General features: G+C 64.9%; 58 protein-coding genes, 1 tRNA gene and 1 pseudogene (1 of these 60 cut by a window edge). 25 read left to right on the top strand and 35 right to left on the bottom strand.

Annotated elements, in window-relative coordinates; translation table 11 throughout:
* Positions 1 to 638, bottom strand: the 5' portion of a protein-coding gene (locus BRW65_RS24720) for an SDR family NAD(P)-dependent oxidoreductase (protein ID WP_073879106.1). It extends 292 nt beyond the left edge of the window; the window shows 638 of its 930 coding nt (coding positions 1–638); its start codon is at positions 636 to 638; its stop codon lies off the left edge, out of view.
* A 194-nt stretch (positions 639 to 832) separates the two neighbouring features.
* On the opposite strand from BRW65_RS24720, the gene BRW65_RS24715 reads away from it, so the two are divergent.
* The 12 genes from BRW65_RS24715 to BRW65_RS24660 all read left to right on the top strand — a co-directional run bounded on the left by BRW65_RS24715 (position 833) and on the right by BRW65_RS24660 (position 12,639).
* Positions 833 to 1,384, top strand: coding sequence for a TetR/AcrR family transcriptional regulator (locus tag BRW65_RS24715; protein ID WP_073879104.1), 552 nt, complete (start codon positions 833 to 835; stop codon positions 1,382 to 1,384).
* 356 nt (positions 1,385 to 1,740) lie between these two features.
* A complete protein-coding gene (locus BRW65_RS24710; RefSeq protein WP_244168195.1) occupies positions 1,741 to 2,865 on the top strand; it encodes an acyl-CoA dehydrogenase family protein in 1,125 nt (374 codons plus the stop codon).
* Positions 2,866 to 2,868: 3 nt separating this feature from the next.
* Positions 2,869 to 3,270: an acyl-CoA dehydrogenase family protein gene (locus tag BRW65_RS24705; RefSeq protein ID WP_073879100.1), complete on the top strand. Its 402-nt coding sequence runs from the start codon at positions 2,869 to 2,871 to the stop codon at positions 3,268 to 3,270.
* A 442-nt stretch (positions 3,271 to 3,712) separates the two neighbouring features.
* Positions 3,713 to 4,984 (top strand): cytochrome P450, encoded by a 1,272-nt coding sequence (locus BRW65_RS24700; protein WP_073879147.1) that lies wholly within the window; start codon positions 3,713 to 3,715, stop codon positions 4,982 to 4,984.
* A 271-nt stretch (positions 4,985 to 5,255) separates the two neighbouring features.
* Entirely contained in the window at positions 5,256 to 6,344 is a 1,089-nt protein-coding gene (locus tag BRW65_RS24695; protein ID WP_208611919.1) for an amidohydrolase family protein, read from the top strand.
* Between the two features lie 51 nt (positions 6,345 to 6,395).
* Positions 6,396 to 7,538, top strand: a complete 1,143-nt coding sequence (locus BRW65_RS24690; RefSeq protein ID WP_073879095.1) for an amidohydrolase family protein — start codon at positions 6,396 to 6,398, stop codon at positions 7,536 to 7,538.
* A 70-nt stretch (positions 7,539 to 7,608) separates the two neighbouring features.
* The gene (locus BRW65_RS24685; RefSeq protein ID WP_139273228.1) at positions 7,609 to 8,001 is read left to right on the top strand and encodes a Rieske (2Fe-2S) protein; all 393 of its coding nucleotides are present in this window, start codon (positions 7,609 to 7,611) and stop codon (positions 7,999 to 8,001) included.
* Entirely contained in the window at positions 7,998 to 9,326 is a 1,329-nt protein-coding gene (locus tag BRW65_RS24680) for an NADH-ubiquinone oxidoreductase-F iron-sulfur binding region domain-containing protein (protein WP_073879091.1), read from the top strand. The genes BRW65_RS24685 and BRW65_RS24680 overlap by 4 nt, the downstream gene beginning before the upstream one ends.
* A 4-nt stretch (positions 9,327 to 9,330) precedes the next feature.
* A complete protein-coding gene (locus tag BRW65_RS24675; RefSeq protein ID WP_208611920.1) occupies positions 9,331 to 9,630 on the top strand; it encodes a ferredoxin in 300 nt (99 codons plus the stop codon).
* A 45-nt stretch (positions 9,631 to 9,675) separates the two neighbouring features.
* On the top strand, positions 9,676 to 10,539 hold the full coding sequence (locus BRW65_RS24670; RefSeq protein ID WP_073879087.1) for an alpha/beta fold hydrolase: 864 nt from the start codon (positions 9,676 to 9,678) through the stop codon (positions 10,537 to 10,539).
* Between the two features lie 502 nt (positions 10,540 to 11,041).
* Positions 11,042 to 11,857: an Emopamil-binding protein gene (locus BRW65_RS24665; RefSeq protein WP_073879085.1), complete on the top strand. Its 816-nt coding sequence runs from the start codon at positions 11,042 to 11,044 to the stop codon at positions 11,855 to 11,857.
* A gap of 182 nt (positions 11,858 to 12,039) precedes the next feature.
* The gene (locus BRW65_RS24660) at positions 12,040 to 12,639 is read left to right on the top strand and encodes a TetR/AcrR family transcriptional regulator (protein WP_073879083.1); all 600 of its coding nucleotides are present in this window, start codon (positions 12,040 to 12,042) and stop codon (positions 12,637 to 12,639) included.
* Positions 12,640 to 12,659: 20 nt separating this feature from the next.
* On the opposite strand, the gene BRW65_RS32705 is transcribed toward BRW65_RS24660, so the two are convergent.
* From BRW65_RS32705 to BRW65_RS32700, 3 genes are all read right to left on the bottom strand, one after another.
* A complete protein-coding gene (locus BRW65_RS32705; RefSeq protein ID WP_279627697.1) occupies positions 12,660 to 12,788 on the bottom strand; it encodes a hypothetical protein in 129 nt (42 codons plus the stop codon).
* Positions 12,789 to 12,882: 94 nt separating this feature from the next.
* A complete protein-coding gene (locus tag BRW65_RS24655) occupies positions 12,883 to 14,286 on the bottom strand; it encodes an aromatic ring-hydroxylating oxygenase subunit alpha (RefSeq protein WP_073879081.1) in 1,404 nt (467 codons plus the stop codon).
* Positions 14,286 to 14,414, bottom strand: a complete 129-nt coding sequence (locus BRW65_RS32700; protein WP_279627696.1) for a hypothetical protein — start codon at positions 14,412 to 14,414, stop codon at positions 14,286 to 14,288. Before BRW65_RS32700 ends, BRW65_RS24655 begins: the two co-directional genes overlap by 1 nt.
* Before the next feature lie 301 nt (positions 14,415 to 14,715).
* Here BRW65_RS32700 and BRW65_RS24650 point away from each other — a divergent pair, with 301 nt between their 5' ends.
* On the top strand, positions 14,716 to 15,150 hold the full coding sequence (locus BRW65_RS24650) for an SRPBCC family protein (RefSeq protein WP_073879079.1): 435 nt from the start codon (positions 14,716 to 14,718) through the stop codon (positions 15,148 to 15,150).
* 23 nt (positions 15,151 to 15,173) lie between these two features.
* Here the strand turns inward: BRW65_RS24650 and BRW65_RS24645 are convergent, their stop codons facing one another.
* Complete coding sequence (locus BRW65_RS24645; protein ID WP_244168194.1) at positions 15,174 to 16,211, bottom strand: cytochrome P450; 1,038 nt, start codon at positions 16,209 to 16,211, stop codon at positions 15,174 to 15,176.
* A gap of 264 nt (positions 16,212 to 16,475) precedes the next feature.
* Here BRW65_RS24645 and BRW65_RS24640 point away from each other — a divergent pair, with 264 nt between their 5' ends.
* On the top strand, positions 16,476 to 17,288 hold the full coding sequence (locus BRW65_RS24640) for an enoyl-CoA hydratase/isomerase family protein (RefSeq protein WP_073879075.1): 813 nt from the start codon (positions 16,476 to 16,478) through the stop codon (positions 17,286 to 17,288).
* A gap of 30 nt (positions 17,289 to 17,318) precedes the next feature.
* Here BRW65_RS24640 and BRW65_RS24635 read toward each other — a convergent pair whose 3' ends face one another.
* From BRW65_RS24635 to BRW65_RS24625, 3 genes are read right to left on the bottom strand one after another with little or no spacing between them, the layout of a single operon-like run.
* A complete protein-coding gene (locus tag BRW65_RS24635; protein ID WP_073879073.1) occupies positions 17,319 to 18,173 on the bottom strand; it encodes an enoyl-CoA hydratase/isomerase family protein in 855 nt (284 codons plus the stop codon).
* Positions 18,170 to 18,397: a biotin/lipoyl-containing protein gene (locus BRW65_RS24630; protein WP_073879071.1), complete on the bottom strand. Its 228-nt coding sequence runs from the start codon at positions 18,395 to 18,397 to the stop codon at positions 18,170 to 18,172. Before BRW65_RS24630 ends, BRW65_RS24635 begins: the two co-directional genes overlap by 4 nt.
* Positions 18,394 to 20,283, bottom strand: coding sequence for an alpha-ketoacid dehydrogenase subunit alpha/beta (locus BRW65_RS24625; RefSeq protein ID WP_244168193.1), 1,890 nt, complete (start codon positions 20,281 to 20,283; stop codon positions 18,394 to 18,396). The genes BRW65_RS24630 and BRW65_RS24625 overlap by 4 nt, the downstream gene beginning before the upstream one ends.
* Positions 20,284 to 20,743: 460 nt before the next feature.
* On the opposite strand from BRW65_RS24625, the gene BRW65_RS24620 reads away from it, so the two are divergent.
* From BRW65_RS24620 to BRW65_RS24610, 3 genes are all read left to right on the top strand, one after another.
* Entirely contained in the window at positions 20,744 to 21,358 is a 615-nt protein-coding gene (locus tag BRW65_RS24620) for a TetR/AcrR family transcriptional regulator (RefSeq protein WP_073879067.1), read from the top strand.
* A 151-nt stretch (positions 21,359 to 21,509) separates the two neighbouring features.
* A complete protein-coding gene (locus BRW65_RS24615; RefSeq protein ID WP_073879065.1) occupies positions 21,510 to 22,265 on the top strand; it encodes an SDR family oxidoreductase in 756 nt (251 codons plus the stop codon).
* Positions 22,262 to 22,750, top strand: a complete 489-nt coding sequence (locus BRW65_RS24610; protein ID WP_244168192.1) for a hypothetical protein — start codon at positions 22,262 to 22,264, stop codon at positions 22,748 to 22,750. Before BRW65_RS24615 ends, BRW65_RS24610 begins: the two co-directional genes overlap by 4 nt.
* Before the next feature lie 62 nt (positions 22,751 to 22,812).
* Here the strand turns inward: BRW65_RS24610 and BRW65_RS24605 are convergent, their stop codons facing one another.
* The 4 genes from BRW65_RS24605 to BRW65_RS24590 form a co-directional block, all read right to left on the bottom strand.
* On the bottom strand, positions 22,813 to 23,586 hold the full coding sequence (locus tag BRW65_RS24605; RefSeq protein WP_073879063.1) for an SDR family oxidoreductase: 774 nt from the start codon (positions 23,584 to 23,586) through the stop codon (positions 22,813 to 22,815).
* Between the two features lie 51 nt (positions 23,587 to 23,637).
* On the bottom strand, positions 23,638 to 24,399 hold the full coding sequence (locus BRW65_RS24600; protein WP_073879061.1) for a crotonase/enoyl-CoA hydratase family protein: 762 nt from the start codon (positions 24,397 to 24,399) through the stop codon (positions 23,638 to 23,640).
* Positions 24,400 to 24,474: 75 nt separating this feature from the next.
* Positions 24,475 to 24,669 (bottom strand): ferredoxin, encoded by a 195-nt coding sequence (locus BRW65_RS24595; protein WP_073879059.1) that lies wholly within the window; start codon positions 24,667 to 24,669, stop codon positions 24,475 to 24,477.
* Positions 24,670 to 24,749: 80 nt separating this feature from the next.
* Complete coding sequence (locus BRW65_RS24590; protein ID WP_073879057.1) at positions 24,750 to 25,529, bottom strand: coniferyl-alcohol dehydrogenase; 780 nt, start codon at positions 25,527 to 25,529, stop codon at positions 24,750 to 24,752.
* 403 nt (positions 25,530 to 25,932) lie between these two features.
* On the opposite strand from BRW65_RS24590, the gene BRW65_RS24585 reads away from it, so the two are divergent.
* From BRW65_RS24585 to BRW65_RS24570, 4 genes are all read left to right on the top strand, one after another.
* Positions 25,933 to 27,225, top strand: coding sequence for an amidohydrolase family protein (locus BRW65_RS24585; RefSeq protein ID WP_073879145.1), 1,293 nt, complete (start codon positions 25,933 to 25,935; stop codon positions 27,223 to 27,225).
* Positions 27,226 to 27,467: 242 nt separating this feature from the next.
* The gene (locus BRW65_RS24580) at positions 27,468 to 28,133 is read left to right on the top strand and encodes a TetR/AcrR family transcriptional regulator (protein ID WP_073879054.1); all 666 of its coding nucleotides are present in this window, start codon (positions 27,468 to 27,470) and stop codon (positions 28,131 to 28,133) included.
* Positions 28,134 to 28,325: 192 nt separating this feature from the next.
* Positions 28,326 to 29,861 carry an AMP-binding protein gene (locus BRW65_RS24575; protein WP_073879052.1) on the top strand — a complete coding sequence of 512 codons (1,536 nt, stop codon included), beginning with the start codon at positions 28,326 to 28,328 and terminating at the stop codon, positions 29,859 to 29,861.
* Positions 29,858 to 31,336, top strand: a complete 1,479-nt coding sequence (locus BRW65_RS24570) for an aldehyde dehydrogenase family protein (protein ID WP_084187962.1) — start codon at positions 29,858 to 29,860, stop codon at positions 31,334 to 31,336. Before BRW65_RS24575 ends, BRW65_RS24570 begins: the two co-directional genes overlap by 4 nt.
* Positions 31,337 to 31,394: 58 nt before the next feature.
* Here BRW65_RS24570 and BRW65_RS24565 read toward each other — a convergent pair whose 3' ends face one another.
* Complete coding sequence (locus BRW65_RS24565) at positions 31,395 to 32,609, bottom strand: CaiB/BaiF CoA transferase family protein (protein ID WP_073879050.1); 1,215 nt, start codon at positions 32,607 to 32,609, stop codon at positions 31,395 to 31,397.
* A gap of 231 nt (positions 32,610 to 32,840) precedes the next feature.
* Positions 32,841 to 33,455: a PaaI family thioesterase gene (locus BRW65_RS24560; RefSeq protein WP_073879140.1), complete on the bottom strand. Its 615-nt coding sequence runs from the start codon at positions 33,453 to 33,455 to the stop codon at positions 32,841 to 32,843.
* 421 nt (positions 33,456 to 33,876) lie between these two features.
* On the opposite strand from BRW65_RS24560, the gene BRW65_RS32820 reads away from it, so the two are divergent.
* Positions 33,877 to 34,047 (top strand): hypothetical protein, encoded by a 171-nt coding sequence (locus BRW65_RS32820; protein WP_347876637.1) that lies wholly within the window; start codon positions 33,877 to 33,879, stop codon positions 34,045 to 34,047.
* 46 nt (positions 34,048 to 34,093) lie between these two features.
* Here BRW65_RS32820 and BRW65_RS24550 read toward each other — a convergent pair.
* A tRNA-Pro gene (locus BRW65_RS24550) sits at positions 34,094 to 34,167 on the bottom strand.
* A gap of 415 nt (positions 34,168 to 34,582) precedes the next feature.
* Here BRW65_RS24550 and BRW65_RS24545 point away from each other — a divergent pair.
* A complete protein-coding gene (locus BRW65_RS24545; protein ID WP_073879048.1) occupies positions 34,583 to 35,284 on the top strand; it encodes a sensor domain-containing protein in 702 nt (233 codons plus the stop codon).
* A 19-nt stretch (positions 35,285 to 35,303) separates the two neighbouring features.
* Positions 35,304 to 36,152, top strand: coding sequence for a sensor domain-containing protein (locus BRW65_RS24540; protein WP_084187960.1), 849 nt, complete (start codon positions 35,304 to 35,306; stop codon positions 36,150 to 36,152).
* 11 nt (positions 36,153 to 36,163) lie between these two features.
* On the opposite strand, the gene BRW65_RS24535 is transcribed toward BRW65_RS24540, so the two are convergent.
* From BRW65_RS24535 to BRW65_RS24495, 9 genes are all read right to left on the bottom strand, one after another.
* A complete protein-coding gene (locus BRW65_RS24535) occupies positions 36,164 to 36,907 on the bottom strand; it encodes an IclR family transcriptional regulator (RefSeq protein WP_073879044.1) in 744 nt (247 codons plus the stop codon).
* Complete coding sequence (locus BRW65_RS24530; protein WP_073879138.1) at positions 36,904 to 37,734, bottom strand: cyclase family protein; 831 nt, start codon at positions 37,732 to 37,734, stop codon at positions 36,904 to 36,906. The genes BRW65_RS24535 and BRW65_RS24530 overlap by 4 nt, the downstream gene beginning before the upstream one ends.
* 11 nt (positions 37,735 to 37,745) lie before the next feature.
* Positions 37,746 to 38,573, bottom strand: coding sequence for an SDR family NAD(P)-dependent oxidoreductase (locus BRW65_RS24525; protein WP_084187958.1), 828 nt, complete (start codon positions 38,571 to 38,573; stop codon positions 37,746 to 37,748).
* Positions 38,574 to 38,726: 153 nt separating this feature from the next.
* Entirely contained in the window at positions 38,727 to 40,127 is a 1,401-nt protein-coding gene (gene der / locus BRW65_RS24520; RefSeq protein ID WP_073879040.1) for a ribosome biogenesis GTPase Der, read from the bottom strand.
* Positions 40,124 to 40,807, bottom strand: coding sequence for a (d)CMP kinase (gene cmk / locus BRW65_RS24515; RefSeq protein ID WP_244168190.1), 684 nt, complete (start codon positions 40,805 to 40,807; stop codon positions 40,124 to 40,126). The genes der and cmk overlap by 4 nt, the downstream gene beginning before the upstream one ends.
* A 56-nt stretch (positions 40,808 to 40,863) precedes the next feature.
* A complete protein-coding gene (locus tag BRW65_RS24510) occupies positions 40,864 to 41,607 on the bottom strand; it encodes a pseudouridine synthase (RefSeq protein ID WP_073879038.1) in 744 nt (247 codons plus the stop codon).
* Positions 41,607 to 42,314, bottom strand: a complete 708-nt coding sequence (scpB, locus tag BRW65_RS24505) for an SMC-Scp complex subunit ScpB (protein ID WP_073879133.1) — start codon at positions 42,312 to 42,314, stop codon at positions 41,607 to 41,609. The genes BRW65_RS24510 and scpB overlap by 1 nt, the downstream gene beginning before the upstream one ends.
* Positions 42,314 to 43,129, bottom strand: coding sequence for a segregation/condensation protein A (locus tag BRW65_RS24500; protein ID WP_073879036.1), 816 nt, complete (start codon positions 43,127 to 43,129; stop codon positions 42,314 to 42,316). Before BRW65_RS24500 ends, scpB begins: the two co-directional genes overlap by 1 nt.
* The gene (locus BRW65_RS24495; RefSeq protein ID WP_073879034.1) at positions 43,126 to 43,989 is read right to left on the bottom strand and encodes a ParA family protein; all 864 of its coding nucleotides are present in this window, start codon (positions 43,987 to 43,989) and stop codon (positions 43,126 to 43,128) included. The genes BRW65_RS24500 and BRW65_RS24495 overlap by 4 nt, the downstream gene beginning before the upstream one ends.
* A 220-nt stretch (positions 43,990 to 44,209) precedes the next feature.
* On the opposite strand from BRW65_RS24495, the gene BRW65_RS24490 reads away from it, so the two are divergent.
* Positions 44,210 to 44,962: an O-methyltransferase gene (locus tag BRW65_RS24490; RefSeq protein ID WP_073879032.1), complete on the top strand. Its 753-nt coding sequence runs from the start codon at positions 44,210 to 44,212 to the stop codon at positions 44,960 to 44,962.
* Between the two features lie 12 nt (positions 44,963 to 44,974).
* On the opposite strand, the gene xerD is transcribed toward BRW65_RS24490, so the two are convergent.
* The 11 genes and pseudogenes from xerD to BRW65_RS24435 form a co-directional block, all read right to left on the bottom strand.
* Positions 44,975 to 45,916: a site-specific tyrosine recombinase XerD gene (xerD, locus tag BRW65_RS24485; RefSeq protein ID WP_073879030.1), complete on the bottom strand. Its 942-nt coding sequence runs from the start codon at positions 45,914 to 45,916 to the stop codon at positions 44,975 to 44,977.
* Complete coding sequence (locus tag BRW65_RS24480; RefSeq protein ID WP_073879028.1) at positions 45,913 to 46,536, bottom strand: NUDIX domain-containing protein; 624 nt, start codon at positions 46,534 to 46,536, stop codon at positions 45,913 to 45,915. Before BRW65_RS24480 ends, xerD begins: the two co-directional genes overlap by 4 nt.
* Complete coding sequence (locus BRW65_RS24475; RefSeq protein ID WP_073879026.1) at positions 46,529 to 48,280, bottom strand: CTP synthase; 1,752 nt, start codon at positions 48,278 to 48,280, stop codon at positions 46,529 to 46,531. The genes BRW65_RS24480 and BRW65_RS24475 overlap by 8 nt, the downstream gene beginning before the upstream one ends.
* Before the next feature lie 122 nt (positions 48,281 to 48,402).
* Positions 48,403 to 49,347 (bottom strand): copper transporter, encoded by a 945-nt coding sequence (locus tag BRW65_RS24470; RefSeq protein ID WP_073879024.1) that lies wholly within the window; start codon positions 49,345 to 49,347, stop codon positions 48,403 to 48,405.
* A 9-nt stretch (positions 49,348 to 49,356) separates the two neighbouring features.
* On the bottom strand, positions 49,357 to 50,538 hold the full coding sequence (gene steA, locus BRW65_RS24465; RefSeq protein ID WP_073879022.1) for a putative cytokinetic ring protein SteA: 1,182 nt from the start codon (positions 50,536 to 50,538) through the stop codon (positions 49,357 to 49,359).
* A gap of 218 nt (positions 50,539 to 50,756) precedes the next feature.
* Positions 50,757 to 52,514 carry a DNA repair protein RecN gene (recN, locus tag BRW65_RS24460; RefSeq protein ID WP_073879020.1) on the bottom strand — a complete coding sequence of 586 codons (1,758 nt, stop codon included), beginning with the start codon at positions 52,512 to 52,514 and terminating at the stop codon, positions 50,757 to 50,759.
* A complete protein-coding gene (locus tag BRW65_RS24455; protein WP_073879018.1) occupies positions 52,515 to 53,447 on the bottom strand; it encodes an NAD kinase in 933 nt (310 codons plus the stop codon).
* On the bottom strand, positions 53,444 to 54,247 hold the full coding sequence (locus BRW65_RS24450; RefSeq protein WP_073879016.1) for a TlyA family RNA methyltransferase: 804 nt from the start codon (positions 54,245 to 54,247) through the stop codon (positions 53,444 to 53,446). The genes BRW65_RS24455 and BRW65_RS24450 overlap by 4 nt, the downstream gene beginning before the upstream one ends.
* Before the next feature lie 8 nt (positions 54,248 to 54,255).
* Positions 54,256 to 54,441: a hypothetical protein gene (locus tag BRW65_RS24445; RefSeq protein WP_073879014.1), complete on the bottom strand. Its 186-nt coding sequence runs from the start codon at positions 54,439 to 54,441 to the stop codon at positions 54,256 to 54,258.
* Positions 54,442 to 54,464: 23 nt separating this feature from the next.
* Positions 54,465 to 55,475, bottom strand: coding sequence for an HAD-IIA family hydrolase (locus BRW65_RS24440; RefSeq protein ID WP_073879012.1), 1,011 nt, complete (start codon positions 55,473 to 55,475; stop codon positions 54,465 to 54,467).
* A gap of 1 nt (position 55,476) precedes the next feature.
* Positions 55,477 to 55,897 (bottom strand): annotated as a pseudogene (locus BRW65_RS24435) (tetratricopeptide repeat protein); the annotation flags it as partial.

Here is a 55,897-nt window from a genome sequence, read left to right as displayed (position 1 = left end):
GGGTGGGCAGTCACCGTCATCAGCGGCGCGCCCGATTTGGCTAGCCGCCGATGTAGTTCGTAGCAGAACATCAGGTTCGCCAGCTTCGACTGAGCGTAGGCCAGTGCACTGCTGTACCGGCGTTCCCACTGGAGATCGTCGAAATGGATGGCGCCGCCCAGCTTGTGGTCCAAGCTCGCCACGACAACCACTCGAGCCGCGTCGACGCTGAGCATGTTTTCGAGCAACAGTCCCGTGAGCGCAAAGTGGCCAAGGTGGTTTGTGGCGAACTGCAACTCGAACCCGTCAGGTGTCGTCGTCTTGGGTGGGAACGCCACCGCGGCATTGTTGATGAGCAAGTCGATGCGGGGGTGCTCGTTCCTCAACGCCCGGGCAGCCGCACGCACCGACTGCAACGAGCTCAGATCGAGCGCTTGGACGCTCAGGTCGGCATCCGGCGCCACTTCGAGAATGCGCTTGCGGGCGACCTCTCCCTTGTCGACATCGCGTACTGCGAGAACTACCGAGGCGCCATGTTCGGCGAGCGCGCGTGCAGTGTCGTAGCCAAGCCCAGTATTCGCGCCGGTGACAATGGCCAGTCGCCCAGTCTGGTCGGGTATGTCCGACTCGGTCCACTTCCGTTTCTGCGCGGCAACCATGCGATCAGGCTGATGAAGATCGCCAGTGAGGTCAATGACGTGCGGCGAAGTTGATAACCGAGTCGCGAGCCGGAGCGAGTCTCTCTCCTCAGCATCGATCTTCGAACAGGCACTTTCGGTGAGGATTGCCTCCGGCGCCATCTCACTGTGAGAGAAGCGTTCCATCTGGTCGCATTTGCAGGCAGCATTGACCCATGCCGAAGATTGATTGGCTGGTTGGGGCAGACAGGAATAGCGCCGCCGCGGACAAGATCTACGCCGCGGCCGCCGACCTCATCGCCGAGGTCGGTTATGACGCTTTCACTATCGAAGCGCTGGCCGCGAGGATCCATTGCTCGCCCGCGACTATTTATCGGCGCGCTGGCGGCAAGGCAGCCATTCGCGATGCCGTCGTAGCGATCCAGGCCACCCGGATCCTGCATTCTGTGCGTGACGCCATCGCCGGACTTAGGGGTTCGGATCGCGTTGTCAAAGCAACGCTTTCGGCGCTACAACGCATCCAGTCAGATCCCGTGGTCGAGTCGATGTCATCCTTCCAGATAGCGCCCGACGTTGATTGGGTGACCACCTCGCCCGTGATCGCCGGCTTTGCCGCCGAGATGCTCGGAGAGGACAATCAAGACCCTCTCGCGGCGCAATGGCTCATCCGGGTCTTCCTAGCTCTATTGTGCTGGCCTGTCAGAGACAGCGCCGCCCAGCACGCACTGGTAGAGCGGTTTCTCGGTGCATCGTTCAATGGCGATTGAAGCTGGCCAGCTTCACCTCACCTCCCAAGTGACATAGAGGTTCCGCGGGCGGCGCCGTCGACCCCCTTAAGCATGGCCATTGATCCGGGCCTGAGGTCACGGACGGCGACACCGTTCGGTCCCGTCTGGCTATGGCCAGCGAAGTCGAGTCTGACATCGTTTATATGGTCCCTTCGAGGCAGCCATGCACCGGCGTAATACACTAAGACGCGAGATGTCTTACTATCTCAGTATCGGGCCGGTGGGGTGGTCCTTCGCATCCAGCGGAGCGCAGGAGGAGTGCAGGATGCGACCTGACGGCGACAATCACCCAAGACATCCCGACGTCGGCAGTGAATCCGCCCACTCCGTGACCGATGAGGTATCCGCCGGCCATTGCCGCGACCCACTACGCGTCCCGGCAGCGAGGGTCGCGCGCAGGCTGCCACACGATTGATTGGGTCACGCGCAAGATGAACGTTGAGCTCACAAATGAACAGCTGCAGCTGCAGAGCGCGGCCGCGCGAGTTGCCGCGAATATCGCTGCAGCCGACAGATCCGACGGCAGCAACGTCGATAGGTTCTGGGATCAACTAGTCGATATAGGTGTGCCCGCGCTTCGCTTGCCCGCCCTTTGCGACAAAGTCGCAAGTGGGGTCGAAACGGCCATTGTCATAGAGCAATTCGGCAAACGTGTCTGCCCGGTCCCCGTGCTAGGTCAGGCCGTCTTGGCGACCGAGCTTCTTGATGCCGCCGAGGCCCGGCAAGAGCTTGCACTCGTCGCCGACGGCTCGTTACGGCTGGCACCGGTGTTATCTCCGAACTTGTCCGGCTTCGGATCGTGGGATTCGCCAGGCGTCGCGTTCGACACCGCTGGCGCGACGCACCTGTTGTCGACCGCGACATCGGATGGATGGCGGAGCCTCGCCCGCGTGCCGAGTGGCGGGACTCTGATTGGGCTTGACCGGACGCGCGAATTGCGGACAGCGCCTGGGCACGCTGACTCCGATGTCACCCTGATCGGAAAGCCGATCAGCCCACGACGATGGCAACGCGTCGAGGCTGTCGCCCTGATCGCCGCTGCAGCAGATCTGGTGGGTGTGATGCAAGGGGCACTGGATGACGCCGTCCAGCACGTCAGGGAGTGCAGGCAGAGTTCTATGCTCGGAACGTCAACCGCGAATGAATACTCCCTTGCCGACTCGCTGTTTCGTGTCGAGGGCGCACGGAGTTGCTTGTGGCATGCCGCCTGGGCCATCGACCATTTGGCGGCTGAGGAGGCTTTTCTGGCCGCGATGACAGCGAAGGCGTATGCCTCTGAAGCAGGCCGCGATGTCGTGGAAACCGCGATGGAGATTACCGCCGAACAAGCCATCTCGGGTAAGCGGGCTTCGCATTTGAGGGTGCGCCGGATGTTGCTCGACCGGCGCCTGTTCGGCGATGAGTCGATTCAATACGAATCCATCGCGACAACGCGTCTGGCATGTGACGAACCGGCGTAATTCGTGGACTTCAACGACACGACAGAACAAGTTGCCTTTCGCCGTCGACTGCGGAAATGGCTACGCGAATGTGCCGGCGAGGGGCAGCTGGCGAGACACGGTGTGCGCAGCGAGGAAGCGCAAAACTCCTGGCACCGAGATCTTTACAGTGCCGGATACATCGGTCTGTCCCTTCCCGTCGACGACGGTGGCCGCGGCTTGCCACTGACCTTCGAGGCAACACTGCACGAGGAGATCGGTCGGGTCGGCGCCCCGTCGATTACAGGGGTCAGCAACCTCATTCACGCCCTGCACCGTTGCGGCTCTGATCGACAGCGCGCTGAGCTTCGACCCGGGCTGATCTCCGGCTCAGTGCGCTGGTGCATCGCGTCCCAAAATACCCGCGCGCCGGCGAGCCGCTCGTGACTCAGGGGCCCGAATGGGACGACTACGCCAAGTCGTGCACGGCCGGAAACCGTGGCAACACAGCGCAGCTCAACCGCGAGATCGTCGCGACGCACATGTTCGGGACATGGCCAAGCGACTGAGCCCACACCATACCGGCTTGCGCTCGGTGACGTCCGGTGCAGACCGGCGGGACTCCACCGGAGACCGACCTTCAACACCACTAGTTGACGGTGAGACATTTTATGAATTATTGTCTCTTATTGAGGCCGAGCTCAAGCGACACGGTGGCGATTGGGAGCCGAACGTTGTCAACGCCATGGTGTCTCGTCTGTGCGCCCCAAAAGAGGAGTTCAGTTCGCCGACTACATCTGTTACCAGGGCATCACCTAGGCCCCACGATGCCGCGGCTGACGCTCGACTGACAGTCGCGCAGAAAGTCCTTCACGCTAGGAGAACAGCGATTTCTACCTCGACATCGAGTTCAGCGCAGCAATACCATCGGCACAAAATCTCATCGCCGACCTTCTGGGATTTGCCTTTCCAGGAACGCGATAGCGTCTTCGCCGAACTTCGCGCCGAAGACGGACTGACCTGGCACGAGCCGTTCAACTCTCCCTTCCCGCACGAAGAGACCGGCTTTTGGGCGGTCACCAAGCATGCCGACGTGAAATACGTGAGCATGAACAGCGACATGTTCGTCTCAAGCGAGGGTATCTCGATCGAACCGATGCCCGCCGAAATCCAGCGAGCGACGGCCTTTTTCCTGACTATGGATCCTCCTGAGCACACGCGGTACCGGCGACTGATCAGCGCCGCATTCACCCCGCGGCAGGTGCGCAAGATTGAGCAGCAGATCCGAGACAATGCCCGCGAGATCGTCGACCACCTGATCGCCGTTCTGCAAGACGGGCAGGAGATCGACTTTGTAGCCGAATGTGCCTGCAAGCTGCCGATGCACACCATCTCCGACATGATCGGCATAGATCGCTCCGACCGAGACACCATCTTGGCTGCGGCAGAGGCGTTGTCCGGCGCGAGCGACGACGACTACACCGCGTCGGAGGACAAAGCCATCCACATGATGACGCAGTTCGGGGTGCTGACCCAAGCAGGCATCGACCTGGCTCGTCGACGTCGCGTGGAAGGCCGCGACGACCTGATGACCAACATCGTCAATGCTGAAGTCGATGGCCACCGGCTGAGCGATGAGGAGATAGGAGCTTTTCTCGTTCTTTTGTCGGTGGCTGGTAGTGATACGACTAAGCAGGCAACGTCTCACACCCTTAAGGCGTTAATGGACCGCCCCGAGCAACTGGCCTGGCTGATGGCGGATTTCGACAATCGAATAGACACGGCGATCGACGAATTTGTCCGATGGGCAACACCCGTCCTATCTTTCGCGCGGCATGCTGCCGTCGACGCCGAAGTAGGCGGAACTCCAGTGAGGGCCGGCGACAAGCTAGGCCTGTTTTATTGCTCAGCCAATCGCGACTCCGCGGTGTTCGACGATCCGCACCAGTTTCGCCTGGATCGAACACCGAACAATCACTTCGGTTTCGGCGGTGGCGGCACACACTTTTGTCTAGGCAGTCAACTCGCCCGAATGGAGTTGCGCAGCCTCTTCTTCGAGCTCCTCACCCGCTTACCGGAAGTCGCCGTCGGCCCTCCCGAGTACCTCAACGGCAGCAGCGTCATCCACGGCATCAAGAGAATGCCGATCAAGCGAGTGTAATGCACATGCCAAGAGTCAGTACGCGTTTTCCTTTCATTCAAAGTCTGCTGCCTTCTGCCGCGCCGTATCTTAACGATGAGACATGCAGTGCTGCAGCATTGTTCAGCATGCACCTGCGACATGCCGCACATGCGCAGAGGCGTCGTTGGCGACCACAGGGGGCCGAAGTTAGGGCCACATCAGCGCCATGGATCCGGCAGTCGAGCACCCGCAAGCGCGGATTTCGTGGGCCATACCGTCGGCCGGATGACATCGGAGGACCGCCTTGGTGATGCGACACCCGGATGGGACGACGACGCCCCTCGTCGATGCCAGCGTGCACATCTTCAGCAAGTCCAATGTGGACCTGCGTCAAAACTTCCTGCGTGAGCCTTTCAAGAGTCGCGGCTTTCCTGACTACGAAATGGATTGGTATGGGGCGCCCGGCGGCGAATACGCCTTTGAAACCTGGGGTCCCGATGAAAAATATCCTGGGTCCGATCCCGAATTCGTTGGCCGGCAGCTATTCGAAGAGCGCGGCGTCGACGTCGCGATCCTGCACCCCATGACGCGTGGCATCATGCCCGACCGTCACCTCGGCTCCGCGATCGCGGCGGCGCACAACGAGATGATGGTGTCGCGGTGGCTGACGGACAACAAGTACGCGGAGCGCTTCCGCGGAACCATCCGAGTGAACCCAGACGACGTCACGGGCGCATTGCAACAGATCGATAAGTACGGGGACCACCCCGGCGTTGTTCAGATCGGCGTGCCGTTGCAGTCGCGTGAGGTTTACGGCAAGCCGCAGTACTGGCCGATCTGGGAAGCGGCTGTCGCCGCGAACCTACCGGTCGCTGTGCACATCGAGGTGGGCGCAGGGGTGCAGTTCGCGCCGACACCGTCCGGGGTGCCTCGAACGTACGAGAACTACGTCGGCTTCATGGCCTTGAACTACCTGTATCACCTGATGAACATGATTGCCGAGGGTGTTTTCGAGCGCTTGCCCGCATTGAAATTTGTCTGGGCTGACGGAGCAGCTGACCTGCTGACGCCTCTCATTTGGCGGATGGACTGCTTCGGCCGTCCTCACCTCGAGCAGACACCATGGGCGCCGAAGATGCCGAGCGATTATCTGCCTGGCCACACGTTCTTCATCCAAGGCGCGATGGACGGTCCGGGCGACACCGAATTCGCCGGCGAATGGCTGGGTTTCACCGGCAAGGATGACATGGTGATGTACGGGTCGAGCTATCCGCACTGGCAGCTCAACGAGTTGACGGTGCCCAGCGCATACTCGGCGGAGCAGCGCGACAAGTTGTGCTGGCGAAATGCTGCAGAGCTCTATGGGATAGACGTTGGTGTCGCTGTCAGCGCAACGTAGCGGGACTTGCGAAGAGGCGCCACTCGAAAAGCAACGATTGGGGAGGCCACGATGGCTGTGAAGGTGACAGAGCGGAAGCCCGCCGCGGAGCGGGTGGCCGTTCGCTGCGTCGACTCCGATGTGCACCCGGTGCCGAAGACCGGTGAGCTGACTCAGTACATCCCGGAGCCTTGGCGGAGCAAGTATTTCTTGTCGCGCCGAGTCGGTGACCAGATCTACTACGACGCACCGGACTACGCGCACGCGTACGCGATGCGGGTGGATTCTTTTCCCACCGACGGTGAGTTCGCGGGCAGCGATCCAGAACTCGCGTTCAAGCAGCTAATCATGGCAGCCGGGTCCGACATAGCGATTCTCGAGCCGGGCTCGTACCCCGCGCGCCTCCCCGAGGCCAACCACGCGATGAGTTGCGCGCTCAACGAGTGGCAAGTCAATCACTGGCTCGATGGCCACAACAACTGGCACGAGCGTTGGCGCGGATCCATCTGCGCCGCAATCGAGGCGCCCGATGACGCCGCCCGCGAGATCGAACGCTGGGCCGGCCATCCCTACATGGCCCAGGTCCTCATCAAGGCGGAGCCCCGGCCCGCGTGGGGCAATCCCAAATATAATCCCGTCTGGGAAGCGGCAACCAAGCACGACATCACCGTGACCTGCCACCTTTCGCGCAGTCATCACGAGGAGCTACCAATCCCGCCGGTCGGGTTCCCCAGCTACAACCACGATTTCATGGTCACGTACTCCCTGCTGGCCGCCAATCAAGTGATGAGCATGGTCTTCGACGGCCTGTTTGACCGTTTCCCCACACTGCGAATTGTGCTGGTGGAACACGCATTCACCTGGATCCTGCCTTTGATGTGGCGGATGGACGCCATCTATGAGGCGCGCAAGTCATGGCTCGACATCAAGCGCAAGCCGTCGGAGTACGTCAAGGACCACATCAAGTTCACCACGCAACCGCTGGATTACCCCGAGGACAAGACGGAGCTGACCCGTGCGCTGGAGTGGATGGAGTGCGAGAAGATCCTGCTGTTCTCCTCAGATTACCCGCACTGGACTTTCGACGACCCGCGCTGGCTGCTCAAGCATTTGCCCGAACACGCAAGGGAGGCTGTGATGTTCAGGAACGGCATCGCGACTTATCACCTGCCCGAGACAGTGCCGGCGCTCGAGGGCCAGGTCCGGGTGTTCTGATGGGGAGGGCAGGATCGCGGGGCGCGCCGGCTCCGCAACGCGCGGGGAGACGATGGGGGTTGCTGGCCCGGTGAGCGAACAGCAGAAGGTGCCCCGGCTGGCGCAGGGGCGCCTGCACGTCGTGGCTACGGTTGACGAAATCCCGCCCGGCAAGCACAAGCTCGTGCCAATCGGCCGGCATGGCGTCGGCGTCTACAACGTCAACGGCACGTTCTACGCGATCGCAAACTACTGCCCCCATGAGGGAGGTCCGTTGTGCTCGGGCCGCGCCCGCGGCCGCACCGTCGTCGACGAGAGCGTGCCCGGCGACGCGGTGATGGTGCGCGATCTCGAATACATCTATTGCCCGTGGCACCAGTGGGGTTTCGAACTTGCCACCGGTACAACGGCGGTAAAGCCCGAGTGGAGCATTCGAACCTACCCGGTGCAGGTGGTCGGCAACGAGGTGTTGGTGCAGGCATGACATCTATTGAGGAAGGCGAGCGGACCTGCACAGCAACCGATGTCATCGTTGCTCTATGGCCGAACTGCACTCCCCGACTATTGCGTCCGCCGGTCGCCGGTCCCGAAAACTACGCCGACTACTCGAACGCGGGCGGCTACCGTGCGCTCGCCGACGCCGACACGCTGCTTGATCAGATCGAGCTGTCTGGCCTTCTCGGTCGCGGCGGCGCCGCGTTCCCGATCGCAACGAAGTTGCGCACGGTGCGCGATGCGGGGCGCCGCGGTCTCGACACCGTCGTCGTCGCGAACGGTGAAGAGGGGGAGCCTGCCTCGATCAAGGATCGCTGGCTGTTGCGCCACCGGCCTCACCTTGTGCTCGACGGGCTCCGACTGGCCACGGCGATGGTCGGCGCGCGGCGCGCGTACGTGTACGTGTCAGATGTCCAGTCGGCCAGCGCCGTGAGGGCCGCGCTGGCCGAACTCACCGTCGAGACGTTCGGTCACGTCGCCGTCACAGTGCAGACCGTCGAACCTGGATACGTAGCCGGCGAGGAGACCGCGGCGGTGCGCCGCATCAACGGAGGGCCGGCCAAGCCCACCGACAAACCGCCCAGGCCGTTTGAAGCAGGCGTTTCGGGTCTTCCGACGATGGTCAGCAATGTCGAAACGCTGGCTAACCTCCCGTATATCCATCAGTACGGCGCGAAGAGCTTCCGCGACGTCGGTACACCGATGTCACCCGGCACATTTCTGGCGACGATCACCGGCGCTGGGAAGCCCGCGACGCTCTACGAGATCCCCTACGGTGCAGCGTTTTCCACGCTGCTAGCGGCTCACGGCGTGGTCGCCAACACGGTGCGCGGCGCGCTGATGGGCGGCTATTTCGCTGGCCTGGTGAACACCGACATTCTCGATGCGACACTGGACCACGAGACGATCCGCAGGCTCGGCAGTGGATTGGGGTGCGGCGCGATCTCAATACTGACTGACGATTGTCCCGTCGCGGTGGCTGCTTCGGTGATGTCCTACTTCGACCGGGAGAATGCCGGTCAGTGCGGTTCGTGTTTCAACGGCACCGCGGCAATGGCCGACGTCATGTCGGCATTACGTGACGGGGTGGCAACACAGGACGATGTGAAGCGGTTGGAACGCTGGTCGGTAGTGTTGCACGGCCGTGGCGCCTGCGGCACCCTCGACGGCGCCACCAACATCGCCGAAAGTTTGCTGCGCCAGTTCCCGCAGTTGGTGGCAGGCCACTTAGCAAACGAATGCCCAACCTGCGAAGTTGTCGCATTCACCGCCGAGCGGCCATATGAAGTGGGGGCGAGGCATTGTCGTGACTGACGGCTTGCGAATTCGACTCGATCGAACCCTGTGCGACGGCTTCGGGATCTGCGCCAGGCACGCACCCGAATATTTTTCCTTGGACGACTGGGGGTACGCGTCGCTGGTCGGGAACGGCAGCGTCCCCGAAAAGGATCGCGACGCCGTGATGCGCGCACTGCTCGACTGTCCCGTGCACGCGATCACCTCTATGGGGGAAAGTCGGCCACCCGAAGACTCGGCTCAGCAACCCGAGCCGACCGTGGCGCCCGAGCCTCACCCCAAGTCCGAAGACAACGAAGCTTTTTCAAGTTTCATCCGCTGACGCGATGGCATTATTTAACGAATTCCTTTATCTGAGAGGGTAATTATGCCAGTGGTGATGCAAGGCGATCTCGAGATCGCTTACGAGATCATCGGCGAAGGTGAGCCTTTTATCCTTACCGGCGGTGGCCGATTCAGCAAGGACGCCGGGGGCGTACGCGAGCTGGCCGAAGCGATCGCGGAGCGCGGTAAGAAGGTCGTGATCTACGACCGGCTCAACTGCGGTGCCTCTGCTGTCTGTTTCGAAGGAAGCTCGGAGTCGGTGATGCAGGCCGAATCGCTTGCGAGGCTCGTTGTAGATCTTGATCTCGGCCCGACGGTGCTCGTAGGTGGCTCCGGCGGAGCGCGGATCTCATTGCTCGCCGCAGCGCGACACCCGGATATCGCCCGCGCCGTTGTCATGTGGTGGGTCAGCGGCGGTGCGTTCGGCAGCATGTCGCTAGCCGAGGTGTACAACTTCCCTTCGATCCGGGCAGCATGGAACGGCACGATGGCCGACGTAGCGGACCTGCCTACCTGGGCGGAGGTCACCGAGCGGAATCCCCGCAACCGCGAACGATTCCTCGCGCAGGACAAACAAACTTTCATCGAAACGATGGAACGCTGGGCGCACGTTTACTGTGCCTGCGGCGACCCGCTCGTGGCAGGACTGTCGGACGAGGAGGCTGGAGCCATCACCCTCCCGATACTCGTGTTCCGCAGCGGTAAAAGCGATTACTACCACACTCGCGCTACTTCGGAACGTCTCGCTGCCAATCTGCAGAATGCACATATCATCGATCCCGTGTGGGGAGACCGTGAATTCCTCGACCGATTCGAAGCCAGCCGGGATCATGGAGTGTCAGTCTGGGCGAACTGGAAGCAGCTTGCGCCCCAAATCGTGGCCTGGACAGATCGCGTGCTCGGCTGACCAACGCCAGGCCCAACACTCCGGAAGAGCCAGGCACCGTCCCGGCTGCCCGGTCACGATCGATCCGTACACACCATCCCTGCCGCTAGGCCGCTCGGAGATAAGAGCTCTAGGCAGGCAGCGAATCTCGAATCGACCATCCCGAATCCAGTCGTTCGCGACTTCGCTCGTCGAATCGTGCCGGGCGCCCGGTCTGCGGTATAACGGTGATTCTGCCACAAGGCGGTCCAGAGGCCGCGCTCGTCAAGAGCCGCGGCACGACGAGGCTGAGCACGTGCCGCGCCCAGTCGGGCCGGTCATGCTGAGCGCCCGCATATTAGCGGCCGTCGAGCGGCAGCGGCCACAATACAACGCGAGGCCGATCAATCCGACCTTCGAATCACAAGGCGTATATCGAGGGTTGACTCGACCGATTTAGCAGAATTAGGATTCTGCGATTGAAGAGTATCGGACACGATGGTCGATCCCTCGGCACCGTGCCACCGACGAAGGGAACGAATTGATGTTCCAGCTGCCAGACGCAGAGCAACACAACTTCACCCGCCCGTGGGCGAAGGAACGGAAGCGCGTATATCTTTGGTGCGCCGTCGTCATGATGATCGCGTTTCCCGGAGCTGTCGTCGCTGCCGGGGTAGGACTCATTCCGATGGTGCGCGCGACGGGTGTCATTGCCTGCACGGTATTCACCATCCCGATGATGATCATCTTCATCACGGCCTGGCGCGACGCGCCCGGTGAGAATCGGACGGTGCTGGAACGAGCCAACGAGTTCCAGATGATCTGGTTCTTCGCCGCCGCCGCCGGCAGCGAGATCAGTTGGGAGACACCGTGGCTGATAGGTGACGTGATGGGCTGGATGCATCTGACGCCACAGGACACGTGGGGCTTCGCCTGGTGGTACTACGGCGACGTCGACAGACGCTATCTCACCAGCGATGGCGCACTGTGGGGCTTGGAACTAGCCGTCGTCACCCTGGCTGTCATTCTGCTCGTGCAATGGTTCCGCCTCCGAAAGGCCGGCAACCACGATCCCAAACGAATCAACGCACTATGGTGGGCATTCTTTTCGATGGCCGGCATGCTGGCACTCTTCGTCACTTACTTTCTGATGGAGGTGCGCCACGGATTCAGCGACTTCCAACTCGGCTTCTGGGAGATCACGGTGATTCTCGGCTTCGAGAACCTCCCTTGGCTCATCGCCCCGGTAGTCAGCCTGCCGTTTGTAGCCAGGCAGATCATGTACCTCGTGCGCACTAGCCCGCCAGCTTCGAGCACGCCCTCACGCGGCGCCGCCGCCTCCACTTCCGTGGGCACATAGCACGTGCGTGGGGAGAGCCTGCAAAGTGCGCGCCGGCCTCATCCCCTTCGGGGCGGCGGGCTGCGTTTACTCGGTGCGGCTATCGTGTCAGCACGCAATCCGCGGTGACGAGTGGGGATTCTGGGGTGAGAACTGCTGCACGAGGCTCGCTTGGGCCAAGCACCGGCGAGTCTCGACGACAGTTGTACCGGCAACGGATTCTCATCGCCGCTGAGTTCGAATTCGCTAAGGACGGCTTCGCCGGCGCCAAGGTGAATGCGATCGCTGCGGCGGCTGACGTCTCGTTGGCCACCGTCTACAAGAACTTCAAGGGGAAAGACGAGATTTGGGACGTTTTACAGGCCCAACGAATGAACGAGTTACTCGACACGGTCAGGAACGCCACTGCGGGCTGCACCACCGCTTTGGAAAACCTCTTGGCCGGCGTACGCGCACAGGTGACGTTCTTCGGCAATAATCCGAATTTCCTCGCGCTTCACATACGAGAAGGCTTCAGCTGGGCGACCGCGATCGTTGGCACCGACGCCGGTCGCGGCAGCCAACGAATGAACATGCGTGCTGGCTTGGAAATGCTCACTCGCGGCGTCGAAGCGGCGCTGGCCGCAGACGAGATAGCACCGGCCAGACCGTCGGTCGTGGCAGGTCTCATCGTCTCCGCGTTGCAAGTCTGGCTCACCGATTGGGTCGTCACCGACCGAGGGGTACCAATCGAAACCGTCGCTGACGAATTGGTTGACCACCTGACCGTTCTGCTGTCCCCAGCCAAGCGGCCCAAAGGCTAGAAGTCGCCGCTACGGCCCCTTTACCAGTCCCGCTCGGCATCGATCTCGCGGCGCTCGGCAGGCTGCCGCAGGGTCGCCGCCGCCACCTGACGCCCTTTGTCATCTGCCCGGAACTGATTGCGCACCCGTCGGGCGCGGTACTGGGCCACTCCGCGCTCCGCTCGCACATGGCTATGGACGAAACGCATTGCCAGTTCACATATTACCCCGTGGCACTATCTTCAGGTGCCTGACGTGTCTCAACTACGCGGGGTCGTCGACGCCGAAAATGAAGCGGTCGGCGATCCGATGCTCGTTGCGGATCGACATCTCCTGATTGATGTTGAGCCACAGCCCGTCAAATCCGCGCGAGTGCATACCCGCGTGAATCGCATCGATGTTCATGAGGTCCTGTGTGGGTAGTTCCCCCCAGCCGTCATGGTCCTGCCAACGTTCGAACTCGAGCCAGCTGGTCTCCGGAACCTCACCAGGCGCGAAGTGTTCCAGCGAGAACATCTCGAACACGCAGCGATTGGGGTCCTCGGCATCAGGGAGCATGCGGTAGCCGAGCACGCAGGACTTCTCCACGAGAATGACCAAGGTGGGAAAGACATGCCAGTCGCCGTTGCCCGCGAAGTACTCCTCCATCGACATCTTCGGGTAGTCGACGCCCTCGGCGATGGCCAATTCCTCGCACATCTGGTGATACACCATGAATGGCGGGATGGGACCGGGTTCCATCTCGGCCATCTGCTGCGCAACCCGGTAATCACGCTCGCTGACAAGGGATCTGACCTCAAGGAATTGGTATTGCATCCCGTTGGCGAAGATCGTTGGTGACGATTCCCGTTCCGCGCGTGCCGCGCCGCCGTTGCTGTCGGGCCGCACGGTGTACGTGAACCGCGAGTGGTTCCGGTACACAGTGGTCGGCGTGTACGGGGCGTAAATGAACTCGTTGGGTGCCGCAGGCGCCGTGGACGGTCGCACGCCCTGATCGCTCCGCACCGTCTGCGGGTGCGTGCCGGGCGAGTGGTAGCCCTCGATGAAAGCGTCGATGACGGTCTTGTAATTGGCGGCCAAAGCGGTTCGCTTGCGCCACCGGAAGCGCATGTCTTCCAACCGGAACGGTGCCAGTGCCGTCGGAAGCGGGTCAAGCCAGTCGAGCAGCTCCGGCGGGTTCTCGGCCATCGTGATGAACACCCAGCCACCCCAGGCGCCGACCGTCACCCGACGCAGCGCCCACTGCTCTCGTGGCCGATTCAGGAATTCGTCGCGATTCGGGACGAATTGCGAGCGACCATCAAGCGTGTAACGCCAGCCGTGGAATCCGCACCGCAGGACGCCGTCGTCTGCGCACCCTCGACCCCGCACCACTTTCATGCCGCGATGAGTGCACGCATTGTAGAAGGCTTTGATAGTGCCGTCGTTTTGGCGCACCACCATGATGGATTGCCGACCGATGGTGTACTCGCAGAAGTTCCCCGGATCGGGGATCTCTTCTTCGCGACAGGCCGGCTGCCACACCTGGGTGAACAGGTGTTCAAGTTCGAGGTGCAGGAATTCCGGGTCGATGTAGCGTCCCTTCGGCACGAATGTCTCCCCGCACGCGTACCGACGGGGGACGACGCCGGCCGTTTCAGTGTTGGCAGAGCCGTCAACGATGGTCATCAACTACCTCCTTCGATGTGCTCATCGGCGCATGCTTTTTCGACATTGTCATCGGAGGCGATGGCCGCTGGTGTGACGACTTTTCGACCGATGCGAGCGGTCGTCGGTGAACCGTCGATGCCGTCCACGGCGTCAGCGGCTCCCGCAATCCCGACAGATCGACTCCGCGAAAACCCATCACCGCTCCTCAAGGTTCGTCGACAGGCGATCATACAGAACAGAGAAACGCAAAATGTATACCTGGTGTTATGACGCATTTCCGATCTGAACCACCCTGACCGCCGGTAGCGACCGGGCGCGGCCTTTAAGCGCTGCTCAACGGGATGTTCGACGGCTAACGACCCGGACTGTCTAACTATAGGCCTCATCGCGATGGAATGAAACTGCGAGACAAACCCCGTGTCAGTGTCGAATCTGTTAGGGTTCGCCATGCCCAAAATTGTCGTCACGAAGGAACTCGACGCAACAGCCTCGGCGGTGTGGAAACTCCTCGCCAACTTTGGTGATGTCAGCTGGATACCGGTTGCAGATCGGGTTGACGTCGATGGTGACGGCGTCGGGATGCGGCGGTTAATTCACGGTGCCGGGGATCAACCGGTAATCGAGACATTGACATATCTCAATCCCGAACGGATGGAGGTTGGCTATTCAATCGCTAACAATCCGCTACCGGTTGCTCGGTTCGACGCGGTCGTCGCTGTGCGGCCCACGCGGGCTGGCTCCGCTATCAGCTGGGAAGTAGATTACGAACCGCTGGGTTCGACCGATGCCGACGCGCAGGCTGCTCGCGATGCCGTCGAAGCCGTGTACGAGATGATGGCAGGATGGCTTGCTGATGTCGCCACGACCCGTATCGCAGACTGATTGGTCCAGTCGTCAGCTCGACGTCACAACGAGATCGGTACGCTCGACGGACCGCGCACCGAGCTGGTGTGGACGAATTTGACGCTGGTCTCGTCGACGGCCCACTGGGGGAACCGTTTCAACGTCTCTTCCAAAGCCACCCTGGCCTCTAGCCGGGCCAGCGCAGCACCCAAGCAGAAATGCGAGCCGTGCCCGAAGCTGATGTGGCGGATGCCGGTTCGTGTCACGTCGAAGTCGTCCGGCCGCTCGTACTGACGCTCGTCACGGCCGGCCGCGCCGGTCAGTAGGACGACCTTCGCTCCAGCCGGAATGACGTTGCCGTGGTAGCTAGCGTCGCGCAGGGCGAACCGTCCCTGAACCGGAGACGGTGCGTCGTACCGGAGGAGCTCTTCTACTGCGCCGCCGATCAATCCAGGATCCGCAACCAATTTCGCACGCTGCTCGGGATTGCGCGCCAGCGTGAGCGCTGCCCACCCGAGAAGCCTCGCCACCGTTTCGTTGCCCGCGACGTTGATCATCGCGATGAACATCAGCAGCTCTCCGTCGTCAAGCCGACGGGGTTTCGCGTCGGGCAGCACAAGGTCCGACGTCATCAGGTCGCTGACGATATCGGTCGCACTCTGTTGGCGACGCAGTTCGATCTGCTGCTGGTAATAGCCGAAGAGATTAGCTGACGCCTGGATTCCCTCCGCGCTGAGTTCCGTGCTCCCCTCGTCGCGGTGCAACTGTGCGTCCGACCACTCGCGCAGGTTGTCATGATCCTGTTCGGGGAAGCCGAGTAGCGAGCTGATCACCATCACCGGCAGTTTGGCAGAGAAGCTTTCGACGTAGTCGAATCCACCGGATCCGACGTAGCGGTCCAGATAGCCCTTACACAGCTCGCGGATGTGATCCTCAAGCCCGGCGATCCGGCTGCGAAAGAACGTGCGATTGACCATCTTTCGCAGACAGGTGTGGTCGGGTGGATCCATCATGATCATCGGCTGGGGCGCAGGCAGTGCTTCCTGGCTGATGGTGTCGAGGATGATGCCGTGTTCAGATGAGAATGTCTCGGTGTCCAACGACGCCGCCATGACGTCGTCGAATCGGCTCAGTGCGTAAAAGTCGTGCTCCGCGTTGTAGTACACAGGCGCTTCGTCCCGCATCCGTTTCCACACCGAGTACGGTTCGGCGTGCAGAGCGCGATCGTAGGGATCCCAGCGCAGATCCGTCGTTGTCATCGGCACCGTCCTTCCATCTGAAACAGTATTACAGAAAATGTCTTATGGCATCATCATGCGTTAGCATTCTCAACACCAGGCAGACCAACAGCGGGAGGTAATCAGGTGGAGACGCGACAGCTGGACCACGTCGTCTACGAGAAGGACGGGGCGATCGCGCGCATCATCCTGGATAACGCCGATCGCGCCAATGCCCAAACGTCTGAGATGGTGCACGGCGTCAACGAGGCGCTCGACGACGCGCAGTACGACTACGACATCAAGGTCGTCATCATCAAAGCGAACGGCAAGGGATTCTGTTCAGGCCACATTCCCGAGGGCAGCTACCCGGAGTTCAAAGCCGAGATCGAGGCCTCGGGCAAAGTGTGGCGTTCGGCGGCGCAGTTGTTCTTGTGGCCGGTGCTGAAACTGTGGGAGTTTCCCAAGCCGGTCATCGCGCAGGTACACGGGTATGCCATCGGTGGCGGCACGACGTGGGCCCTCATTCCAGAAATTACCGTGTGCAGCGACGACGCGTGGTTTCAGATGCCGCTTGTTCCCGGCTTCGGGCTTCCCGGGTCGGAAACCATGTTCGAGCCGTGGGTGTTCATGAACTACAAGCGTGCCGCTGAATACCTTTACACCGCACAGAAGATCACCGCTGCGCAGGCACTTGAGTTCGGACTGGTGAACCGAGTCGTACCGAGGGATCAACTCGAGGCCGAGGTCGAGGATTTGGCGGCGAAGATCGCGAAGGCGCCTCTGATCACTCTGCAGGCGACCAAGGCCGGAATCTTACGTGCCTGGGAGAACATGGGTTTCAGGACGCATCAGCAAGCCAGCAACGACCTGCAGGCGGTCGTGACGGGCTCGAAAGAGTTTTTGGACTACATGGCCGAACTGATGCAAAAGGCCGCCAAGCCGGCGGACCGCGTGTAAGTGCACGAAATTTGTCGTGATCACAAGGTTTCAGCCTTTCCCGGAGTCCTTATGCCCGGGTGCCCAGCTCGATCGCCGGCGTGCCGCAAACACTGTGCGGTCGTTGGTCACGGGCCAGTTCGGCTGCCGCTTCTCGAGGAACGCACTGAACGCCTCGATTTGCTCGGCGGTTCCCATCGATGACCAGTAGCCGGACACATCCACCGCGGGTAGCGCCCGGGCCATCTCCCGCTTCATCGCCGCGCGAGCCGCGGGACCGGTGTTGCGCACCCTATCGAGGAGCGCGGCGGTTTCGGCGGCGAGCGAGTCGTGCGGCACCACCTTGCCGACGAGACCCAACCGCTCGGCTTCGGCCGCGTCTATCCAATCGTTGCCGTAGATCAAGTGATTCGCCCTCAGAGTGCCGATGCGCTGAGGAATGCGTGCGGCGACGAACGCTTCGTACACCCCTCGTGTCAGGTCCGGAACACGCAAGCGAGCTTGATCGGAGGCGATCACCAGATCGGCGTAGAGCGACATGACAAGGCCGCCGCCGAGCGCTAGGCCGTTGATCGCACACAGGACGATCTTCGGGATTTTCCCCAGCGTCTCGAACGGTGTGGCGTCGTAGGTTTCAGTGAACAGATCCCAGCGCCGGTCTGGATTGTTGTCCGAGCCCATGTCACCGCCAGTGCAGAACGCGTCGCCGGTGCCCGTGATCACCAGGAAATTCAATGCGGGTTCCTCGGCCACGATCATCGCGGCTCGCTTGATTCCGTGATAGCCGTCGACGGTGACGGCGTTGCGCTTCTCGGGCCTGTTAATCGTCACGGTTAGTACGTCGCCGTCGATTCCGGCGGACAGTTCGCGGGCGTGGAGGTCAACGTGTGTTGGCAGCTGCGTCATGAGATCACCGCGACCAAGGTGCCGATGTCGTAGGTGCCGCCCTCTTCGACCTTCCACGCCACCGTCCCCGATGACGGCGCCTCAATGTCCATCTCCACTTTGTCGGTGGCCAGCGAATACAGCGGATCACCTTCGCTGACCGTCGCACCTTCCTCGATCAAGAACTTGGTGATTTCGGCCTCGTCAATAGCGTCACCGGGTTTGGGCAAACGCACTTCGGTCACACGATCCTCCTAATGGCTTCCTGTAGCTGCGCTGCGCCTGGTCGGCAAGCCGCCTCCAACGTGGCGGCACGGGGCACCGGGGTATAGGTGCCGGCGACACGTTGGATAGGGGCGGCGAGCACGCCGAAGAGTTCTGCACCGACCGCAGCAGCGATCTCGGCGCCCGGACCGCAGAATCCGACCGACTCGTGCGCGACCACAAGACGCGTCGTCTTTCGCACCGACGCGAGTACCGTGGCCAGATCGAGTGGCACAAGCGAGCGCAGATCGACCACTTCCACCGAAATGCCGTCAGCCGCAAGTTGTTCGGCTGCCTCCAATGCGGCGTGCACCATGACGCCGTAGCTGACGACGGTGACGTCGCTACCCTCACGTTTCACGTCTGCCACGCCGAGCGGAATGACGTAGTCGGCGAGCGGCACAGGTCCTTTGCCTCCGCCGTAATACAGCTTCATCGATTCCACGAAAAGACAGGGGTCGTCATCGGCGAGGCAGGCGCCGAGCAGCCCGACCGCGTCCGCGGCGGTGCTGGGCCACACCACCTTCAATCCGGGCGTGTGCATCGCCCACGCTTCGACAGCCTGCGAATGTTGCGGACCGGCAGCCGTTCCGACCATGGTCCGGATCACCATCGGCGCTCCCTGCCGCCCTCCCGACATGTAGCGCACCTTCGCGGCGTGGTTGGCGATCTGATCCATGGCGACGCCGAGGAAGTCCATGAACATCAACTCGGCTACCGGGCGCAGGCCCGCAAGTGCAGCCCCGAGCGCGGCCCCGATGATCGAGGACTCCGCGATCGGGGTGTCAAGCACCCGATCCTCGCCGTACTTACCCGACAGACCTGCGGTGATCTTGAACATGCCACCGCCAGACCGATCTCCGATGTCCTCTCCGAGCAGGATGATCGATTCGTCGGCGGCCATGGCGCGGTCTAACGTGCGATTGATGGCCTGCACCAACCCCAACTCTTCGGTCTCACCACCCGGCAAATCGACGACCACCTGAGCGGTCTTCGACAGTTCCGAACCGTGATGGGCGAACACATCTCGAGTCAGCTCGTCGACGTCCGGCGGCGCAGAGGCGACCGCCGCGGCGAACGCCGCGTCCAGGTCCGCAGCGATCTGCGCATCGATTGCCTCAAGCTCTGCGGCGCTGGCCGTCGCGTTGTCGATGAGGCGCCGCCGATAGCGGGCGAACGGCGGATCAGCCCGCTTGGCCGCGAGTTCATCTTGATCGGCGTAGGCCATCGCATCACCGAAGTAGTGCCCTTGAAGTCGGTAGCCGACCGCCTCGACGAACGTGGGCCCTTGCTTGCCGCGCGCCCGCTCAGCAGCGGCGGCGACAGCCTCATAGACCGCGTCTGGATCGGTGCCATCGACCGTCACACCGGGCATGCCATACCCCGACGCCCGATCAGAGAGTCTCGTGACGCGGGTGTAGCGATCGAAAGCGGTGCCCTCGGCCCAAGAATTGTTCTGACACAAAAAGATCACCGGCAGCGACCACAAGGCCGCCATGTTCATCGCCTCGTGGACATAGCCGATACTGGTGGCGCCGTCACCGAAGCTGACCAACACCACCTGCCCCGTGTTGCGGCGCTTGGCCGCTAGGGCAACACCGTTCGCGATCAAAGGTCCGGCACCAACGATCCCGGTAGTCCACGCGATGCCGTGATCGGGGTCGCAGATGCCCATCGCGCCGGCCTTACCACGAGACAACCCGTCACGACGACCGAGAATCTCGGCGAAGTACCCGCGCAGCTCGATGCCCTTCGCGAGGACGTCGCCCAAACCACGGTAAGTAGTGACGAGCCGATCACCCTCTGTCAGGGCAAGCATCGCACCAGCCGACATCGCTTCCTGACCCTCGACCGGCCAGTAACTCATGGCAGCCTCACCCGAAGACAGAGCCCTGCGGACACGTTTGTCACCGTGATGGACCCTGCTCATCAATCGGTACAGCGCAACCGCCCGATCGCCCGCCCTCGACGACGGTTCGGCGTCTAACCGAGTTGTCATTCACACTCCTCGATAGTCCACAAGTGCTCTACAATAAGACTTATCATGTATCATCGTCGCAGTCGGTGCTTTCGTGGGTCGCAGCTTCACGCCCAACCGGCGCGGAACAAGGTCATCGCGGCTCACCAGCGCGGGATGGCCGACTCGGTCGTTTTCTCGACGGTTGCGCAAGGTCCGGGATTACGTCGCCCGGCCGGACGGGCAGCTAAATGGCCGACCATTGACCATTCCGCGGTTCCGCCGAAAGGGCAGAAATGCACCCGCACCGCGTACGATGCGAACGGTGCGGGGTGGCATGCAGCAGCATCCGAAACGATGAAGGAAAGTAATGGCGACTTCACAGGCAGCGGCAGAGGTCGAGAATCAGGACGAACGGGATCACCGGCGCGATCAGATCCTTGAGGCCGCGTCCGTGTGCTTCGGCCATCTGGGCGTCCAGCGCACAAACATCGCGGACGTGGCACGGGTGGCCAATCTGTCGCGCGCAACTGTGTACCGCTATTTCGAAGACCGCAAGCAACTCGTGGAGGCCGCGCTCAGGTTCGGGGGTGAAAGGTTCTATCGGCGGGTCGCCGAAGCGATGGCGGAAAAAGCAACGCTTGCTGAGCAAATGGGCGCCATGGCGCAGGTCCACGCCACCATTCTTCGTGACCACCGAACCCGCAGCGGTCTCATGTCCGAGGACACCGAATTAATGCGTCACCTGATTACCGACGGTGACGCCGCGGTCCGTCGCTCGACCGAATTTCTGATTCCTTATGTCAGTAAAGCGCAAGTGCGCGGTGAGGTCGGCCCGAAAGTCGACGTAAGGGCCGCCAGCGAGTGGTTGGCACGCATCATCTACTCGTTCTCGGCAGTCGACAGGGCGCAGACTTTCGACATAGCCGAGCCTGACGCGGTCGGCAAGTATGTCGAGACGTTTGCGGTCAACGGTCTGCGCTGATCTCGGCCCGACGCAAACTCAAGACGGCGAAACAAAGTTTGGTTTACTGTCTCTTTGAAGTTGCGGAAGTCTTCCGTGCACGAATCGGCGAGGTCAAAAGAGACATGAACACCATCATCTGCAAAGCGCCGCCGTCGACCGAGCTCTCCCGATGAACGGTCCCCAGCTGGAAGGTAGGCGCATCGTTGTGGTGGGCGCCTCCGCGGGAATTGGACGGGCTTTCGCTTTGCGCGCGATAGCAAGGGGCGCTCGACTGGTCGTCGCAGCGCGCCGCGAACTGCCTGCTGAGTTACTGGCCGGTGCGGTCGCTGCGACGTCGATCTCCGCCGACATCCGGATACCGGGCGACTGCGCACGCATTGGGCAAACGTCGTCCGATGCGCTCGGCGAAGTGGATCTGCTGTTGATCACGGCGGGATACGCGCCGTTGCGGCCTTTCTCCGAGGTCGACGCGGACGACTGGACCAAAGTGCTCACCACCAATGTGATCGGCGTTCATCAAGTGATCCAGGCGCACCTTCCCGTACTAGCTCCCTCCGCCGTTGTCGCGGTGTTGTCATCTGACTCGGTTCGTCATCCGTACCGCGCGCTTGGGGCCTACTCCGCCAGCAAGGCCGCTTTGGAGCGAAGCTTGGTTGCCTGGCGGCTCGAACACCCGGGACTTCGATTCAGCTGCGTGGAGATCGGAGCCACCGTCCCGACTGACTTCGTCTCCGAATTCGACCCTGAGTTGCTCGGAGTTGCCGCGGGAGAGTGGATTTCGCGGGGTCTTGTCCCGACGGTGCACATGACCCCAGAGGGCGTCGCCGACACCATGGCGGGCGTCTTCGCCAGCGCGCTAGACAATCCGAACGTCGGAGTCGACCACCTCACACTCAGATCTCCCGCCGCCCCGATGAGCGTATGAGCGGGCTCCTCTCCGATGACAGCGTTCCCATCAGCCGGGGTGAGGCCGTGACCACACACGTCGAGTCAGCTTGGCCGTCGTATCCCGATTACCGGGTCGATATCTCACCGTGCCGGTTCACCGGTCAGGCCGACACACCCCGCGAAGGATACCTACATCAAGCGCTCCTCGCCCAGTCCACCACGCACTGGACGATCGCGGCGGGAATGCTCCCGCATCGTGGATTCGGCGAGGCCGACGCTCATCGCACACTATCAACGGGAGTCATGAAGGCGACAATCGCTTTTCACGACGACGTCGACGTTTCAGATTGGCTCCTGTACTCAAACTGCGCCCTCTGGTCGGGCCGCGGCCTCGTACAAGGTGAGGGACGAGTCCACACCCGCGACGGTCGGCTAGCCGCGTCCTATTCGGTTCAGGCAATGGTGCGGCGCTTCGACCGATCACCGGAAGACATGGGTCACGACAGCCGCACAGCAATGTGACCCGACACCGGCGACCGCCGCGTTGCGGTTAGGGCCTGCAAGTGCCGCCGCAGGAGCGCCGCCTATTTCGGCTGGAAACGTTGAGCCCCGTCCATTCGAACAACTTCTCCGTTGACGTAGGAATTCTCAAGCAGGTGCTGAGCAAGTGCTGCGTATTCGGTCGGGTTCCCTAACCGCTTCGGGAAAGGCACGCCTGATGCGAATTTCTGCAGAAGTTCCTCGCCGGCCAACTCCATCAGCGGAGTGCGAATCGTGCCCGGCGCAATGGTATTCACCCGAATGCCGCAGGCGGCCAAGTCGCGTGCGGCGACCAAAGTCAGGCCGATCACCCCGGCCTTGGCCGATGAATACGCTGACTGACCCATCTGGCCCTCGAATCCAGCAATCGACGCCGTCATGACCACTGCACCGCGCTCGCCGTCCTCACTGACGGGGCTGAGCGCTGCGATTCGCGCCGCCGCGAGGCGCAGCACGTTGTAGGTGCCCGTCAAGTACAGATCAATCGTCTTCTTGAATTCGGCGATAGACGCCGGTTCTCCATCTCGTTTGACGATCTTCTCCGCGACGCCGAACGAACCGTGCGCGATGATGGCGTAACGGAACTCACCAAGCTCGGTGGCCCTGTCGATGGCTGCGGCGACCGAATCATCATCCAGCACGTCGGTGTGCACGTAAGCCGCTGAGGTTCCAAGGTCTGCGGCGAGTGCCTTGCCTTTGTCGTCGGCGAGATCGGCGATCACGACCGCCGCGCCGGCCTGATGCAACCGCCTGACGGTGGCTTCGCCGAGCCCGCCGGCCCCACCCGTGACGACTACGGCCCTACCTGCAAACGACATTCGCCATTTTCCTTTCGATGGCAGCTCGTCGCATCGCCGCCGGCGGGAAGATCACGTGCCGGTCCACTGCGGTTCGCGCTTCTCCGCAAATGCACGGGTGCCCTCCTGGGCGTCTTTACTGCCGAACACCGGGGCGAGTAACTCCCGCTGTTTCTGCCACATCTCGGCGGAAGACCACTCCGACGACTCGACGACGATTGCTTTACTGGTTGCCAGGGCGAGCGGGCCGTTTCGGGAAATCCGCTCTGAAAGCGTGATTGCTTCTTCGAGGGCCTTGCCATCGTCGGCCAACACGTTCACGAAACCCATAGTCAGTCCTTCCTCACCAGTGAAAGAGTCACCGGTGAGGATGAGTTCCAACGCTTTCTGGTACGGAATTCTGTGGTGCAGGCGTAGTAACCCGCCACCGCCGGCGACCAAGCCGCGCTTGACTTCCGGCAGACCGAATTTCGCCGACCGAGCGGCCACAATGAGGTCGGTGGCCAGCACCAGCTCTGTTCCGCCAGCCAGGGCGTACCCTTCGACAGCGGAGATGATCGGTTTCCGTGGAAGACGCTCAGTGAAGCCGAGCCCGCGACCTTCAAGGGCGGGAAACTCCCCCGTAGCAAAAGCCTTGAGGTCCATGCCGGAGCAAAAGTTACCGCCGCTGCCCGTGAGGATACCTACGGACAGAGCAGGGTCGGCGTCGAGCTCGTCGACAGCGTCGGCTAATCCCTGGCTCACGGCGAGATTCGCAGCATTGCGCGCTTCTGGTCGATTGATGGTCATGATCAGAGTGCGTCCACGGCGCTCCACCAACACCTCGTCTACCACGTATATCCTTTCGTTCCCGCCAGGCACCGTGCCGGGCGCACGTTCCGGGACGCCTGTACGGCCCGGAGTCAGGTTTCAGTCTTCTGCGATGCGGATAGCTGCCGTCGGACAACGGGATACCGCGTTCTCGACGACCTGTCGGCGGCCCTCATCAAGTTCGTCAGCGACGAGTTCCATCAGGCCATCACCGGCGACGCGAAAAATGTCCTCGGCGATCGACTCACAGATTCCGCTGCCGATGCACGATTCGCGGTCGAATTCGATACGCATCAGCGGAACGCCACTGCGTGCGGACCCGACATCACGGTGTCGCAGGTTGACTTCCCTGGTCGCAGCAATTGTTCGACCTCCTACGCGATCGCGGCGGGCGTCATGATCGAGTTGGCGAATCCGCCATCCACCTGAATGTCCTGGCCGACAACCCAACTGGATGCCGGCGAAGCCAAAAAGCTGATGACCGGTGCGATGTCGTCAACCGTCGCATGGCGACCGACGGCACTTCGCGCCATGTCCAAAATCTCTTTACCCATCGAGACCTCGAAGTCGTGGAGGATCGGTGTCTCAACGGGCCCGGGGCTCACGGTGTTCACCCGCACGCCGTGCTGTGCCCACGCCCGAGACGCGAAGCTTTTCGCGAAGAGGATCAGCGCCTCCTTGGATGTGTTGTATGCGGGATATCCGTGGTCTTGGTCGGAATACCAGTCGGCGATCTCCAGCGAGGTGGTGCACTGAAGAAGACCCGACAATTCCGAAGTACGTTGCGCCCAAGCCGCTCCGGCCGTTGAGGCTACAGCGACGATGGACCCTCCGCGCCGCATCAGCGGCAGTAATCCCTCAGCCATCAGCCGGAATCCCAGGTAGTTGATCGTCAGGACGTCCTGTGCAGGCAATGTTCCTGGAACCCCGGCGACGTGCGCAAGGACGTCCCAACCCTGATCCAATCTCGCCGCGAGGTCCGCGATCGAGGAGGAGTCCCGCAAATCGAGTTCGGCGTATTCTGAGGCCGTCACGTCACGGTTGTCGCGGTCGACGGCGAGTACGTGATCGCCCGCGGCATGGAAATGGGCGGCAGTCGCCGCACCAATTCCCGATCCGGCACCAACCACGATTGTTCTGCGCTGCGCGTTCATCTTTGGGGCTTCCACCTCTCGAAAGTGCAGCGCATCAAGGCGCGGTCCTTGCGCTGGAGGGGCACCGATCTGTCGTCTGATCTGCTCGTATTACGCAACGCCGCCACGCTTCTTCCGATCGCCGACATCTCTAGACCTCGTTTGGGACGTCGCCCATGCGCTCGGTTTCCGTTAAAGCACTCTGCGGACGACGCCGTACCGCACTCACAAACTAGTGACCATTAATGACAGTTGTCAACGGCCGCCAGTTCCAGCTGGCCTACCGCCCAGGATGACATTGAGCGCAATTTGTCACCTATGGTCAGTATCGCTGTTGACGCGCTACGGTGGACACAACGACCGAAGCGTTCCGGCTTCGAGGCAATGCTCGATGCGCGGCGGCTTCAATGGAGAGGACCGGGCAGTGAACAAAGACGACATGATTCTGATCAGCGTCGATGACCACACCGTCGAGCCACCCGACATGTTCAGGAACCACCTGCCGAAGAAGTACATCGACGATGCGCCGCACCTGGTGCACAACGAGGACGGCTCGGACACCTGGCAGTTCCGCGACACGATCATCCCGAACGTGGCGCTGAACGCGGTCGCCGGTCGTCCGAAAGAGGAATACGGCCTGGAGCCGCAGGGGCTCGATGAGATCCGGCCCGGCTGTTACAACGTCGACGAGCGGATCAAAGACATGAACGCGGGAGGGATCCTGGCGTCGATCTGCTTCCCGTCGTTCCCCGGCTTCGCCGGGCGGCTGTTCGCCACCGAGGACCGCGATTTCTCGATCGCGTTGGTGCAGGCCTATAACGACTGGCACATCGACGAGTGGTGCGGGGCGTACCCGGCACGATTCATCCCGATGGCGATCCCGGTGATCTGGGACGCCGAGGAGTGCGCCAAGGAAGTGCGGCGGGTGGCCAAGAAAGGCGTGCACGCGCTGACCTTCACCGAGAATCCGGCCGCGATGGGTTACCCCAGCTTCCATGACGATTACTGGAAGCCACTGTGGGATGCGTTGTGCGACACCAACACGGTAATGAACGTCCACATCGGCTCCTCGGGCCGGCTCGCGATCACGGCACCCGACGCGCCGATGGACGTGATGATCACCCTTCAGCCGATGAATATCGTGCAGGCCGCGGCGGACCTGTTATGGTCCAAGCCGATCAAGCAATACCCCGACCTGAAGATCGCGCTGTCCGAGGGCGGAACCGGATGGATCCCGTACTTCCTCGAGCGCGCCGACCGCACCTATGAGATGCACTCGGCGTGGACGCACCAGGACTTCAAGGGCAAGCTGCCCAGCGAGGTGTTCCGCGAGCACTTCTTGACCTGCTTCATCAGCGACAAGGTCGGGGTGGCATTGCGCAATGAGATCGGCATCGACAACATCTGCTGGGAAGCCGACTATCCGCACAGCGACTCGATGTGGCCGAGCGCCCCCGAGGAACTGTGGGATGTGTTGGCGCTGAACAACGTTCCGGACGACGAGATCGAGAAGATGTCGTACCAGAACGCGATGCGCTGGTACTCCTTCGACCCGTTCAGCCACATCACCGAGGCGCAAGCCACCGTCGGCGCGTTGCGCAAAGCCGCCGAGGGCCATGACGTTTCGATTCAAGCACTGTCAAAGCACCAGCACGACGGGCCAAGCGTGTCCGATTTCAACGCCAGGGCCAAGGAACTCACCGGCAACAAAGACTGAATCGACGACTACACATTCGGCCGCGGAAGCGAAGATAGCGTAACTAACCCGGCGGGCGCACGCGCCCGGGCGCAGTTCAAGCTTGCGTAAGATCTATCCGACGCACTGCAGGTCCGCGGCGAGAATCGGTACAAAGAACGGGATTACACACAATCATCCGACAGCCGTGCGTCGAGCGGATCTGGCGCATGGGGGGTTGCGAAAAGCATAGTTCGGTAGTTTCAGCCTGCTACGATGATCGCGTGGCCGAACCTCGGGTGAGCTTGCGGGAACGCAAAAAGCAGGACACCAAGCGCCAAGTGGTCCACGTGGCGAACATGATGTTCCGCGAGCACGGCTATGACGCGGTGACACTAGAGCAAATCGCCGACGCCTCCGTCATGTCGGTCCGTACGATTCTGCGGTACTTCAATACCAAAGAAGCGCTCGCTCTCGCCGCCGAACATGACATGCTGCAAGCATTCCGCGCACTCTTGGTCGACCGCGACACCGATGCTGTTTCTTGCTGGCGAAACTTCCGCAACGAAACACTGCCCCTGATGGACACGCCGGAGATGCGCACACGGATGCGCGCCATCTTCGACACTCCGCCATTGCTGGCCGAATTCCTGCGTATCGGAGAGGGCTACCAAGAAAGCCTCACGGCAGCCATTGCCGAGGACTGGGGTGAGGATCCGTCACTCGAGGCATCGGTCTTCGCCTCAGTGCTGGTGTCAAGTACGAGCGCTGCGTTTCGCCGGTGGTTCGTCTCCGAGGAGTCATTCGACCTCGTCGCGTTGCAGGACATTGTCGATCGTGTCTGCGCCGCATTCGGCAAGGGCAAGGTTGCGGTTCCCAGACGGGCGGTTCGCCGCAGTGGCGCCACCAAGGTCACGCGGACCCGAAAGGGCCCTTCCAGCCGGCGCTGAGCAGCCCGAGTCTGTGGCATATCCGCTCTTCACAGCACGCCGATCGGCCTGGCTTGCCATGGCGCCGGGCGGTCTGTCAGTTATTGACAAATTTCACCACACGCCATAAGGTCGAGCCGGTCTCACAGGACAACGGGGTTCCGCGGTCGGCGTCGGCCGCATCGCCCTCGACGCAATCACCGGATGGGTTGAATGTATCCAGGGCATTGGGCGGCTATCAAACCTGATCATCCGGCCGCCGTAATGGCTTCTACCCGTGACACACTCACCTATGGCGAGCTGGACCGGCGGTCTCGTCGTTTGGCCAGCTTCTTTCGGTCACGTGGACTGACTCGCGGTGACCACATGGCCATCCTGCTGCACAACGATCTGCGATATTTCGAAATGCTCTGGGCAGCTTTGCGTTCCGGGATATATGTCACGCCGGTGAATTGGCATCTGAAGCCTGATGAGATCGCCTACATCCTCAATGACTGTGAGGCCAAGGCGCTTTGCACCTCAGTCAGACAACAAGAATTCATCACTCAAATCGACTGGGACACACTTCCGTCGCTGAAGACCCGGCTCATGGCCGATGACATCACCGCAGGATTCCAACCCTACGAAGCTGCCCTCGAACATGCGGTGGACGCTGCCGAAGAGCTCAGCGGTGCGACGTTGTTGTACACCTCGGGCACCACGGGACGCCCCAAGGGAGTGATCCGACCGCTTCCCACTTCCGCGCCCAGGGACGGCGACCCAGCGTCGTCGGGGCTGGCCGCCCTCTTCGGCATCGACGAACAGGCGGTGTACTTGTCCCCGGCACCGCAGTACCACGCTGCGCCATTGAACTTCACCATCGCTGCCCACCGCGTCGGAGCCACCGTCGTTTTGATGGAGAAGTTCGACGCCCGTGATGCGCTGAACGCGATCGAATCGCACCGAGTCACCCATAGCCAGTGGGTTCCCACGATGTTCGTCCGGATGCTCGCTCTGGAGCCGACCGAGAAGCAGTCCGCCGATCTCAGTACGCACCGTCTGGCGCTGCACGCCGGCGCGCCATGCCCACCGGAGATCAAGCGGCAGATGATCGATTGGTGGGGTCCCATACTGGTCGAGTATTACGGCGGAACCGACGCCGGCGGCTTCACCATGATCGATTCGGCCGACTGGCTTGCCCACCCCGGTTCGGTGGGGCGCTCGCTGACCGGTCCGATCCAGATCATCGACGAAGAGACCGACCGCGCTGTCGAGCCAGGCCAAACGGGTACCGTCTATTTCACCGGCGATCCCGGCTTCGTGTATAAGGGTGATCCCGAAAAAACCAGACGGTCACGCCGCAATGGCGAGGCGTCGACCATGGGCGATATCGGGTATCTCGATCGCGACGGCTTCCTCTATCTCACCGATCGCAAAGAATTCACGATCATCTCCGGCGGTGTCAACATTTACCCGCGCGAGGCGGAAGACGTACTGATACTCCATCCTTCGGTACAGGACGTGGCCGTATTCGGCATTCCACATCCCGAATTCGGCGAAGAGGTCAAAGCCGCCGTCGAGTTGAAGCCCACTGTCTACCCAACGCCCGAGCTGGCCGAGGACCTCATCGAGTTCGCGCGGCTACGTTTGGCAAATTTCAAGTGCCCGCGTTCGATTGAGTTCCTCGAAGAACTGCCTCGCACCCCAGCTGGCAAGTTGCGCAAAGCCGATTTACGCAATCTCTATACCAGAGGGGACCGCACACCGTGACAGAGGCGGCTCAAATTTCGCTCCCTAGTTCTCTCGACGAGCGGCTCGCCGCCCAGCAAGCGGCGTTTCAAGCCGCGGGGGCACCATCGGCGGACGTACGGCGTCACCGCCTCGATCGTCTGCTTGCGCTCTTGTTCGAGCACGCAGAGACATTCGCGGCGGCGCTGGCCGCGGACTTCGGCACCCGTTCCCGGACCGCCTCGATCCTCACCGAAATGGTGGGCGTCGCTTCGACCATTGAATACTCCCGCAAGAACGTCGCGCGTTGGATGCGTCCACGTCGACCGGCCACCGCTGCGAGATTCCTGGGACTGAGTGCCGAAGTGCAACCCACTCCCAAAGGCGTCGTCGGAATCATCGGCCCGTGGAATTTCCCGCTCAACCTCGTCGTCCTGCCCGCTGCCGACGCATTCGCCGCAGGCAACCGCGTCATGATCAAGATGTCAGAGTTGACCCCAAGAACTACCGACGCATTCGCCCAAACCGCGCCCAAGTATTTCGATGCTGTCGAGTTGGACGTCGTCGTCGGAGATGTCGAGGTAGCGCAACAGTTCGCCAGCCTGCCATTCGACCACCTATTTTTCACCGGCTCGCCCGCGGTGGGTCGCCACATTCATCGTGCCGCATCAGCGAATCTCGTTCCGGTGACGCTGGAACTCGGCGGCAAGAACCCCGTCGTAGTCGGCCCGAAGGCTGATATCGCTCGTTCGGCCAGCCGCGTGGCGCGCTCCCGCCTGGTCAACGGCGGACAGACATGTCTTTGCCCGGACTACGTACTAGTCCCCTCCCACGCCGTCGAAAACTTCTGCCGTGCCACCGTTTCGGCCATTCGCGACATCCTGCCGTCGATCCTCGGCAACGAGGACATGTGCTCGTCGATCAATGACGCGAACTACGAGCGGGTCATAGCTCTCGTGGAGGATGCGCAGAGCAAGGGCGCAGACGTGATCTCCGTGGCGCCCCCGCACGAACAACTGCCCGACAGCGAGCGGCGCGTCATTGCCCCGACCCTGGTGACCAACGTCGACAGCTCGATGCGCATCACCTGTGAGGAAATCTTTGGACCGGTGTTGGTCGTGATGGGTTACGAGCACAACGACGAGGCCATCGACTACATCAACCGGCGCCCCTCCCCTCTGATTGCATACTGGTACGGCCCCGACGACGAGGAATTCCGGCACTTCGTGACGTCCACTAGAAGTGGCTCGGTATCACGAAACGATTTCGCACTGCACATGAGCCTTCCGCAGGTGCCGTTCGGCGGCGTGGGCCACAGCGGCATGGGCGCCTACCACGGAAGAGCTGGTTTTGATACCTTCAGCCACCAGCGCCCGGTTGTCGGATCCGAGTTGCCCTTCAGCATCACGAGCATCGCCGCGCCGCCATTCTCACGGGCAAAGGTCGCCGCCGGCGATCTATGGGTCCGATCGATAAGACGTCGGGCGCGGCGGCGGATCGACAGATTCGAGCGCTAGCCTGCATCGAGGCCGGAGCCTCGCTCAGTATCCCTGTCGGACCCTGCTTTTCGTCACTTCAAGCGATCGCGCCGGAGTTCTTCAGCACCTCGATCTGATCCCAGTCCATGCCGAGCTCCATCAAAACGATCTCCGTGTGTTCGGATGCCTGCGGCGCCCGGGTAGTTTCGAGTGGTTCGTGATTGAACTGGACCGGGCCACGGACGACTTTGAATGGCGCTCCGCCATCTGCGGCCTCGACCTCAACGATCATGTCGTTGGCGATCGCCTGTTCGTCGGAGGCGAGGTCCAGCAGACTTTGGAAGGGCGCCCACTGCCCCTTCATTGTCTTCAGCCGTTCACGCCAGTATGCGAAGGGCTTTTTGGCGATCGACTCGGCGATCAATTGCGCCGCCTCCGCAGCATTTTCAATCAGAGGTAGAACGTCCGAGAAGCGCGGGTCGCTCGCCAGCTCGGGTAGATCCAGGTGCTCGAATGCATCATGGATGTATCCGGTCGGACTGACGATGCAGAGATTGATCGTCCCGCCGTCGGAGGTCAGGTAATTCCCAAGAAACGGGTTGACAGTCGGTGCCACTTCGTCGGGCATCGTCGAGCGCATGATCTCGCCGGTTTCCATGCCCTGGGTAACGCTGGCGCCCGCAGACCACCACGCCGTGCTGAGCAGCGAAACATCGAGTTCCACTGCCTGTCCGGTCTTTTCGCGATGGAACAGCGCCGCCGAGATGCCACCTGCTATGTTCATCCCGCCGATCGAATCGCCGAACGCGGGAATGCCCTGCCCCAAGGCGCCACCCAAGGCCTCTGGAGTCAAGGCGTGGCCTACCCCACTGCGCGTCCAGAATGCGGTGCCGTCGAACCCGCCAACCATCCGCTCGGGCCCCTTATCGCCGTACGCGCTGCCCCGGGCATAGATGATGTCTGGGTTTGCGGCGCGAATGTGCTCAAGGTCGAACTTGTTCTTCTGGCGGGCTTGGGGCATGTAGTTGGTGAGGAACACATCCGAAGACTTGGCCAGTTCGTAGAGTACGTGCTGACCCCCGGGTGTCGATAAGTCGATGCCGACGCTGCGTTTTCCGCGGTTCGGGTGTTCGATCAGTGGGTGCCGATCTGCGTCGAGTTCAATGCCTCCCATAAAGACGAAGCCGCGTTGGGTGTCGCCTCGTAACGGGTGCTCCACCTTGATGACGTCAGCACCCCAGTCAGCCAGTATTGCTCCCGCTGCCGGAACGAACGTGAACTGAGCAACCTCCAGGACGCGAACGCCCTCCATTACTTTGATCAAAGCGCCTCTCTCATCACAGCCGGTGACGCCGGGGCTCCTCCCCTACGCCACGATCGCAGGCTCGCAGCCCAACGGGACGGCCTCGAGAGCTGCTTGACGGGTGCGCGGCGGACCTTCACCGAGGAGGGTGTCCAAGTCATCGCGCACCACGGCGCAGAACGATTCCGCCCATACGAGGTTCGGCGCGCTTCGCTTCCATAAGGCTAAATCGTTGAGCGCTCATGGTTGTTCCGGCGTTAATTGGATCATCAAGGCACTAGCCTCAGATAGAACATTGCCTTGGGCATCGGTCATTTGTGCTGTGACGAAAGCTTTTCGCCCGTCGAGCTTGTCTATCTGTCCGCGGGAAGTCAGCGGCTGATTGATGGGCGTGATCTTACGATACTCGATGTGCAAGTAGGCTGTTCGGCTGTTGCGACGATCTGCCGCCGAGACAATCATCCCGAAGTGCCAGTCGTACAGAAGCGGAATCACACCACCGTTGACGACGTCGTTGCTGCCCACGTGGAACCGACTGAAGTGCCCCTCCATGGTTACTCCGTCAGGACCGTATTCGGTCATAAACCACGGTGGCATAAGCGGATGGCCCAGTCCGGGCAGATGTGCTCCACGTCCTTCAAGCGTGAAACCCGCTGGCACTCGATGAAGTTCGAGGCGTTCGCAAAGATCATCGATCTCACCAGCCGCGTCGCTCCACAATTCGTTGCTCGGACTGGTCGAGACGACGGCGTCTTGTAGGCGGCGCATCGCGGTCATGAATCGACCCAGTTCGGGCGCTACGTCGACGGACTCAGTCATTGCAGAGGAGGGACTCGCCTTCTCACTGCCCGTCATGACGTGCTTGCGTTGTGCGTGAATCGTGTCGTAGCGCAGCAGCCACCAGTGATGCCGGCCAATCTCCGGTGGCGCGGCCGGCACCAGAATGTCGGGTCATCTAGAAGTCTCTCACGCCTTTTCACGGCTGAACGAGAATGGGCGATGCTCACCCTGTCCATAAAAGTGCAGATAGTGCCAAATGTCAATAACTGACATCTGTGCGGGTTCGATGCCCCGCGTCGCGCCGATGCCGACGTCTTACCTGCATTCCTCAGTGGTCGCTTCTGGCAAGACTTTCGAGAGGCCGCCACGCAGGAGACTGCATACGAAGGGCTGCTGATACCAAGAAATGCCTAAGCGATGAGCGCGCACGAGAGGGTCACCAAGCTCGGCCAAGGCGAGCTGAAGCGACAGCTTGCGGCACACGGGGCTGACGTGGATGGCTGACGCCGGCGTGCCCGTTCATGTCCTTCGGAAGATCTCCGGGCACGCTGACCTGAGCACGACGCAGCCGTATCTGCACCCAGATCGCCAGCCCGTTGCAGGCGCTGACGAGCTGCTGTCGAAGCACTTGTGGTCCCAAAATGGTCCCAAGCTCCGGATCGTCTGAGCGGACGCCCAAGCCATCACTGCAGCTCAGGGGCTGTATCTTCTTGTCGGGCTGACAGGATTTGAACCTGCGACCACTTGACCCCCAGTCAAGTGCGCTACCAAACTGCGCCACAGCCCGGATGCCGCCCGTATCGGCGGCAGCAGGTCGACAGCCTACCGCAGACAACCCGCAACTCGGCGAAGCGGCCTCCGCCCGACCCGGCGGTCGGGCGGGCCGAGAAACCGTAAACGCCAGTCCCCGTCGCGATCTAGACTCCTGTTCACGAACGCAGAGGGGCTGCTGTGCTCGATCACAAACTCCGGGGGGACGACCGCAATGATGGCGAACGGTGCGGCGCGTGGCAGGTAGCGAACCGCCGCCGAATCAGGGCAATGCGCCGGCTCCGCCGCCTGGCGGCTACCACTTCGGGCCGCCCGGCGCTCCCTATGCGCCCGGACAGTCTGCATGGAGCGGCTACCAGCCGCGGCCCGGCGGCGCGCCGCCCACGTGGCCTCCAAGCCCGCGGCCAGCCCCACCCGCCAAACGATGGTTGATGGTGACGACGGCCATTCTCGCGGTCGCCTCGACCGTGTTGGCCATCATTCTCATGAGCCGTGTGATGACCTCGGATGCATCGGCGTCGTCACACCGCGAGCCGCCCGGGCTGTCGGTGCCTACGACACCGGGGTTGGTCCACCCGGAAGATCTGAAGAATCTTCTGTTGAGTCCCGCCGAGGTCGGCGACGTCCTGCACGTGCAGGGAATGGCGCTCTACCAGAGCAACAACGGCCTGTTCATGGATATCGCCGACCCGCCCGACTGTGCGGGCATCTGGGCCCCGGGCATGGCGCAGGTCTATCGCGACACACGCTTCATCGACGCGCAGTCGTCAGAACTGCACGGGCCGGGTGACGTGTACGTGAAGTTGACCCTGCAGTCGCTGGTGGCCTTCCCGACCGCGAAAGACGCCGGCGCCGTCTTCGAGGACCTCACGAAGAAGTGGGATCACTGCGCTCGAACCGAGGTCTTGGTGAACCGCCACGAGGGCGGCACCATCGCCGTCGGCGACCCTCGAGTCGTCGACAACACGCTGCTGGTCTCCTGGGACAAGACCGGCGGGACCGGGTGGGGTTGCCAGCGCGCCTTGATGCCGCGCAGCAATGTCGTGATCGACATGAGGGTGTGCGACTACGGCGGCAGCAATCAAGCCCCCGAACTCGTCAACAAAGTCGCCTCCCGGATTCCCACCTCGTGAACAGCCCAGGAGGTAAGCCATGAGCGCTCCAGGCGACTGGGGCAGCGGCACGGAAGGCAGGCAACCCACAGGCCCGGGTTATGCGCCCCCGTTCGGTTACCAGAGCGCGCCCGGACACCAACCCCCGCCCGGCCCCGCCTTCTGGCCGAACCAGGCGGCGCCCCCGGTCCGTCCCGGTGGGTCGCTCGCCCGGTGGTGGTGGCTGACCGGCGCCGCCGCGGCGCTGACGGTCGGGCTAGTGATCGCGGTGATCGTGTACCAGCCGGCCCACTCGGGCGGCGGCACCGTGGCCGCCTCCGCACTCCCGGACGTTCTACTGAGTGCGGAGGAAGCCGCCCATGCCGTGGGCGCCGAAACGTTGTCCGGCGAATCGGTCCAAGACAAGCTGGCCGACACACCCATCGTCGACGAGGACTGCGTGGGTGTGTTGAAAGCGGCCGAGCAGAAGGCGTACGGGACGACCGGTTGGACTGCGGTTCGAACCCAGGAGCTCGGCGACGGTGATGCCAAGGGATGGCGATTGATTCAAGCGGTCGTGTCCTTTCCGGACGCGCAATCCGCGAGCAACTTCGTCGGCAATGCCGCGGCGGACTGGCAGAGGTGCGCAAATCGCGAGCTGAACACCCGAAACGTCAACAACGATGATCCCCGCAATGTGTTTTGGAAGACGGGATCGGTGTCGCGGGCCTGGGGCATTCTCGCGATGGACATGGTTCAAGAGGCTCAGGGCTGGAACTGCCAGCGCGCCCTCAGCGCACGGAACAACGTCGTCATCGACCTCGATCTCTGCGGACGAAACGTATCTGGCTCTGCCGTGCCACAGTTCGTGAACGCTGTCGACAAGAAAATCGACACCCGGAGCTCGTAGGCGGCCCGACTTCACCCCTGCGCCGCGAACCAGGCGTTGACCTTCTCCACCCACGCGAGCAGCGCAGCGGCAAGAGACGACTCACGCCCATAGAACCGCTGCGCCGGCACCGGCACGCTGACCGCCACCGTGTGGCCCGTCACGCCCTTGAGCACCGCGCCCACCGCGCAGATACCCTCGGTCTGCTCCTCGCGGTCATACGCGACGCCCTCGGCCCGCACCCGCTCGAGCTCCTTGCGCAGCGCCGCGGGGCTGGTGATGGTGTTCGGGGTGAGCCGGGCCAGCCGGCTCGGCAGGTGCTCGGGCGGCAGGCCGGCCAGCATGGCCTTGCCGTTTGCGGAGCAATGCAACGGAAACGACTCGCCCACCGCGCTGATCGCCCGCAACCGGTGCGGGGAGACCACCTGGTCCACGAAGGTCGCACGATCGCCGTCCAGGATCGACAGGTCGACCGTCTCCCCCAGCTCGCGCGACAGCTCCTCCAGGAACGGGTGCACGTCCATCACGACGCCCAGGCGCACGGTGCCGGCCATCCGCGCGATCTCGGGCCCCAGCCGATACCCGCCGCGGCCCCCGCGCGAGGCGACCAGGCCCTCGTCGTCCAGCGCGTTGAGGATCCGGCTGACCGTGGAGCGCGCCATGCCCAGCCGGTCGCCGATCTCGGCCTGGCTGAGGCCGCCCGGGTGCGCCTGCAGGAGCCGCAGCATGTCCGCCGCGCGGGCGATGACCTGAATCCCGGCGCCGTCGGAACTCACGCCACCCGGCCCGTCTCGATGCGGTAGCTCCCGGCGGGGTCGACGATGGCCACCAGCCGCACGATGCAGCCGTCGCCGCCCACCCAGCGCCACGGGAACGCGGCGAAGGTGACGCGCTTGCCGGTCACCTGGTCCAGGTCGCCGCCGACGTTCTCGAAGCCGTAGATGCCCTTCGACAGGATCGCGCGGTGGCACGGCTCCCATTCCGGGAAGTCGTCGAGCGCCCGGCGGCCGGTCTCCTCCTCGTATTCCCTTACCGCCCAGGGCAATAGCCCGCCGGTGTGCTCGGCCGGTCCGTGCGGCCCGATCGAGGTCGCCATCGGGTGGTCCAGCGCCTGGGTGTCGGTGCCGACGGCCTTGACGCCCTTGGCGGCGAACCACTCCCCGGCCTCCTTGTAGAACCCCGGGGAGTAGGCGTAGTACTCAGCGCTGTCGGCGTACTTGTGGTGCCAGCCGGTGTTGACGACGACGATGTCGCCGGGCCGGATCTCGGGCCTGGCGTTCTCCAGGTCTTCGGCGGTCACCACTCCCCACTTCCCCTTGGGGATCGACACCACGACGCCGGTGCCGAAGAAGGCGCTCAGCGGGATCTCGTGCAGGAAAGGGGTGCCCTCCACGACGTGCGCGGGGGCGTCGATGTGGGTGCCGGAATGCATTACGGTGGTGATCTTTTGGGTCAGCACCCGGCTTTTGGCCATGTTGTGCAAACGCTCGATCTTGACGTCCTCGAAGTACGGCCAGGCCGGCACGCCGTGACCCCACGGATGCGACAGGTCGTAGAACTCCAGCTTGGATTCGGCTTCACCAAGCGGCCAGTCGATGCTCATGCGGTTTCCTTTCAGCACGCCGTGTATCCGCCGTCCAGGTACATCACCTGGCCGGTGTAGAAACTCGACGCGTCACTCAGCAGATAGATCAGCGCGCCGACGAAATCCTCAGGCTCGGCGAAGCGGCGCAACGGAATTCGGGCGAACATCGCTTCGCGCGTGGCGCGACCCTTCTCGTCGTCGGCGTACATCCACTCCGTCAGCTCTGAGCGGAAAACCGTTGGGGCTAGCGCGTTTACCCGAATGCCGGCCGGACCCCACTCGGCGGCCAGGCTTTTGGCCAACAGGTCGGTGGCGCCCTTCGACGGGCAGTAGGCGCTGTAGCCGGCGGGGTGGCCGAGGGAGCCGCGAACCGACGAGACGAGCACGACGCTGCCGCCGGTCCCCTGCTCGAGCAGGACGCGGCCGGCCGCTTGGCAGACCAGCCAGGCGCCCCGCGCGTTGGCGTCCATCACCTTGTCGAAGTCGTCGACGGCCATGTCGGTGATGGGCGCGACGTGGTTCATGCCCGAGGCGACGAGCACCCCGTCGAGGCGGCCGTGCCGGGCGACCGCCGCCTCCACCATGGCCCGGGCGTCGGCCGGGGTGTCGGGGCGGCGGGCGACCATCGCGGCGTCGTCGATACCGAGTGCGTCCAATCCCGCCGCGTTCCCGCCGGCCAGCGTCAGGCGGGCACCGGCTTCGGAGAGTGCCCGGGCCGCGACGCTGCCCAAAGCGCCGGTGGCGCCGGTGATCAAAATCGACTTGCCCTCGACGCTGAAGCGCGCGGCGGTGGGCGCTTCCTGTGCGATGTTCACGACTCCTCCAGATCCCGCGATACGGGCAGAATAGCCCGTCATACGAGTACCGTAAGGAGAATTCGGCGCCGAAGTCAACGGACTTATCCTGTGATGTAGCTTTCAGATTCTGTATCGCGGGATTTTGCGGAGAACGATATCGCGGGCGCTATCGCTTTCGAGAATCGCCGATTGGTCCGGGAGAGACCCCGAAGCTCAGCGCCGCTTGGTGCCGCGCTTTTCGCGCACCCGCACGTTGATCCGGATCGGCGAACCCTCGAACCCGAACGTCTCGCGCAGCCGCCGCTCCAGGAAGCGCCGGTACCCGGCCTCCAGAAAACCGGTGGTGAACAACACGAACGTCGGCGGGCGGGCGGTGGCCTGGGTGGCGAACAGGATGCGCGGCTGCTTGCCCCCGCGCACCGGCGGCGGCGTCGCCGCCACCACCTCCTTGAGCCACGAATTCAGCGGGCCCGTCGGGATGCGCATGTCCCACGACGCCAGCGCCGTCTCCATCGCCGGCACCAGCTTCTGCACCGCGCGCCCCGTCCGGGCGGAGATGTTGACCCGTTGCGCCCACCGCAGCTGCACCAGCTCGCGGTCGATCTCGCGCTCCAGCAGCTCGCGCCGGTCCTCGTCCACCAGATCCCACTTGTTGAAGGCCAGCACCAGCGCCCGGCCGGCCTCGATCACCATCGACAGCACGCGCTGGTCCTGTTCGGTCAGCGGCCCCGAGGCGTCGATGAGCACGACCACCACCTCGGCCGAGTCGATCGCCGAGTGGGTGCGCACCGACGCATAGAACTCGTGCCCGCTGGCCTGGCCGACCTTGCGCCGTAGGCCCGCGGTGTCGACGAAACGCCATACCTTGCCGCCCAATTCGATCAGCGAGTCCACCGGGTCGACCGTGGTCCCGGCGACCTCGTGCACCACCGAACGCTGATCGCCGGCCAGCTTGTTCAGCAGCGAACTCTTGCCCACATTCGGTTTGCCGACCAGCGCCACCCGGCGCGGACCGCCCGCCTTGGGCGCCGCCTCGGACACCTCCGGCAACGCGGCCAGCACCTCGTCGAGCAGGTCGGCGACGCCGCGACCGTGCATCGCGCTGATCGGGTGCGGCTCGCCGAGCCCCAGCGACCACAGCGCCGCCGCGTCCGCTTCACCCTTCTCGTTGTCAACCTTGTTGGCGGCCAGGAAAACCGGCTTGCCCGAGCGCAGCAGGATCCGGGCGGCCGCCTCGTCGGCCGCGGTCGCGCCGACGGTGGCGTCGACCACCAGGATCACCGCGTCGGCGGTGCGCATCGCCACCGACGCCTGTTCGGCCACCAACTGCTGCAGGCCTCGGGCGTCGGGCTCCCAGCCCCCGGTGTCCTGCACGACGAACCGGCGGCCGGTCCACAGCGCGTCGTAGGACACCCGGTCGCGGGTCACGCCCGGAATGTCCTGCACCACCGCCTCGCGCCGGCCCAGGATCCGGTTCACCAACGTCGACTTGCCGACGTTGGGCCGACCGACCACCGCCACGACGGGTGCGGGCCCGGCCTCGCCGTGCTCCTCGAGCTCGGATTCGACCGAGTCCCAATCGCTTTCGTCGGTCCAGGTGCCGTCCTGCGTCATCGCACCGCCCCGCTTCGCTGGTTGACCAGCTCCAACAGGTGGTCGATCACCTGCGCCTCGGTCATCTCGCCGGTGTCGACGACCACGGCGTCCGGGGCCGCGCGCAACGGCGACACCGCGCGGGTGGAATCCAGATGGTCGCGGCGGCGCACGTCGGCGAGCACCGCCTCGTAGTCGTCGGCCAACCCCGATGCGACGTTCTGGTCGTTGCGCCGCCGCGCACGGGTTGCGGCCGACGCGGTCAGGAAGATCTTCACCGGCGCGTCCGGCAGGACCACGGTCCCGATGTCGCGGCCCTCGACCACGACGCTGCCCGGCCCGCCGGCCATTTCGCGCTGCAGTGCCACCAGCCGGGTTCGCACGGCGGGAACCGACGACACCGCCGACACCGCGCCGGTGACCCGGTCACCGCGGATCTCGACCGAGACGTCCTCTCCCGCAAGGAAAAACCGATCACCGTCGGGCTGGTAGTCCACCGACATCTGCACGGTCTCCGCGATCCGCGCCACCGCCTCGGCGTCGGCGGGGTCGATGCCGGCGCGCAGCACCGCGAGGGTCACCATCCGGTACATCCCGCCGGTGTCCAGGTAGCGCGCCCGCATGGCCCGCGCCAATTGCCTTGACACCGAGGACTTTCCGGTTCCGGCGGGCCCGTCGATGGCCACCACGACGTCCCTCACAGCCCCATGGTTCGCTCCACTCCCGTCACTCACTGCGTTCGTTCCGCTCGCTTCGCTCACAGCCCGACCGCCTTGTACAGCTGCCCGACCTCGCCGTGGCTCAAGGCCCGGATGCTGCCGGGCCGCTGCTTGCCGAGCGACACGGGCCCGATGTCGGTGCGCACCAGCGCCTCCACCGGGAAGCCGGCGGCGCCGAGCAGGCGGCGCACGATGCGGTTGCGCCCCTCATGCAACACCACCCGCACCAGCGTCTTGCCCGGGATGGCGTCCACCACCGCGAAATCGTCGACGCGCGCGGGGCCGTCGTCCAGCTCGATTCCCGCCTTCAGTGTCTTTCCCACGCCGCGCGGCACCGTCCCCGTCACCGTCGCCAGGTACGTCTTGGGCACCTCGTGGGAGGGATGCATCAACCGGTGCGCCAGCTCGCCGTCGTTGGTCAGCAGGATCAGCCCCTCGGTGTCGGCGTCCAGCCGCCCGACGTGAAAGAGGTTCTTGTTGCCGCGCACCCGGTGTTCCACCAGGTCGCCGATGCACGGCCGGCCACGGTCGTCCGACATGGTCGAGTGCATGCCCCGCGGCTTGTTCAGCGCCAGGTACACCAACGACTCGTCGAGAACCACGCGGGCGCCGTCGACGCGGATCACCGAGGCGCCCGGATCCACCCGGGTGCCCAACTCGGTCACCACCTGACCGTCGACCTCGACGCGGCCGTCGATGATCAACTTCTCGGCGGCCCGCCGCGACGCAATTCCGGCCTGCGACAACACCTTTTGCAGCCGGATCCCTTCGACCTCCACCATCAATCCTGGTCCACGTCGAACGTCAGCGCCTGGTCGGGCGCCTGACCGCCGGCGAGTTTGATGAAACGCGGCTCGCTGTCCAGGGATGCGCTCAGGTCCTCGATCGTGTCGACGTCGGGCAGCAGCGGGGCGATGTCGGGCAGGTCGGCGAGCGACGTCAGGCCCAACCGCTCCAGGAACAGGTCGGTGGTGGCGAACGTGACCGCGCCGGTGTCGTCGTCGACCCCGGCCTCGGTGATCAGGCCGCGCGCCAACAGCGTCCGCATGACGGCGTCCACGTTGACGCCGCGGACCGCGCTGACCCGCGCCCGCGTCACGGGCTGGCGGTAAGCCACCACGGCCAGGGTCTCCAGCGCGGCCCGGGTCAGCTTGGATCGCGCGCCGTCCAGCAGCAGCTTCTCCACGTACGGCGCGAACCGGGCGCGGGTGTACATCCGCCAGCCCTCGCTGGTCTGGCGCAGGTCGATGCCGCTGTCACGTTCGGTGAGCTCGTCGGCCATCTGCTGCAACCGGGCGGCGACCCGGTAGACGGGTTGCTGCGTGGCCGCGCCGAGCGCCTCGGCGGTCACCGGGGTGTCAACCACCAGCAGCAGCGCCTCCAGCACGGACCCGAGTTCCTCGGGCTCCATGGGAGCGGCCTCGGCGATGTCCGGGATGCCCGCGTCAAGATCCGCGTCGAGATCGACGTCCGCCCCGTTTTCGCTCATCATTCGTCCCGCACTTCTACCAAGGCTTCGCTGGCCGGACGTTCCCCGGTCCATGAAATCTGGAGCACGCCCAGCGGCTCCGACTGGTCGAATGCTACCGCCCGGCTCCGATACAGCTCGAGCAGCGCCAGGAAGCGGCCGACGACCTCCATCGGCGCCTCGCAGTCGGCGACCAGCTCGGAGAACGTCGCCCACTGGCCGGTGCCGCGCGACTGAAGGAAAGCCAGCAGCTTCTTGGCCTGCTCGGGCACCGACACCTGGACCTCGTGCAGGTGCCCGATCGACACCGTCGGCACGGGCCGCGGGCTGAACGCGATCGCCGCGATCTGGGCGAAGCGTTGCGCGTCGACGCCGAGCATGACCTCGGGCAGCAGCTCGGTGAACCGGTCCTCCAGCGACACGGCGCGCGGGTAGCTGCGCAGCGCGGTGGCCTCCAGCTCGGCGAACATCTCGGCGACGTGTTTGAACGCGCGGTACTGCAGCAGTCGCGCGAACAGCAGGTCGCGCACCTCCAGCAGCGCCAGGTCCTCCTCGTCGTCGACCTGCCCGGCCGGCAGCAGCCGCGCGGCCTTGAGGTCGAGCAGGGTCGCGGCGACCACCAGGAACGCGGTGGTCTCCTCCAGGTCCAGCTGGGAGCCGATCTCGCGGGTGTAGGCGATGAAGTCGTCGGTCACCTGGTGCAGCGCCACCTCGGTGACGTCGAGGCGATGGGCGAAGATCAGCTGCAGCAGCAGATCGAACGGCCCCTCGAAATTGGTCAGGCGGACTTGAAAGCCGTTCTTGGGTGGCGCCTCACCGTTCGCGCTGGCCGTCACGCGCCGAATCGGTCGATGAACTCGCGGGCCAGGGCGCGGTAAGCGATGGCGCCGGTGGACCGCGGGGCCCAGGTGGTGATCGGCTCACCGGCCACGCTGGTCTCCGGGAAGCGGACGGTGCGGGTGATGACCGTGTCGAAGACCAGGTCGCCGAACCGCTCCACCACCCGCGCCATCACCTCGCGCGAGTTGACGGTGCGCGGGTCGTACCGGGTCAGCAGGATCCCGCTGATTTCCAGCTTCGGGTTGAGCCGGTCGCGCACCTTGTCGACGGTGTCGGTCAGCAACGCCAGCCCGCGCAGCGAGAAGAACTCGCACTCGGTCGGAATCACCACGCCGTCCGAACACGCCAGCCCGTTCACCGTGAGCAACCCCAGCGACGGCTGGCAGTCGATCAGGACGTAGTCGTAGCGGTCCAGCACCGGGTGCAACGCCCGCCCCAGGGTCTGCTCGCGCCCGACCTCGTTGACCAGCTGGATCTCGGCGGCCGACAGGTCGATGTTGCTCGGCACCAGGTCCATGTACTTGACCCGGGTCTGCAGCAGCACGTCGTCGATCGACACCCGCGGCTCGACGAGCACGTTGTGAATCGTCTTCTCCAGCTCGTAGTGCGGGACGCCCAGGCCCGCGGACAGCGCACCCTGCGGGTCCATGTCCACCAGCAGGACCCGCCGGCCGTATTCGGCGAGCGCGGCGCCCAGGTTGATGGTCGACGTGGTCTTCCCGACCCCGCCCTTCTGGTTGCACATCGCAACGACCTTCGCCGGGCCGTGCGAGGTGCGCGGCTGCGGTTCCGGGATCGCCCGCGGCGGCCGCCCGGTCAGGCCGAGCTCGACGCCGGTGTCCGGCTGCTCGGTCATGGCGGGGGTGTTCGGGAGGTGAACATCGACCGAAAGTCTAACCGGTTGACGCGACGAACCCGGGCGACCCGCAGGCAATTCACCAGCCAATTTCGTGGGATTTGCGCTGGTAGCGCGCCTAATCGCGCTCATCGTTAACAGCAGTCACACCAGCACCACCGGGGAGATGGGCCACGGATTTCAAACTCGACCCCGCGGCCGTCCGCACTACTGTGGCGTCATGGACCTCAAACGACGGATTCCCCTGCTGCGATGGTCGGTCTGGCGGATGGCGACCGGGGCACGCAACATCACCACGACGGGTCAGATCGGCGACGGCCGCGAGGCCGCCGCGGTGGACTACGTCCTGCGGAACGCCAAGGCCGGCGACATCGACGACGTGCTGGCCACCATCGACAAGTTCGCCTACGAGAAGTCGATGCTGATCAACGTCGGCGACGAGAAGGGGCAGCTCCTCGACGCGGCCGTCCGCCGCGCCGACCCGGCGGTGGCGCTGGAGTTGGGCACCTACGTCGGGTACGGCGCGTTGCGCATCGCGAGGGCCGCCCCGAACGCGCGCGTCTACTCCGCCGAGCTCGCCGAGGCCAACGCCGCCAACGCCCGGCGCATCTGGGCGCACGCCGGCGTCGCCGACCGGGTGACCTGTGTCGTCGGCACCATCGGCGACGGCGGCCGCACCCTGGACACGCTGGCCAACCAGCACGGCTTCGCCCCCGGCGGCCTGGACTTCGCGTTCCTCGACCACGACAAGGACGCCTACCTCGACGACCTGCACAGCATCATCACGCGGGGTTGGCTGCGCCCGGGCGCGATCGTGGTCGCCGACAACGTCCGGGTGCCGGGCGCACCGAAGTACCGCGAGTACATGCGCCACCAGCAGGGCAAGCAGTGGAACACCGTCGAGCACAAGGCGCACCTGGAATACCAGTCGCTGGTGTCAGACCTCGTCCTGGAATCCGAGTTTTTGGGCTGAGATTGGCGCGGATCACTGCGCGCGCGGATGCGCACCGGCCCACACCTCGCGCAGCGCGTGCACCGTGACCATCGTGTAGATCTGCGTGGTCGTCACCGACGCGTGCCCCAGCAATTCCTGCACCACCCGGACGTCGGCGCCGCCCTCGAGCAGGTGGGTCGCGAACGAATGGCGCAGCATGTGCGGCGAGACGCCCGACGTGATGCCGGCGCGCTCGGCGGCGTCCTGCAGCACCTGCCACGCGCTTTGCCGCGACAGCCGCCCGCCGCGGGCGTTGAGGAAGATGGCCGGCGTCCCGCGGCCGCGCCGGGCCAGGTCGGGGCGGCCGCGCACCAGATACGCGTCCAGGGCCTGCACGGCGGGCCGCCCTATCGGCACCAGCCGCTGCTTGCCGCCCTTGCCGCGCAGCAGCACGGACCGGGCCCGGGTGTCGATGTCGTCGACGTCGAGGCCGACGGCCTCGGAGATCCGCGCCCCGGTGGAGTACAGGAGTTCCAGCAGCGCCCGATTGCGCAGCGTGAGCGGGCCGTCGGACGAGCTGTCGCCGCCGGCGCCCTCCAGCAGCGCCAGCACCTGGTCGATGGTCAGGCTCTTGGGCAGCCGACGGCCCGGGGTCGGCGGGCGGACCGCGCGGGCCACGTCCAGCTCGGCGAGCCCCTCGGCGGCGGCGAACCGGTGCAGGCCGCGCACCGCGATCAGGGCCCGCGCCGCCGACACCGCGGACAGCGCCGCGGCTCCCGAGTCGGGGTCGCCGCGGCGCAGCGCCACCAGGAACTCGCTGACGTCGTCCTCGCCGACCTTGGCCAGGTCGTGAATCCCGCGGTCCGACAAGTGCTTTGTGTAGCGGCGCAGGTCGCGGCGATAGGAACTGAGGGTGTTCGCCGCCACGCCCCGCTCGATCGTGAGGTGATCGAGGTAGCCCTGCAGTTGGGTGTCCAGGGCCGCCGTCGTCATCGCGCGGCCTTTCGCGCGGCGAACGCCGTCGGCTTATCGGGCCACGGGCTGGAGACCGGACGCGTCATCATGAACTCGGTGGTGGCGACGTGCGCGGCCAAAATCCCGGCCACCGCAATGGCATTCACGATCTCGCCCCTGAACACCTTGTCGACGGCATCTTCCAGCGGAAACCACTGCAGCGTCATGTCGGCTTCTTCGTCGTGCGCCTCGGGCCGGTCTAACTCCGTGAGCCCGGTCGCCAGATAGACGCGCACGGATTCGTCGCTGAAGCCGGGAGTGGAATTGAGGTCGACGAGCACCCTCCAGGTGTCAGCCTTCAACCCCGCTTCTTCGTGCAGCTCCCGGGCCGCGGTCAGGTGCGGCGGCTCGCCGCCGACGTCGAGCAGCCCGGCGGGCAATTCCCACAGCCGGCGCCCGAACGGGTGCCGGTACTGATAGACCATCGGGATGTTGCCGTCGTCGTCCATGGCAACCACGGCCACCGCGCCGAAGTGCTCGACGACCTCGCGGGTGACAACCTTGTCACCCGGCATCCGGACCTGGTCACGACGCAGCGCGAAAATCTTGCCCGTGTACAGCGTTTCGGATGACGCCGTCTCGAAATTGTGCTCAGCCACGGGTGGCGGGTTCAGCTAGCGACTGGCTGACGCCGTCCCGCTGCTGGTTGCCGTTGGAGGCGTGCTCGGGGATCTCTACCGGCAGCAGCTCGCCCGACTGGTAGTCCAGCGCCGCCCCGACGAACGCGACGAACAACGGGTGCGGCCGGGTGGGCCGGCTCTTGAGTTCCGGGTGCGCCTGGGTACCGACGATGAACGGGTGCACCTCGGGCGGGTATTCGACGAACTCCACCAGGTGCCCGTCGGGCGAGGTCCCGGAGAACCGGAGGCCGCTCTCGGCGATCTTGTCGCGGTAGGCGTTGTTGACCTCGTAGCGGTGCCGGTGCCGCTCCGACACCTGCGTCGCGCCGTAGGCCTGGGCCACGATCGAATCCGGTTGCAGCACAGCGGGATACGCGCCCAGCCGCATCGTGCCACCCAGATCGGCCTGACCGGCCACGGCGTCGACCTGGTCGGCCATTGTGGAGATGACGGGATCCGGTGTGTCGGGATCGAATTCGGCCGAGTTGGCCCCGGCCAGGCCCGCCGAGCGCGCGGCCTCGATCACGATGCACTGCAGCCCGAGGCACAGGCCCAGCACCGGCAGCCCGCGTGACCGGGCGTACCGGATGGCGCCGATCTTGCCCTCGATACCGCGGATGCCGAAGCCACCCGGGATCAGGATGCCGTGCACATCACCCAGCGCCGCGGCGGCGCCCGCCGCCGTCTCGCACCCGTCGGAGGCCACCCATTGCATCTCCACCTTGGCGTGGTGCTTGAAGCCCCCGGCGCGCAGCGCCTCGGTGACCGACAGGTAGGCGTCGGAGAGCTCAACGTACTTGCCCACCAACGCGATTCGCACGGTCTCGTGCGGCTCGTGCACCCGGCGCAGCAGGTCGTCCCACTCGGTCCAGTCCACGTCGCGGAACGGCAGGTTGAGCCGGCGCACCACGTACGCGTCGAGTTCCTCGCGGTGCAGCCGCTTCGGGATGTCGTAGATCGACGGCGCGTCGGGCGTGGAGATGACGCCGTCGATGTCGACGTCACACATCAGCGCGATCTTGTTCTTCAGCGCTTCGGGGACGTCGCGGTCGCAGCGCAGGATCAGCGCGTCGGGAGTGATACCGATGCTGCGCAGCGCCGCCACCGAGTGCTGGGTGGGCTTGGTCTTGAGTTCGCCCGATGGCGCCAGATAGGGCACCAGCGACACGTGCAGGAAGAACACGTTCTCCCGGCCCAGGTCGTGACGGACCTGGCGCGCCGCCTCCAGGAACGGCTGCGACTCGATATCGCCGACGGTGCCGCCGATTTCGGTGATGACGACGTCCGGGCGGTTGCCCTCGGCGTCCGGCTGGGCCATCGCCAGGATGCGGCCCTTGATCTCGTCGGTGATGTGCGGGATCACCTGGACGGTGTCGCCGAGGTACTCGCCACGCCGTTCCTTGGCGATGACGGTCGAATACACTTGCCCCGTAGTGACATTCGCCGAGCCGGACAGGTCGCGATCCAGGAACCGCTCGTAGTGGCCGACGTCGAGATCGGTCTCGGCACCGTCCTCGGTGACGAACACCTCGCCGTGCTGGAACGGGTTCATCGTGCCGGGGTCCACGTTGAGGTACGGGTCGAGCTTTTGCATCGTCACATGCAACCCGCGGGCCGTCAGTAACTGACCGAGGCTGCTGGCGGTGAGACCCTTGCCCAACGAGGAAGCCACGCCCCCGCTGACGAAGAGGTGCTTGGTTGCGGATTGCGGGTGCTTTCGCACAGGCGACCTCCGTGAAGACGGGCAGGGCGTCGAATTTTGCTAGCGAATAACTAGTTGGGCCTGCCGACCCACGGAAACCCACCCTAACATCCGCGACCGACGTGTCGCGGCGAACACGCCCGCTACTGGGGCACCGTGATCGACGTCGCGCCGTGGCCGGTGCCGTACTGGCCCGGATGACCGCCGTTGATCAGGTCGTGCAGGCCCAGCACGGCGGTGATCCGTCCGGGCGCGGTGTCGACGTCGTCGACGGTGCTGACCGCCGAGTTCATCGCGGCGTCGGCGCGCGTCACGGCGACGGCGGCACCCCCGGTCGCCGAACCGTCCCGCCCGGCGAGCAGGATTCCCGAGCCGTGCGGCGCCATCGCGGCGGCGAACCGGGCGACGCTGACACCCTGGTTGCCGGCGTCCTGGGGCAGCGAGCCGCCGGTGACGATCAGCGCGGCATTCGCCGCGCCCAGGTGGTCGGTGGGCTGATAGGTGATGAAACCCGTCTCGCGCAGCGCCGCCAGCACGGTGTCGCGCTGGGGCTCGTCGACCGGTGGGACCGCCGGGTTGGAATTGATCAGCAGCGCGATGCCCATCAGGTCGCCGGCCTGCGAGCCCTGGTCGACGAGTTTGGTGCTGAGCTGCTGACCGGCCGGCAGGATCGACGAGTTCACCACCGTCTGCAATTTCTCCGCGGAATTGGCCTCGACGAATTCCTGGGTCAGCGACACGGTTCCGGTCACGGCGCCGCCGGCCTGCCCGACGATCTTCGACACCGAGGCGACGTCGTCGTCCTTGGCGTCCGGGGTGCGGAACACCACCACCGACTTGCCGGCGAGCGCGTCGTGCACCATCCGGCCGCCCAGCTGGATGTCGAAGTTGTTTGCCGCGCTGAGCTTTTCGTTCAGCACGTTCTTCTGGTCGTTGAGCCCGTCGATCTGGGTGTGCAGATCCCGCTTCTCGTCACGCAGGCTGGACAGCAGGGTGTCGGACAGGAAGCCGGAACCGAGCACGACTCCCACGGCCAACGCCAGGAAGACGGCGGCCAGCGATAACGCGTGTTGGCGGAGCGAGATCATGGCGGCGGCCTAGCTCACCAGGTGGGCAACCCACAGGGAGAAGTGGTTCCAGTAGTCGGTCACCCAGTGCAGCACCACGCCGTCGGTGCGCGATACCCACAGGGCGACGATGACGGCGATCAGCATCGTCAGCGCCAGCAGCGCGATGGCGCCCGCCGAGATGTGGTTGCGGTACAGGGTGGCCACGGCCTTGGCGTCCACCACCTTCTCCCCCACCCGAAGCCGGGTCAGGAAGGTGGAGGGGTTGCTGTGCGCGCGCGTGCGATCGAAGAACGTCTCGATGTTGGCGGTGTGGCCGGCGGTGACCAGCAGCGCGGCGCCGTGATGGTCGGCCAGCAGCAGGGCCAGGTCGATCGCCGAACCCGCCGCCGGGAACGTCATCGCCCCGACGCCGAGATCCTGGATGCGCTCCAGGCCGGGCGCGTGGCCGTCGGCGTCGGCGGGCAAGACGACCTGCGCGCCGCACTTGAGGGCGTCGGTGCTGATCTGGTCGGGGTCGCCGACGATCACCTGGGGGCGATAACCCGCCTTGCGCAACACGTCCGCGCCGCTGCCCACGCCGAAGAGCACCGGCTGGTACTCCTTGATGAACGGCTTGAGGGACTTCAGGTCATCCTCGGCGCTGGGCTCGTCGCCGACGATCACCACGTGCCGGCGGCGCAGGTCGACGTCGATGTCGGGGATCCCGATGCCGTCGATCAACAGCGGGCTTTCGCTCTTGATGAACTCGATCGTGTTGCCGGCGAACGCCTCCAGGTGCGCGGACAGGCCGCTCTTGGCCTCGCGCATCAGGTCGGCGATGTCGTGGTCGGTGCGCTCGGTGCCGCGGACCAGCCGCCGGTCGCCCGAATACACGCCGCCCTCGTGCAGGCGGATCTTGGCGCCGTCCTTGACCTTCTTGAAGATGTCGGGCCCGGTCTCGTCGATCAGCGTGACCCCGTTGTTGACCAGCACCTCGGGCCCCATGTTCGGATAGCGGCCCGACACCGAGGGCGAGGCGTTGACGACCGCGGCGATGTCGGCCTCCACCAAGGCGTCGGCCGTGATGCGGTCCAGGTCCAGGACGTCGAGCACCACGATGTCGCCGGGGCACACCCTGCGCAGCAGTCGGTCGATGTTTCGGTCCACCCGGGCGGTGCCGACGAGGCCGGGTCGGGCGGTGTTACGGGTAAGCAGGCCTGACATCTTCATGGGGGCGATTCTGTCGGTGATGCGCGGGCCAGGCGTGGAGGCGCGCCGTAACATCAGCCTCAGAAGTTGACTAGAGCCCCATTAGTCACAAGCCGATGTCGGAACGGTCTCGCGAGGGTGCGCAGAAGTACGGCTTCCGCGGCGTGTCCCTGTTCAGACACGCACGCTCGCAAGTGGGCGGCCCCGCCAGCGCCCCCGGGCCTCACGGGGGTCCGACGTCAGATTTCGTCCTTCTGGGCCGCGTCGAGCAGTTCGCGGGCGTGCGCGCGGCCGCTGTCGGACTCGCCGAGCCCGGCCAGCATCCGCGCCAGTTCGGCGACCCGCTCGTCGCCGCTGACCCGCCGCACCACGCTGGTCCCCTTGGGCCCGGCGCTGTGCACCACCAGGTGCACGTCGGCATACGCCGCGACCTGCGGCAGGTGGGTGACCACGATGACCTGATGGGTGCGGGCCAGCCGCGCCAGCCGCCGCCCGATCTGCACCGCGGCCCGCCCGCCGACACCGGCGTCGACCTCGTCGAACACCATCGTGGTGCCCGCGGCCGAGGCGGCCAGCACCACCTCCAGCGCCAGCATCACCCGGGACAGCTCGCCACCGGAGGTGCTCTTGGCCAGCGGAAGCTGGTCCATGCCGCGGTGCGCCGCGAAACCGAACTCGACCTGATCGACGCCGTCGGCGCCGGCGCGGGCCAGCTCGCCCGACGGCAGCACCAGCGCGGCGGGGTCGTCCTTGTCGGCGGCGACGTCGTTGCTGACGTCGATGCTGAACTGGGCGTCGGCCATCGCCAGGCCGGACAGCTCCGCGGTGACCTCCTTGGCGAGCCGCTTGGCGGCCTTACGCCGAATGCCGCTGAGATCGATTGCGGCATCAGCCAATTCGCGTGCCAGCTCGTCGGCCCGGGCCGCCAGCGCCTGCAGGCCCTCCTCGGAGACGTCGAGCTGGGCCAGGCGCTGTCGCGACTCCCTGGCCCACTGCAGCACCCCGTCGACGTCCGCGGCGTACTTGCGGGTCAGCGTGCGCAGCTCGGCTTGCCGGGCCAGCTTGGCTTCCAGCGCGCTGGCGTCGACCGGCAGCTCGTCCAGATAGGCGCTCAGTTCACCGGCCGCGTCGGCGACGACGGTGAGCGCCTCACCGACCTGCCCGGCCAGCGACCGCAGCTTCGCATCGTCGGTCGAATCGAGCGCGGCGCGGGCGCGGCCCAGGCAGTCGGCGGCGCTGTGCCCGGAGGCGTCGGTGTCGTCGGGGGCGCCGGTGAGCGCGGCGTGCGCGGTGACCGCGGCCTCGCGCAGGGTGTCCAGCTCGGAGAGCCGCACGATGTCGGCGACCAGGGCGTCGTCCTCGCCCGGTTGCGGGTCGACGGTGTCAATCTCGTTGAGCGCGAACGTCAGCCGGTCGGACTCCAGCGCGAGCTCGCGCATCCGGTTGCGGCGGTCGATGAGGTCGTGACGCGCGGTGAGCCAGGCGTCGCGCAGTTTGCGGTAGCGCTCGAGCGCGGGTGCCGCCTTGGCGAAGCGGTCCAGCGCGCCGCGTTGCTCCTCGGGCCGCATCAGCCGCAACTGGTCGTTCTGCCCATGCAGCGTGAGCAGCTCCGCCGTGAAATCGCCCAACGACTTGGCGGGCACGCTGCGACCGCCGAGATACGCCCGCGACGGCCCGTCGCGGCTGACCGAGCGCAGCGCGATCACGCTGCCGTCCTCGTCGCGTTCGGCGCCCGACGCGTCCAGCATCTCGTCCAGCAGCGCGACCGCGGCATCCTCGAGATCCGTTGTGGTGAAACGGCCCTCGACGACCGCGCGGTCGGCGCCGGACCGCACCCGGGTGGCGTCGGCGCGGGCCCCGCCCAACAGGTGCAGCCCGGTCACGACCATGGTCTTGCCGGCGCCGGTCTCCCCGGTCAGCACGGTCAGGCCGCGGTCGAACTCACCGACCGCCGCGCTGATGGCACCCAGCGACTCGATGCGGATTTCGGTCAGCATCTACTTCCCACGCCACCCCGTGACCGGCAATCGGAATTTGCGCACCAACCGGTCGGTGAACGGCGCGCTGTCCAGCCGCGCCCATTTCACCGGTGTATCGCAACGTCTTACCTCGATCCGGCTGCCGGCCGGGATCAGGATTTCGCGGCGGCCGTCGCAGAACACCAGGGCGTCGTGACCCTCCGCCTCGATCTCGATGGCGATGGTGGCGTCCGGGCTGGTGACCATCGGCCGGCCGAACAGCGCGTGAGCGTTGTTGGGCACCACCAGGATTGCCTCGAGGTCCGGCCACAACACCGGGCCGCCCGCGGAGAACGCGTAGGCGGTGGAGCCGGTGGGCGTCGACACCAGCACCCCGTCGCAGCCGAACGCCGACACCGGCCGCCCCTCGATCTCGACGACCACGCCGAGCACGCCCAGCCGCGGGCCCTTTTCCAGGCTGACCTCGTTGAGCGCCCAGCCGTGCGCGATTTCGCAGCCGCCCGCGCGCACGAGCACGTCCAGCGTCAGGCGGTCCTCGACCCGGTAGTCCTTGGCGACAACGTGGTCCAAAACCCGGTCGATGGCTTCCGCCTCGGCCTCGGCCAGGAAGCCGATGCGGCCCAGGTTGACGCCCAGGACCGGGATCCCGGCGTTGCGCGCCAGTTCGGCCGCGCGCAGGAACGTGCCGTCCCCACCGAGCACCAGCACCAGTTCGCAGCCCTCGGCGGCCTGCGGGTCCGCGTCGACCACCTGGATCTCGACGCCCATCGCCCGGATGTCGTCGGGTGCCACGTGCAGCGAGCCGCGATCGACGGCCTCCGCGGACAGCACGCGCAACGCGATGTCGTTGGCGCCCAACACCTTTTGCACGCGGGCCGCCGTCTCGGTGGCTTCCTCGCGGCCGGTGTGCACTACCATCAGCACGGTGCGATGTTCGGTCCCCGACGTCACTGCGGGCCGTCTTTCACCGCGCGGTGCACCGCCGCCACCAACTCGTCATCCGCCATTCCCGTCTGGCCGCGAAGCCACAAGAAGTATTCGACATTGCCCGACGGGCCGGGCAGCGGGCTGGCGGTGACGCCGGCGGTGTGCCAGCCCAGCTCGCCGGCGCGGCGCGCCACGGCCAGCACGGCGTCGGCGCGCAGGCCGGGGTCGTGCACCACGCCGCCGGCGCCGACCTGGGTCCGGCCCACCTCAAACTGCGGCTTCACCATGGGAACGATATCCGCAGTGGGCGAAGCACATCCAGCCAGCGCGGGCAACACGGTGGCGAGCGAAATGAACGACAGGTCGGCCACGATCAGGTCGACGGCGCCCCCGATCGCCTCGGGCGACAGGTCGCGGGCGTTGGTCCGCTCGACGACGACGACCCGCGGGTCGCAGCGCAGCGACCATGCCAGCTGGCCGTAGCCGACGTCGACGGCGACCACCTCCGCGGCCCCGCGGTCCAGCAGGACTTCGGTGAACCCGCCCGTCGACGCCCCGGCGTCCAGGCAGCGGCGGCCCGCCACCGGTATGTCGAAGGCGTCCAGGGCGCCGATCAGCTTGTGCGCGCCGCGGGACACCCAGCCCCGTCCCCCGTCGTCGGTGACGGTCAGGGCGGCGGTCACGGCGACAGCGGTGCCCGGCTTGCGTGCCGGCAGCCCGTCGATGCTGACCCGGCCGGCGCCGATCAACTCCGCGGCCTGCTGCCGCGATCGCGCGAGGCCGCGCCGAACCAGCTCGGCGTCGACGCGGGCGCGGCGAGACATGCGCGCACTCAGCCCTTCTCCGCCGACTCCAGCGCGGCCAGCAGCACGTCGTGCGCCTCGGACAGGCGGCGCGCAATGTCCTCGAGTTCCGTCAGCGACGGCTCGTTGTCGGGGCTTTCCGGCGCCCCGGGCTCCGGCAGCCGGGCGAGCAGGGCGTCGATTTCGGCACGAATTTCTTCAGGATCGATAGTCATTGCGCTCTTACGCTAGTCACCCGTCAGTCGCCGCGCACCAACGACCAGCGCTGCAACGCCGCGCGGGCGTTGTCGTCGGCGGCCCGGACGTCCACCGGGCGTCCATCCGACGGCGCAGCCCATACCGCGCTGGCGACCGCCCGCACGATCGAGAGCCCGTCACCGTCGTCGGGCCCCGCGCCGCTGACGGTCACCGCCTCCTCGTCGACGTCGACGCGCCACTGCCGCTGCGGGCCGACGGCGAGCTGCTCGCCGTCGCAGTGCAGTGCGCGCAGGTCGTGGCCGATGTAGGTGGGCCGGCGCGCCGGTTCGGCGTACACCGCGTCCCGCGCGGAGCTGACCCCGGTGAGCACCATCAGGCTGGGCAGCTCGGCCGCGTTGGCGCCCTCGATGTCGGTGTCCAGCCGGTCGCCGACCACCAGGGGCGCGCGGAAATCGCCGCGGGCGGCCGCGTCGGTCAGCAGTCCGGGCGCCGGTTTGCCCGCGACCTGGGGCTCGGCGCCGGTGGCCGTGCGCAGGGCGGCGACGAAGGAGCCGTTCCCGGGCAACAGGCCGCGCTCGGTGGGCAGGGTCGCATCGACGTTGGCCGCCACCCACAGCGCGCCGGATCGGATTGCCAGGGCGGCCTCCGCGAGGTCCGGCCAGCCGATGGTCATGGACAGGCCCTGTACGACGGCGACCGGGCCGTCGTCGTACCGCCGCACCGGGCGCAGGCCGACCGCCGCGACTTCGTCGGCGAGCGCGTCGGTGCCCACGATCAGCACCGGTGAGTCCGGCGGCAACCGGCCGGCCAGCAGCCGGGCCGCGGTCTGGGCGCTGGTGGCGACGTCGTCGGCCGTGGCGGTGAAGCCGAGCTCGGTCAGGTGCGCCGCCACCTCGGCGGCGCTGCGCGAGGCGTTGTTGGTGACGAAGAACGCGCGGCTTCGGACCCCGGCGAGCGCCTCCACGGCACCCTCGGTGGGCCGGCGGCCGCGGAACAGCGTTCCGTCCAGGTCAACCAGAAGGCAATCATATTGGCGCGCAACGCTTGCCATCTCAGCCCAGCTCGCTGACCCGGTCTTCGGCGTCGGTGACGCCTTCGACGTCGGCGGCGGCCGAGCGTAAAAACCATTGCAGCGCCTCGTCTTTGCGGTCGAGCGCCAGCAGCGTGTCGGCGTAGGCGTAGAACAACCGCGCCGCCGTCGAGCCCTGCCGGCTGGGGTCCAATTGCGGCGTCGACAACACGGTCAGCGCCTGCCCCAGCTGCCCGAGGTCGGCGCGGGCGCCGGCGGCGACGATACGCAGCTCGTCGGCGTCGTCGCCCGTGAGTTGGGCCGCCTCGGGGCCGCGCGCCAGTTCGATGGCCCGTTCCGGGCGGCCAAGTCCGCGTTCGCAATCCGCGATCAGGGCGAGCAGGTTGGACTTGCTGCCCATTCTGCGGGCGGCGCGCAGCTCGGCCAGCGCCTGGGTCCAGTCG

The organism is Mycobacterium paraffinicum (assembly GCF_001907675.1).
Taxonomy (GTDB): domain Bacteria; phylum Actinomycetota; class Actinomycetes; order Mycobacteriales; family Mycobacteriaceae; genus Mycobacterium; species Mycobacterium paraffinicum_A.
Note: the sequence above shows the minus strand (reverse complement) of the source record. Positions and strands in the feature narration are given on the sequence as shown.

What these genes read in the sequence shown, in the direction of transcription:
- BRW65_RS24715 (WP_073879104.1), top strand. Translation starts at nt 833, where the DNA reads ATGCCGAAGATTGATTGGCTGGTTGGGGCAGACAGGAATAGCGCCGCC.
- BRW65_RS24595 (WP_073879059.1), bottom strand. Translation starts at nt 24,669, where the DNA reads ATGCGTATCGAATTCGACCGCGAATCGTGCATCGGCAGCGGAATCTGT.
- BRW65_RS24680 (WP_073879091.1), top strand. Translation starts at nt 7,998, where the DNA reads ATGACATCTATTGAGGAAGGCGAGCGGACCTGCACAGCAACCGATGTC.
- der (WP_073879040.1), bottom strand. Translation starts at nt 40,127, where the DNA reads ATGACGCAGGACGGCACCTGGACCGACGAAAGCGATTGGGACTCGGTC.
- BRW65_RS24560 (WP_073879140.1), bottom strand. Translation starts at nt 33,455, where the DNA reads ATGACGGGCAGTGAGAAGGCGAGTCCCTCCTCTGCAATGACTGAGTCC.
- BRW65_RS24445 (WP_073879014.1), bottom strand. Translation starts at nt 54,441, where the DNA reads ATGACTATCGATCCTGAAGAAATTCGTGCCGAAATCGACGCCCTGCTC.
- BRW65_RS24525 (WP_084187958.1), bottom strand. Translation starts at nt 38,573, where the DNA reads ATGACGGGCTATTCTGCCCGTATCGCGGGATCTGGAGGAGTCGTGAAC.
- BRW65_RS24540 (WP_084187960.1), top strand. Translation starts at nt 35,304, where the DNA reads ATGAGCGCTCCAGGCGACTGGGGCAGCGGCACGGAAGGCAGGCAACCC.
- recN (WP_073879020.1), bottom strand. Translation starts at nt 52,514, where the DNA reads ATGCTGACCGAAATCCGCATCGAGTCGCTGGGTGCCATCAGCGCGGCG.
- BRW65_RS24690 (WP_073879095.1), top strand. Translation starts at nt 6,396, where the DNA reads ATGGCTGTGAAGGTGACAGAGCGGAAGCCCGCCGCGGAGCGGGTGGCC.
- BRW65_RS24650 (WP_073879079.1), top strand. Translation starts at nt 14,716, where the DNA reads ATGCCCAAAATTGTCGTCACGAAGGAACTCGACGCAACAGCCTCGGCG.
- BRW65_RS24450 (WP_073879016.1), bottom strand. Translation starts at nt 54,247, where the DNA reads ATGTCTCGCCGCGCCCGCGTCGACGCCGAGCTGGTTCGGCGCGGCCTC.
- scpB (WP_073879133.1), bottom strand. Translation starts at nt 42,314, where the DNA reads ATGAGCGAAAACGGGGCGGACGTCGATCTCGACGCGGATCTTGACGCG.
- BRW65_RS24710 (WP_244168195.1), top strand. Translation starts at nt 1,741, where the DNA reads ATGAGGTATCCGCCGGCCATTGCCGCGACCCACTACGCGTCCCGGCAG.
- BRW65_RS24495 (WP_073879034.1), bottom strand. Translation starts at nt 43,989, where the DNA reads ATGACCGAGCAGCCGGACACCGGCGTCGAGCTCGGCCTGACCGGGCGG.
- BRW65_RS24590 (WP_073879057.1), bottom strand. Translation starts at nt 25,529, where the DNA reads ATGAACGCGCAGCGCAGAACAATCGTGGTTGGTGCCGGATCGGGAATT.
- BRW65_RS24665 (WP_073879085.1), top strand. Translation starts at nt 11,042, where the DNA reads ATGTTCCAGCTGCCAGACGCAGAGCAACACAACTTCACCCGCCCGTGG.
- BRW65_RS24610 (WP_244168192.1), top strand. Translation starts at nt 22,262, where the DNA reads ATGAGCGGGCTCCTCTCCGATGACAGCGTTCCCATCAGCCGGGGTGAG.
- steA (WP_073879022.1), bottom strand. Translation starts at nt 50,538, where the DNA reads ATGAAGATGTCAGGCCTGCTTACCCGTAACACCGCCCGACCCGGCCTC.
- BRW65_RS24490 (WP_073879032.1), top strand. Translation starts at nt 44,210, where the DNA reads ATGGACCTCAAACGACGGATTCCCCTGCTGCGATGGTCGGTCTGGCGG.
- xerD (WP_073879030.1), bottom strand. Translation starts at nt 45,916, where the DNA reads ATGACGACGGCGGCCCTGGACACCCAACTGCAGGGCTACCTCGATCAC.
- BRW65_RS24575 (WP_073879052.1), top strand. Translation starts at nt 28,326, where the DNA reads ATGTATCCAGGGCATTGGGCGGCTATCAAACCTGATCATCCGGCCGCC.
- BRW65_RS24670 (WP_073879087.1), top strand. Translation starts at nt 9,676, where the DNA reads ATGCCAGTGGTGATGCAAGGCGATCTCGAGATCGCTTACGAGATCATC.
- BRW65_RS24635 (WP_073879073.1), bottom strand. Translation starts at nt 18,173, where the DNA reads ATGACGCAGCTGCCAACACACGTTGACCTCCACGCCCGCGAACTGTCC.
- BRW65_RS24655 (WP_073879081.1), bottom strand. Translation starts at nt 14,286, where the DNA reads ATGACCATCGTTGACGGCTCTGCCAACACTGAAACGGCCGGCGTCGTC.
- BRW65_RS32820 (WP_347876637.1), top strand. Translation starts at nt 33,877, where the DNA reads ATGGCTGACGCCGGCGTGCCCGTTCATGTCCTTCGGAAGATCTCCGGG.
- BRW65_RS24695 (WP_208611919.1), top strand. Translation starts at nt 5,256, where the DNA reads ATGCGACACCCGGATGGGACGACGACGCCCCTCGTCGATGCCAGCGTG.
- BRW65_RS24530 (WP_073879138.1), bottom strand. Translation starts at nt 37,734, where the DNA reads ATGAGCATCGACTGGCCGCTTGGTGAAGCCGAATCCAAGCTGGAGTTC.
- BRW65_RS24510 (WP_073879038.1), bottom strand. Translation starts at nt 41,607, where the DNA reads ATGGTGGAGGTCGAAGGGATCCGGCTGCAAAAGGTGTTGTCGCAGGCC.
- BRW65_RS24565 (WP_073879050.1), bottom strand. Translation starts at nt 32,609, where the DNA reads ATGGAGGGCGTTCGCGTCCTGGAGGTTGCTCAGTTCACGTTCGTTCCG.
- BRW65_RS24615 (WP_073879065.1), top strand. Translation starts at nt 21,510, where the DNA reads ATGAACGGTCCCCAGCTGGAAGGTAGGCGCATCGTTGTGGTGGGCGCC.
- BRW65_RS24625 (WP_244168193.1), bottom strand. Translation starts at nt 20,283, where the DNA reads ATGAGTTACTGGCCGGTCGAGGGTCAGGAAGCGATGTCGGCTGGTGCG.
- BRW65_RS24605 (WP_073879063.1), bottom strand. Translation starts at nt 23,586, where the DNA reads ATGTCGTTTGCAGGTAGGGCCGTAGTCGTCACGGGTGGGGCCGGCGGG.
- BRW65_RS24620 (WP_073879067.1), top strand. Translation starts at nt 20,744, where the DNA reads ATGGCGACTTCACAGGCAGCGGCAGAGGTCGAGAATCAGGACGAACGG.
- BRW65_RS24440 (WP_073879012.1), bottom strand. Translation starts at nt 55,475, where the DNA reads ATGGCAAGCGTTGCGCGCCAATATGATTGCCTTCTGGTTGACCTGGAC.
- BRW65_RS24470 (WP_073879024.1), bottom strand. Translation starts at nt 49,347, where the DNA reads ATGATCTCGCTCCGCCAACACGCGTTATCGCTGGCCGCCGTCTTCCTG.
- BRW65_RS24545 (WP_073879048.1), top strand. Translation starts at nt 34,583, where the DNA reads ATGGTGACGACGGCCATTCTCGCGGTCGCCTCGACCGTGTTGGCCATC.